48 protein-coding genes (2 of these 48 running past the window's edge) are annotated in these 57,671 nt (G+C 71.2%); 25 read left to right on the forward strand and 23 right to left on the reverse strand.

Translation table 11 applies throughout. From position 1 onward, the window contains the following. On the reverse strand, positions 1 to 543 hold the 5' end (the start) of the coding sequence (locus tag ABD361_RS19360; RefSeq protein ID WP_344436693.1) for a fumarate hydratase. Its footprint begins 1,131 nt before the window's first position; 543 of the gene's 1,674 nt are visible here — the first part of the coding sequence; its start codon is at positions 541 to 543; its stop codon lies off the left edge, out of view. Between the two features lie 197 nt (positions 544 to 740). On the opposite strand from ABD361_RS19360, the gene ABD361_RS19365 reads away from it, so the two are divergent. Together ABD361_RS19365 and ABD361_RS19370 are read left to right on the forward strand one after the other, a co-directional pair. Continuing rightward, positions 741 to 1,451, forward strand: a complete 711-nt coding sequence (locus ABD361_RS19365; protein WP_344436734.1) for a DUF1707 SHOCT-like domain-containing protein — start codon at positions 741 to 743, stop codon at positions 1,449 to 1,451. A gap of 172 nt (positions 1,452 to 1,623) precedes the next feature. After that, positions 1,624 to 1,980, forward strand: a complete 357-nt coding sequence (locus ABD361_RS19370) for a WhiB family transcriptional regulator (protein ID WP_344436695.1) — start codon at positions 1,624 to 1,626, stop codon at positions 1,978 to 1,980. Positions 1,981 to 2,079: 99 nt separating this feature from the next. On the opposite strand, the gene glpX is transcribed toward ABD361_RS19370, so the two are convergent. Then, positions 2,080 to 3,111 carry a class II fructose-bisphosphatase gene (gene glpX / locus ABD361_RS19375; protein ID WP_344436696.1) on the reverse strand — a complete coding sequence of 344 codons (1,032 nt, stop codon included), beginning with the start codon at positions 3,109 to 3,111 and terminating at the stop codon, positions 2,080 to 2,082. 189 nt (positions 3,112 to 3,300) lie between these two features. Here glpX and ABD361_RS19380 point away from each other — a divergent pair, with 189 nt between their 5' ends. Then, positions 3,301 to 3,840 (forward strand): DUF4245 domain-containing protein, encoded by a 540-nt coding sequence (locus tag ABD361_RS19380; protein WP_344436697.1) that lies wholly within the window; start codon positions 3,301 to 3,303, stop codon positions 3,838 to 3,840. Positions 3,841 to 3,885: 45 nt separating this feature from the next. Here ABD361_RS19380 and ABD361_RS19385 read toward each other — a convergent pair whose 3' ends face one another. From ABD361_RS19385 to ABD361_RS19400, 4 genes are all read right to left on the reverse strand, one after another. Continuing rightward, on the reverse strand, positions 3,886 to 4,476 hold the full coding sequence (locus ABD361_RS19385) for a malonic semialdehyde reductase (protein WP_344436698.1): 591 nt from the start codon (positions 4,474 to 4,476) through the stop codon (positions 3,886 to 3,888). Positions 4,477 to 4,684: 208 nt separating this feature from the next. Further along, on the reverse strand, positions 4,685 to 4,951 hold the full coding sequence (locus ABD361_RS19390; RefSeq protein WP_344436699.1) for an exodeoxyribonuclease VII small subunit: 267 nt from the start codon (positions 4,949 to 4,951) through the stop codon (positions 4,685 to 4,687). A gap of 10 nt (positions 4,952 to 4,961) precedes the next feature. Next, a complete protein-coding gene (gene xseA / locus ABD361_RS19395) occupies positions 4,962 to 6,221 on the reverse strand; it encodes an exodeoxyribonuclease VII large subunit (protein WP_344436700.1) in 1,260 nt (419 codons plus the stop codon). A gap of 195 nt (positions 6,222 to 6,416) precedes the next feature. Then, entirely contained in the window at positions 6,417 to 7,775 is a 1,359-nt protein-coding gene (locus ABD361_RS19400; protein WP_344436701.1) for an APC family permease, read from the reverse strand. A 76-nt stretch (positions 7,776 to 7,851) separates the two neighbouring features. Here ABD361_RS19400 and ABD361_RS19405 point away from each other — a divergent pair, with 76 nt between their 5' ends. After that, on the forward strand, positions 7,852 to 8,856 hold the full coding sequence (locus ABD361_RS19405) for a 4-hydroxy-3-methylbut-2-enyl diphosphate reductase (protein WP_344436702.1): 1,005 nt from the start codon (positions 7,852 to 7,854) through the stop codon (positions 8,854 to 8,856). A gap of 30 nt (positions 8,857 to 8,886) precedes the next feature. Next, on the forward strand, positions 8,887 to 9,651 hold the full coding sequence (gene ppgK, locus ABD361_RS19410; RefSeq protein ID WP_344436703.1) for a polyphosphate--glucose phosphotransferase: 765 nt from the start codon (positions 8,887 to 8,889) through the stop codon (positions 9,649 to 9,651). On the opposite strand, the gene ABD361_RS19415 is transcribed toward ppgK, so the two are convergent. Then, positions 9,548 to 10,099: a DUF6542 domain-containing protein gene (locus ABD361_RS19415; RefSeq protein WP_344436704.1), complete on the reverse strand. Its 552-nt coding sequence runs from the start codon at positions 10,097 to 10,099 to the stop codon at positions 9,548 to 9,550. The two genes, ppgK and ABD361_RS19415, sit on opposite strands and share 104 nt — an antisense overlap. A 241-nt stretch (positions 10,100 to 10,340) precedes the next feature. Here ABD361_RS19415 and ychF point away from each other — a divergent pair, with 241 nt between their 5' ends. Beyond that, positions 10,341 to 11,429: a redox-regulated ATPase YchF gene (gene ychF, locus ABD361_RS19420; RefSeq protein ID WP_344436705.1), complete on the forward strand. Its 1,089-nt coding sequence runs from the start codon at positions 10,341 to 10,343 to the stop codon at positions 11,427 to 11,429. A gap of 106 nt (positions 11,430 to 11,535) precedes the next feature. Here the strand turns inward: ychF and ABD361_RS19425 are convergent, their stop codons facing one another. Beyond that, a complete protein-coding gene (locus tag ABD361_RS19425; protein ID WP_344436706.1) occupies positions 11,536 to 11,799 on the reverse strand; it encodes a type II toxin-antitoxin system RelE family toxin in 264 nt (87 codons plus the stop codon). Continuing rightward, positions 11,792 to 12,061 (reverse strand): type II toxin-antitoxin system Phd/YefM family antitoxin, encoded by a 270-nt coding sequence (locus tag ABD361_RS19430; protein WP_100828042.1) that lies wholly within the window; start codon positions 12,059 to 12,061, stop codon positions 11,792 to 11,794. The genes ABD361_RS19425 and ABD361_RS19430 overlap by 8 nt, the downstream gene beginning before the upstream one ends. 214 nt (positions 12,062 to 12,275) lie before the next feature. Between ABD361_RS19430 and ABD361_RS19435 the strand changes: the two genes are divergently transcribed. After that, positions 12,276 to 13,943, forward strand: a complete 1,668-nt coding sequence (locus ABD361_RS19435) for a DUF262 domain-containing protein (protein WP_344436707.1) — start codon at positions 12,276 to 12,278, stop codon at positions 13,941 to 13,943. A gap of 142 nt (positions 13,944 to 14,085) precedes the next feature. On the opposite strand, the gene ABD361_RS19440 is transcribed toward ABD361_RS19435, so the two are convergent. Further along, a complete protein-coding gene (locus ABD361_RS19440) occupies positions 14,086 to 14,838 on the reverse strand; it encodes a carbonic anhydrase (protein WP_344436708.1) in 753 nt (250 codons plus the stop codon). A 329-nt stretch (positions 14,839 to 15,167) separates the two neighbouring features. On the opposite strand from ABD361_RS19440, the gene ABD361_RS19445 reads away from it, so the two are divergent. The 6 genes from ABD361_RS19445 to ABD361_RS19470 all read left to right on the forward strand — a co-directional run bounded on the left by ABD361_RS19445 (position 15,168) and on the right by ABD361_RS19470 (position 21,934). Further along, complete coding sequence (locus tag ABD361_RS19445; protein ID WP_344436735.1) at positions 15,168 to 15,920, forward strand: GntR family transcriptional regulator; 753 nt, start codon at positions 15,168 to 15,170, stop codon at positions 15,918 to 15,920. Between the two features lie 262 nt (positions 15,921 to 16,182). Then, positions 16,183 to 17,826: an APC family permease gene (locus ABD361_RS19450; protein WP_344436709.1), complete on the forward strand. Its 1,644-nt coding sequence runs from the start codon at positions 16,183 to 16,185 to the stop codon at positions 17,824 to 17,826. 159 nt (positions 17,827 to 17,985) lie between these two features. After that, positions 17,986 to 18,165: an SPOR domain-containing protein gene (locus tag ABD361_RS19455; protein ID WP_344436710.1), complete on the forward strand. Its 180-nt coding sequence runs from the start codon at positions 17,986 to 17,988 to the stop codon at positions 18,163 to 18,165. Positions 18,166 to 18,224: 59 nt separating this feature from the next. Beyond that, positions 18,225 to 18,626, forward strand: coding sequence for a (deoxy)nucleoside triphosphate pyrophosphohydrolase (locus tag ABD361_RS19460; RefSeq protein WP_425583264.1), 402 nt, complete (start codon positions 18,225 to 18,227; stop codon positions 18,624 to 18,626). A gap of 168 nt (positions 18,627 to 18,794) precedes the next feature. Then, positions 18,795 to 19,214 (forward strand): ATP-binding protein, encoded by a 420-nt coding sequence (locus ABD361_RS19465; RefSeq protein ID WP_344436711.1) that lies wholly within the window; start codon positions 18,795 to 18,797, stop codon positions 19,212 to 19,214. 188 nt (positions 19,215 to 19,402) lie between these two features. Further along, positions 19,403 to 21,934: a SpoIIE family protein phosphatase gene (locus ABD361_RS19470; RefSeq protein WP_344436737.1), complete on the forward strand. Its 2,532-nt coding sequence runs from the start codon at positions 19,403 to 19,405 to the stop codon at positions 21,932 to 21,934. Between the two features lie 153 nt (positions 21,935 to 22,087). On the opposite strand, the gene ABD361_RS19475 is transcribed toward ABD361_RS19470, so the two are convergent. Next, entirely contained in the window at positions 22,088 to 24,295 is a 2,208-nt protein-coding gene (locus tag ABD361_RS19475; RefSeq protein ID WP_344436738.1) for an ABC transporter family substrate-binding protein, read from the reverse strand. 225 nt (positions 24,296 to 24,520) lie between these two features. Between ABD361_RS19475 and ABD361_RS19480 the strand changes: the two genes are divergently transcribed. The 11 genes from ABD361_RS19480 (at position 24,521) to ABD361_RS19530 (ending at position 39,077) form a co-directional block, all read left to right on the forward strand. Beyond that, the gene (locus ABD361_RS19480; protein WP_344436713.1) at positions 24,521 to 24,811 is read left to right on the forward strand and encodes a hypothetical protein; all 291 of its coding nucleotides are present in this window, start codon (positions 24,521 to 24,523) and stop codon (positions 24,809 to 24,811) included. 66 nt (positions 24,812 to 24,877) lie between these two features. Then, positions 24,878 to 25,720 (forward strand): hypothetical protein, encoded by an 843-nt coding sequence (locus ABD361_RS19485; protein WP_344436715.1) that lies wholly within the window; start codon positions 24,878 to 24,880, stop codon positions 25,718 to 25,720. A gap of 50 nt (positions 25,721 to 25,770) precedes the next feature. Continuing rightward, on the forward strand, positions 25,771 to 27,714 hold the full coding sequence (locus tag ABD361_RS19490; RefSeq protein ID WP_344436716.1) for a fumarate reductase/succinate dehydrogenase flavoprotein subunit: 1,944 nt from the start codon (positions 25,771 to 25,773) through the stop codon (positions 27,712 to 27,714). Then, positions 27,711 to 28,478, forward strand: a complete 768-nt coding sequence (locus ABD361_RS19495) for a succinate dehydrogenase/fumarate reductase iron-sulfur subunit (RefSeq protein WP_344436717.1) — start codon at positions 27,711 to 27,713, stop codon at positions 28,476 to 28,478. The genes ABD361_RS19490 and ABD361_RS19495 overlap by 4 nt, the downstream gene beginning before the upstream one ends. A gap of 144 nt (positions 28,479 to 28,622) precedes the next feature. After that, a complete protein-coding gene (locus tag ABD361_RS19500) occupies positions 28,623 to 30,563 on the forward strand; it encodes a TPM domain-containing protein (protein WP_344436719.1) in 1,941 nt (646 codons plus the stop codon). Positions 30,564 to 30,894: 331 nt separating this feature from the next. Further along, positions 30,895 to 32,802, forward strand: coding sequence for a translational GTPase TypA (typA, locus tag ABD361_RS19505; RefSeq protein ID WP_344436721.1), 1,908 nt, complete (start codon positions 30,895 to 30,897; stop codon positions 32,800 to 32,802). 425 nt (positions 32,803 to 33,227) lie between these two features. Continuing rightward, positions 33,228 to 34,862, forward strand: a complete 1,635-nt coding sequence (locus ABD361_RS19510) for a peptide ABC transporter substrate-binding protein (protein WP_344436722.1) — start codon at positions 33,228 to 33,230, stop codon at positions 34,860 to 34,862. A 164-nt stretch (positions 34,863 to 35,026) separates the two neighbouring features. Further along, positions 35,027 to 35,953, forward strand: a complete 927-nt coding sequence (locus ABD361_RS19515; protein WP_344436739.1) for an ABC transporter permease — start codon at positions 35,027 to 35,029, stop codon at positions 35,951 to 35,953. Beyond that, on the forward strand, positions 35,946 to 36,902 hold the full coding sequence (locus ABD361_RS19520; RefSeq protein ID WP_344436724.1) for an ABC transporter permease: 957 nt from the start codon (positions 35,946 to 35,948) through the stop codon (positions 36,900 to 36,902). The genes ABD361_RS19515 and ABD361_RS19520 overlap by 8 nt, the downstream gene beginning before the upstream one ends. Before the next feature lie 11 nt (positions 36,903 to 36,913). Next, positions 36,914 to 37,942, forward strand: coding sequence for an ABC transporter ATP-binding protein (locus ABD361_RS19525; RefSeq protein ID WP_344436725.1), 1,029 nt, complete (start codon positions 36,914 to 36,916; stop codon positions 37,940 to 37,942). Continuing rightward, the gene (locus ABD361_RS19530) at positions 37,935 to 39,077 is read left to right on the forward strand and encodes an ABC transporter ATP-binding protein (RefSeq protein WP_344436726.1); all 1,143 of its coding nucleotides are present in this window, start codon (positions 37,935 to 37,937) and stop codon (positions 39,075 to 39,077) included. Before ABD361_RS19525 ends, ABD361_RS19530 begins: the two co-directional genes overlap by 8 nt. 82 nt (positions 39,078 to 39,159) lie before the next feature. On the opposite strand, the gene ABD361_RS19535 is transcribed toward ABD361_RS19530, so the two are convergent. The 11 genes from ABD361_RS19535 to ABD361_RS19585 form a co-directional block, all read right to left on the reverse strand. Then, positions 39,160 to 40,302, reverse strand: coding sequence for an ABC transporter ATP-binding protein (locus tag ABD361_RS19535; protein WP_344436726.1), 1,143 nt, complete (start codon positions 40,300 to 40,302; stop codon positions 39,160 to 39,162). Continuing rightward, positions 40,295 to 41,323 carry an ABC transporter ATP-binding protein gene (locus tag ABD361_RS19540; protein WP_344436725.1) on the reverse strand — a complete coding sequence of 343 codons (1,029 nt, stop codon included), beginning with the start codon at positions 41,321 to 41,323 and terminating at the stop codon, positions 40,295 to 40,297. Before ABD361_RS19540 ends, ABD361_RS19535 begins: the two co-directional genes overlap by 8 nt. An 11-nt stretch (positions 41,324 to 41,334) precedes the next feature. Next, the gene (locus ABD361_RS19545; protein WP_344436724.1) at positions 41,335 to 42,291 is read right to left on the reverse strand and encodes an ABC transporter permease; all 957 of its coding nucleotides are present in this window, start codon (positions 42,289 to 42,291) and stop codon (positions 41,335 to 41,337) included. Further along, positions 42,284 to 43,210 carry an ABC transporter permease gene (locus tag ABD361_RS19550; RefSeq protein ID WP_344436739.1) on the reverse strand — a complete coding sequence of 309 codons (927 nt, stop codon included), beginning with the start codon at positions 43,208 to 43,210 and terminating at the stop codon, positions 42,284 to 42,286. The genes ABD361_RS19545 and ABD361_RS19550 overlap by 8 nt, the downstream gene beginning before the upstream one ends. A gap of 164 nt (positions 43,211 to 43,374) precedes the next feature. Then, positions 43,375 to 45,009, reverse strand: a complete 1,635-nt coding sequence (locus tag ABD361_RS19555; protein ID WP_344436722.1) for a peptide ABC transporter substrate-binding protein — start codon at positions 45,007 to 45,009, stop codon at positions 43,375 to 43,377. 425 nt (positions 45,010 to 45,434) lie between these two features. Continuing rightward, positions 45,435 to 47,342 (reverse strand): translational GTPase TypA, encoded by a 1,908-nt coding sequence (gene typA / locus ABD361_RS19560; protein ID WP_344436721.1) that lies wholly within the window; start codon positions 47,340 to 47,342, stop codon positions 45,435 to 45,437. Between the two features lie 331 nt (positions 47,343 to 47,673). Continuing rightward, entirely contained in the window at positions 47,674 to 49,614 is a 1,941-nt protein-coding gene (locus tag ABD361_RS19565) for a TPM domain-containing protein (protein WP_344436719.1), read from the reverse strand. 144 nt (positions 49,615 to 49,758) lie between these two features. Then, positions 49,759 to 50,526 (reverse strand): succinate dehydrogenase/fumarate reductase iron-sulfur subunit, encoded by a 768-nt coding sequence (locus tag ABD361_RS19570; RefSeq protein WP_344436717.1) that lies wholly within the window; start codon positions 50,524 to 50,526, stop codon positions 49,759 to 49,761. Beyond that, positions 50,523 to 52,466: a fumarate reductase/succinate dehydrogenase flavoprotein subunit gene (locus tag ABD361_RS19575; protein ID WP_344436716.1), complete on the reverse strand. Its 1,944-nt coding sequence runs from the start codon at positions 52,464 to 52,466 to the stop codon at positions 50,523 to 50,525. The genes ABD361_RS19570 and ABD361_RS19575 overlap by 4 nt, the downstream gene beginning before the upstream one ends. A 50-nt stretch (positions 52,467 to 52,516) precedes the next feature. After that, the gene (locus tag ABD361_RS19580) at positions 52,517 to 53,359 is read right to left on the reverse strand and encodes a hypothetical protein (RefSeq protein WP_344436715.1); all 843 of its coding nucleotides are present in this window, start codon (positions 53,357 to 53,359) and stop codon (positions 52,517 to 52,519) included. 66 nt (positions 53,360 to 53,425) lie between these two features. After that, positions 53,426 to 53,716, reverse strand: a complete 291-nt coding sequence (locus ABD361_RS19585) for a hypothetical protein (RefSeq protein WP_344436713.1) — start codon at positions 53,714 to 53,716, stop codon at positions 53,426 to 53,428. Between the two features lie 225 nt (positions 53,717 to 53,941). Here ABD361_RS19585 and ABD361_RS19590 point away from each other — a divergent pair, with 225 nt between their 5' ends. Next, positions 53,942 to 56,149, forward strand: coding sequence for an ABC transporter family substrate-binding protein (locus ABD361_RS19590; RefSeq protein ID WP_344436738.1), 2,208 nt, complete (start codon positions 53,942 to 53,944; stop codon positions 56,147 to 56,149). Between the two features lie 153 nt (positions 56,150 to 56,302). Here the strand turns inward: ABD361_RS19590 and ABD361_RS19595 are convergent, their stop codons facing one another. After that, positions 56,303 to 57,671, reverse strand: partial view of a SpoIIE family protein phosphatase gene (locus ABD361_RS19595; protein ID WP_344436737.1) — the 3' portion only. The gene runs 1,163 nt beyond the window's last position; the window shows 1,369 of its 2,532 coding nt (coding positions 1,164-2,532); its start codon lies beyond the right edge, outside the window — the gene reads right to left on this strand; its stop codon occupies positions 56,303 to 56,305.

Genomic DNA, 57,671 nt, shown 5'->3' on the forward strand with positions numbered 1-57,671 from the left:
GGCGCCGCCGTCGGTGGCGTACAGCTCGATCTGCGCCGGCAGGTTGGAGCCGGTGTTCTTCTCGTCCCACATGGTCAGCGGGGCCATCTGCGAATAGCGCAGGTTGAGCTCGGTGTAGGCGTCGAAGATGCCGCGGGAGAGGGCCTTCTCGTCCTCGCCCTCGGTCAGCACGTTCTGGCCGCGCTTGCCCATGACGATCGCGGTGCCGGTGTCCTGGCACATGGGCAGGACGCCGGCGGCGGCGATGTTGGCGTTCTTGAGCAGGTCCAGCGCGACGAACTTGTCGTTGGCGGACGCCTCGGGGTCGTCGATGATCTTCCGCAGCTGCGCGAGGTGCGCGGGCCGCAGGAAGTGCTGGATGTCGTGGATGGCCTCGGCGGCGAGCTTGCGCAGCGCCTCCGGCTCGACCTTGAGGAAGGTGCGGCCGTCCGCCTCGAAGGTGGACACGCCCTCGGCGGTCACCAGGCGGTACGGCGTGGTGTCCTCGCCCAGGGGCAGCAGGTCGGTGTACGCAAACTCGGGGTTCGCTGACTTCGCGGGCATCGCGGCGGCCATTCCTCACTCGGCAGACGGCTGTGCGCTGGCGTCTTCGGCAGCGCTGAAACAGCCTAAAACCCCCGGCGGTGCCGACGCAGGTGAGGTAGGACTCACTTGGGTCGGCCCGCTCCGCGCTGCGCCGCTATCGCGATCTATCGCGTGTCGCTAATCTGAACGACGTGGACGACTCATCCCGTGAGCGCATTTCGCTCACCAAGCAGCCCGCGCAGCAGGAACCGGTCGCACAGCCGCAGCCGACCGGACAGTCGCAGCCGCCCGCAGAGCACGCACAGCCCGCGCTGCGCGCCTCCGACGCCGACCGCGACCGGGTCGCCGGCATCCTGCGCGAGGCGCTCGCCGAGGGCCGGCTGACGGCCGAGGAGCACTCCGAGCGCATCGGCGCGGTCTACAGCGCGAAGACGCACGCGGAACTGGAGCCGCTGGTGCACGACCTGCCCGGCGGCCCGGAGGCCGCCCGGGCCCCCGCAGCCGCGGGGCCCGCTGCCACGCGCCCGTACGACGCCTCCGTACGCCCCGTCGCGGCGCCGGCCGAGAATCTCGTCGCCGTCTTCGGCGGTGCCACCCGCAAGGGCCGTTGGCGGGTGGGTGCGCGCACGAATGCAATCGCGGTGTTCGGCGGTGTGGAGGTGGACCTCACGGAGGCGCTGTTCGAGCACCGGCAGGTCGTCATCAACGCCTGGTGCGCCTTCGGCGGCGTGGAAATCAAGGTGCCCGAGAATGTGACCCTGCGCGGCTCCGGAACCGGCATCTTCGGCGGCTTCGAGGTGCGGGCCAACGAGTCCCCCGACCCGGATGCGCCGGTGGTGATCGTCACGGGTTTCGCCCTCTTCGGCGGCGTGGAGGCGCGGACCCGGCGGGGCAGGCGGATCAAGCGGCTGAGCCGGGAGGGGTGAGGGGGCAGGCGAGGATATTCCGCTCATGGCAACGGTGTGAATAAGCTCGCGCACAGCGGGTAAAGCTTGGTGCATCGCCTCTCGGACGGCTGCGGGTGCGAATGGCCGTGCGCGTCGAGGCGGGCAAAGGTGACTCAAATCGGCCAAGCAAAGCCGTCGTCAGGAGTAGACCGTGCTGCTACCGCATCAGCCCCTGCAGGAAGCCGCCGTTCCGTCCCAGCGGATTTCCGCTCGGGAACAGGCCGGCCCCTGGCATTCGGAGGCGGTGTGCCGCCGGGACGAGGCAGGGCTGTTCTTCGCACCATCAAAGGAACCCACCGCTGCCCGGCTTTCCCGCGAGGAGGCCGCCAAGCGCGTCTGTGCCCGGTGCCCGGTCATGGTCGAGTGCCGGGAGCACGCGCTGTTGCAGCCCGAGCCGTACGGGGTGTGGGGCGGGCTCACCGCGGCCGAGCGCCGGGTCGTGCTCGCCAGGCGCCGCCGCCGGGACGCCGACCTCCAGCGCGCCGCACGGGTGGCCGCCGCGGGCTGACGCCGCGCTCCTTGGCCGCCTGTCGTCTCCACCACGGGCCGGGCCCCGCCGTTCGACGGCGGGGCCCGGCCCGTTCGGTGCGCAGGAAGCGCCGGTGCGTCAGCTGGGGCGCTCGAAGTCGATCGTGCTGTAGGCGCGCAGCTTCGACAGCCGGTGCTCGGAGTCGATCAGGCGGATCGTGCCCGACTTCGAGCGCATGACCAGCGACTGGGTGGTCGCCGTCTCGGAGCGGTAGCGCACGCCGCGCAGCAGCTCGCCGTCGGTGATGCCGGTGGCGACGAAGAACACGTTCTCCCCGCTGACCAGGTCGTCCGTGTGCAGGACGCGGTCGAGGTCGTGGCCGGCGTCCAGCGCCCGCTGCCGCTCCTCGGCGTCCTTCGGCCACAGCTTGGCCTGGATCGTGCCGCCCAGGCACTTCATCGCGCAGGCCGCGATGATGCCCTCCGGCGTACCGCCGACGCCGAGCAGCAGGTCGACGCCGGTGCCCTCGCGGGCCGCCATGATCGCACCGGCCACGTCGCCGTCGGAGATGAACTTGATGCGGGCGCCGGCCTCGCGGATCTCCTTGACCAGGCCCTCGTGCCGGGGGCGGTCCAGGACGACGACCGTGACGTCCTCGACGGAGGAACGCTTCGCCTTGGCGATGCGGCGGATGTTCACCGCGACGGGCGCGTCGATGTCGACGAAGTCGGCCGCCTCCGGGCCCGTCACCAGCTTGTCCATGTAGAAGACCGCGGACGGGTCGAACATCGTGCCCCGCTCGGCGACGGCCAGCACGGAGACCGCGTTGGCCATGCCCTTGGCGGTCAGCGTGGTGCCGTCGACCGGGTCCACGGCCACGTCGCACTCGGCGCCGGTGCCGTCGCCGACCCGCTCGCCGTTGTAGAGCATCGGGGCGTTGTCCTTCTCGCCCTCGCCGATGACCACGACGCCGTTCATGGAGACGGTGTGGATCAGCGCGCGCATGGCCCGGACGGCCGCGCCGTCGGCGCCGTTCTTGTCACCGCGGCCCACCCAGCGGCCCGAGGCCATGGCACCGGCCTCGGTGACACGGACGAGCTCCAGCGCGAGGTTGCGGTCGGGTGCCTCCGGACTGACCTCGAGCTGGGACGGCAGGTGGTGATCGGACATCGGGGCGCACCTTTCTGTACGGCGGCTCTGTACGGCGGCGGCCGTGGGGCTCCTCCCGGGCCACGGGTGGGCCGGGAGGGTGAGGGTGCCATGACTTTATCGGTTGATTGCCTAAGTGAGCAGGGCGCCCCACGTTTGAGCAGTCAGGTCGGCGTCAAGATCCCTCACGGCATGGGGGACGATGGGGGCGTGGCAGGTAGGAACGGCAAGACCCAGACCATCCGGAACATGCTGCTGTCGCTGGCGGTGGTGATCCCGGTGGCCGTGCTCAGTTACGTCTTCATCCCGCACGACGAAAGCGGCGACCCGGTGCGCACCATCGGCTACCGCGTCGAGCTCGACACCGCGCGCCGCGCCGCGCCCTACCCGGTGGCCGCCCCCGAGGGCCTGGGCGAGGGCTGGCGGGCGACGTCCGTGTCGTACAAGGCGGGCGGCAAGCAGGGCTCCGCGTGGCACCTGGGCTTCCTGGACCCGCAGCGCAAGTACGTGGCGGTCGAGCAGAGCGACGGCCCGGCGCCGGCCTTCGTCGACGAGGTGACGCAGCGCGCCGAGCGGACCGGCCGCACCGAGAAGATCGGCGACGCCGTCTGGCAGCGCTACGAGGGGCCGAAGTACAACGCGCTGGTGCGCGAGGAGCCGGGCGTGACCACCGTGGTGACCGGCAGCGCCACGCAGGAGCGGCTCATGGAAATGGCCGCCGCGCTGCGCACCGGGAAGGCCAAGGGCTGACCCAGGGCGCGCGCACGGCGGCCGGCAAGAGCTGCGACAGGCGCGTCAGACGGTGGTGACGGCCTGCTCGTAGGACAGGCGCGGGGAGCGCGGGTAGAAGGCGTCCGCACCCGGCTTGCCGATGTTGACGATCATCAGCGGGGTGTGGTCGTCGTCCAGGAACTCCTTCTGCACGGCCGCGAAGTCGAAGCCGGTCATCGGGCCGGCGGCCAGGCCGGCGGCGCGGATGCCGAGGATGAAGTACGCGGCCTGCAGGGCGCCGTTCATGGCGGCGGACTGCTCGCGGACCGGGCGCTCGCTGAAGAACAGCTCCTTGGCCTGCGGGAAGTGCGGCAGCAGGGCGGGCAGCTCCTCGTGGAACTCGTTGTCCGCGGCGAGGATGGCCACCAGCGGCGCGGCCGCGGTCTTGGCCTGGTTGCCCTCGGCCATCAGCGGCACCAGGCGCTCACGCGCCTCGGCGGAGCGGACCAGCACGACGCGCAGCGGCGACTGGTTGAAGGCGGTGGGGGCGAGCTTGATCAGGTCGTAGACGGCCTGCATCTGCTCGTCGGTCACCGGCTCGTCGGTGAAGGTGTTGGCGGTGTGGGCCTCGCGGAACAGCAGGTCCTGGGCGGCGGCGTCGAGGGCGAGGGTCATGGCGGGTGCAACCTTCCAAAAGCGGTACGGGGTGCGGCTTGGCCGACTCCCTCAACGTACGCCGAGATAGATGAAATTTCAACTAACTCGGAAGCTGGTGAGATCTGCGCCACACCGCCATGTCCTGAATTGCCGTCCGACTTGCCCGGCCTGCCCGGCCTGCCCGGCCTGCCCGGCCCGCCGGACCCGCTCGACCTGCCCGGAAATGTCAGTCGGACTCCGCCGGCTCCCCCGCCGCCTCGGCGGCCTCCTCCTCCGCCAGCGCCGCGTCCAGCCGTGCCCGCGCCCCCTCCAGCCAGCGCCGGCACACCTTCGCCAGCGCCTCGCCCCGCTCCCACAGGGCCAGCGACTCCTCCAGCGTCGTGCCGCCCGCCTCCAGCCGGCGCACCACCTCGATCAGCTCGTCGCGCGCCTGCTCGTAGCCCAGCGCATCGAGATCGTCCACGGCCCCACCGGCACCAGTCGTCGTCGCCATGCCCACCAGCCTATGCGGGGGGTGCGACAGCGCCCGGCCCCGCCGCCGAAGGCGCGTCGGCCCCCGCCACGGCCTCCACCGCGAACTCGCCCTCGGCCACCCGCGCCCGCAGCCGCTCCTGCGGCGCCACCTCCTCCGGCGAGCGCACCACGTGCCCGTCCGCACGCTGCAGCACCGCGTACCCCCGGCGCAGCGTCGCCGCCGGGGAGAGCGCCACCACCCGGGCCCGGGTGTGCGCGAGCTCCGACTCCGCCCGGTCCAGCAGGTGGCCCAGCGTGCGACGGGCCCGCGCCGTCAGCGCGTCCACCTGTTCCGCACGCTCCTCCACCATCCGCTGCGGCCGCTCCATGCACGGCCGCGCCCGCGCCGCCGCCAGCCCCCGCTCCTCCCGGTCCAGGTGCGCGGTCACACAGCGCAGGGCCCTCTCGCGCAGCTGACGCACCCGCGCCAGCTCCTCGCCCACGTCCGGCACCACGCGCTTCGCCGCGTCGGTGGGCGTCGAGGCGCGCAGGTCGGCCACCAGGTCCAGCAGCGGCGTGTCCGGCTCGTGGCCGATGGCCGACACCACCGGCGTACGGCAGGCGGCCACCGCCCGTACGAGCTCCTCGTCCGAGAACGGCAGCAGGTCCTCCACGCTGCCGCCACCACGCGCCACGACGATCACGTCCACGTCGGCGTGCGCGTCCAGCTCCCGCACGGCCTCGACCACCGCGGGCACGGCGTGCACCCCCTGCACCGGCACGTTGCGCACCTCGAAGCGCACCGCCGGCCAGCGGTGCCGCGCGTTCTCCAGCACGTCCCGCTCGGCAGCGGACGCCCGGCCGCACACCAGGCCGATCAGTTGGGGCAGGAAGGGCAGCGGGCGCTTGCGCTCCGGCGCGAACAGACCCTCCGCGGCCAGCGACTTCTTCAACTGCTCCAACCGCGCCAGCAGCTCGCCCACCCCCACCGGACGGATCTCCGCCGCCCGCAGCGACAGCTGCCCCCGCGGGGCGTACCACTCTGGCTTGGCGTGCACAACCACCCGGGCGCCCTCGGAGACGACGTCCGCGACCCGGTCGAAGACGGCCCGGTAACAGGTCACGGTGAGCGAAATGTCGTGCGACGGGTCGCGCAGCGTCAGGAACACGACGCCGGCGCCCGGACGCCGGGAGAGCTGGGTGATCTGTCCCTCGACCCAGATGGCGCCCAGCCGGTCGATCCACCCGCCGATGAGGCGACTGACCTGACCGACGGGCAGCGGGGTGTCGGGGGAGGTGTGCACAGCCATGGGGCGAGCGTAGTGGGGAGGGCTGACAGCCCGTTGGTGGGCAATCGTTCCGCAGGGCGGAACGGGTGGGCACCAACCCGCCCACCGGGCCGCACCACCCCGGGCTCCCCGGTACGGGGTACGCCTGCGGCGGGCTGAGCCCCGGCCCCGCCCTCTCCCCGTCTCCCGGGGGCTCCGCCCCCGGACCCCCGGTCCTCAAACGCCGGACGGGCTGGATGGGGGCGCCGAGCGCCTCTGCAGGGCCAGCACCACGAAGCCCACCGCCAGCCAGGCCACGCCGACAAGCAGCGCCGTCGGCGCCGCATTCGCCAGTACCGCCAGCACCACCGCCAACCCGCACACCGGCACCACCGCACCCCGTCCCCGGAACCACGCCAGGACGGACACGTGCAGCAGCGCGAACGCGCACAGCGCTCCCACGTTGACCACGGACACCAGCCGGTCGAGCCCGTCCGGGCGCCATGCCGCCCACACCGCCGCGATCAGCGTGATCGTGGCCGCGCCCAGCAGCGCCCGCCGCGGTACGCCCGAGGCGCCGTCCACCTTCGCCAGTGCCCGCGGGAGTCGCCGGTCGCGCGCCATCGCGTACAGCAGGCGTCCGGCCGCCGCCTGCCCGGCCAGTGCCGCGAACGCCGCGCCGACCGCCTTGCTCGCCGCCACCAGGTGGTGCAGCCAGGTGCCGGTGGCCGCGTCGACCGTGTCGTAGAAGGCCGCCCCCTGCCGTGCCGGGTGCGCCGCCAGTTCGGCGGGCGAGGCGGGGGCCAGCAGGGCGGCCAGGTAGGTCTGGGCGACGAAGAGCACGCCCGCGACCGCCAGGCACGTGAGCACTGCCCGGGCGACCTTGTGCGAGCCGCCCGCGGCCTCCTCCGCGAAGGTGGCGATGGCGTCGAAGCCCAGGTACGACAGCACCGCCACCGACACGGCCGCCAGTACCGCTCCGGTGTCGAAGGCGCCCTCTCCCGTGAGCGGCGCGAGCCAGTCGCGGCGCGCCCCGCCCTGCGCCAGGGCGACCGTGGCGGCCGTCACGAAGACGGCGAGGACGGCGATCTCCATGGCCAGGACCAGCAGCCCCACGCGGGCCGCCGTGCGCACGCCCCACAGGTTGAGGCCGGTGGTCACCGCGATGGCGATCGTCGTCCACACCCACTGCGGGACCGCCGGTACCAGGGCGTGCAGGGCGATGCCGGAGAAGAGGTAGGCGACGGCAGGAATGAGCAGGTAGTCGAGCATCGCCATCCAGCCGGCCACGAAGCCCGGCCCTTCGCCGAGCCCGAGCCGGGCGTACGCGTACACCGAACCGGCCTGCGGGGCGACCCGCACCATCCGGGCGTACGAGTGCGCCGTGAAGGCCATGGCCAGGGTCGCGACCAGGTAGACCAGCGCCACCGCGCCGTGCGACTTGGCCGACAGCGTGCCGAAGACGCCGACCGGCGCCATGGGTGCGATGAAGAGCAGCCCGTAGACGACGAGGTCGCGGAAGGACAGGGACCGGCGCAGCGACTCGTCCCCGTGCGGCGGCGGCACGGCGGCGCGCGGGGCGGAGCGAGGGGCCATGGGGCCAGTATTCGGTGCGGCCGGCGGGCGGCCGGGCGGGCCACGCCGGTGGGTGGGGGCCCGTACGATGGACCGCATGACTGCCACCTCCGCCCGCAAGGTCCTGCTCGCAGCCCCCCGTGGCTACTGCGCGGGTGTGGACCGTGCCGTCATCGCCGTCGAGAAGGCCCTTGAGCAGTACGGCGCGCCCGTCTACGTGCGGCACGAGATCGTGCACAACAAGTACGTCGTCAAGACGCTGGAGAAGAAGGGCGCGATCTTCGTCGACGAGACGTTCGAGGTGCCCGAGGGCAACATCGTCATCTTCTCGGCGCACGGCGTGGCCCCGACCGTCCACGAGGAGGCCGCGCGCGGCAAGCTGGCCACCATCGACGCCACGTGCCCGCTGGTGACCAAGGTGCACAAGGAGGCCGTCCGCTTCGCCAAGGAGGACTACGACATCCTCCTGATCGGCCACGAGGGCCACGAGGAGGTCATCGGCACCTCCGGCGAGGCCCCCGAGCACATCCAGCTCGTCGACGGCCCCAAGGACGTGGCGAACGTCGAGATCCGCGACCCGGAGAAGGTCGTGTGGCTCTCCCAGACCACGCTGTCGGTCGACGAGACCATGGAGACCGTCGACGCGCTCAAGGAGCGCTTCCCGCTGCTGCAGTCGCCGCCCAGCGACGACATCTGCTACGCCACGCAGAACCGCCAGCTGGCCGTGAAGCAGATGGGCGCCGAGGCCGACCTCGTCATCGTCGTCGGCTCGCGCAACTCCTCCAACTCCAAGCGCCTGGTCGAGGTCGCCCTCGGCGCCGGCGCCCGCGACGCCCACCTGGTGGACTTCGCCGAGGAGATCGAGGAGGCGTGGCTGGAGGGCGTGAACACCGTCGGCGTCACCTCCGGCGCCTCCGTTCCGGAGATTCTCGTCGACGGCGTCCTGGAGTGGCTGGCCCAGCGCGGCTACGAGGACGTCGAGACGATCAAGGCCGCCGAGGAGTCGATCACCTTCTCGCTCCCCAAGGAGCTCCGGCGCGACCTGCGGGCCGAGGCCGCGACCCTGGTCGCCCCCGCCGAGGGCACGTCGTCCGAGGGGTGACGGGCCCCGCCACGCCGTAGCGTGTTCGGTATGAACGCATTCGGCGTGGACATCGGCGGATCGGGCATCAAGGGGGCTCCCGTGGACCCGGTCCGCGGGGAGCTCGTGCAGGAGCGCTTCAAGGTGCTCACCCCGCACCCGGCCACCCCGCAGGCGGTGGCCGAGGGCGTGCGGGAGGTCGTCGGGCACTTCGGCCGGCCGGGCGGGCCGGTGGGGGTGACGTTCCCCGGCGTGGTGGTGGACGGCACGACCCGCACGGCCGCCAATGTCGACAAGAGCTGGGTCGGTACGGATGCCGCCGCGCTGCTCGGCGAGGCCCTCGGGGTGCCGGTGACGGTGCTCAACGACGCGGACGCGGCCGGCCTGGCCGAGATGACGCACGGCGCCGGCCAGGGCCGTACGGGCACGGTCGTCGTCCTGACCTTCGGCACCGGCATCGGCAGCGCCCTCTTCTCGGGCGGCCGGCTGGTGCCCAACACCGAACTGGGCCACCTGGAGCTGCAGGGCCACGACGCGGAGACCCGCGCCTCCACCCGGGCCAAGGAGGAGGAAGACCTCACCTGGAGCCGCTGGGCCAAGCGGGTGGGGCGCTACCTGGCCCACGTGGAGATGCTCTTCTCGCCCGAGCTGTTCGTGATCGGCGGCGGCGTCAGCCGCAAGGCGGAGAAGTTCCTGCCGCTGATCGAGGGCGTCAGCGCCGAGGTCGTCCCCGCCCGTCTGCAGAACAACGCGGGGATCGTGGGGGCCGCGATGGCTGCTGCCGCTGCTGCCGTCGTTCCCGTCGGCGCACCCTGATCAGGGCGATCCGGCGGCAGAGCGCGATCAGCCCGGCGAGCAGGGTGCCGCTGTAGAGCCAGGCCGCGCTCAGCGACAGCATGGTCACCAGGCTCATCACCCGTCCCACGAAGCCGCCCGAGGCGTCGCTGAGCGGGATCGCGCCCACCGCGTAGGCGATGGGCACGCTCACCGGGGCGGTCATCAGGTCCACCGGGCGCACCCACAGGGCGCAGGCCGCGGCGGCGAGCAGGAAGCACCCCCCGTACAGCCGGGGCGAGCCGCCCACCAGCGAGTCCAGGTAGCCGGCGGCCAGCATGGCCAGCGTCGTCAGCAGCCCGCTGCCCAGCCCGGTCAGCCGGGCGGCGGGCAGCCGCCGCAGGACCGGGCGCGGGCCGGGCCCGGGGTGCCGCTCGTGCTCGCGGGCGGCGCCATGGCGCTGCCCCACGGGGGCGGAGGGGCGGGGCACGGGGGATCCACGGCGGGGCCCCCGCTGGGGGGTGCGCGTGCTGGGTTGCTCCACGCGACCAAACTAGGCAGGCCCCCGAGCGGAATCCGGGGCGGGACACGCCGTTTGCACCACCTTGGGCGTGCGTTCGAGGGATCATCCGTCAGGGGCCGGTGTGCGCCACCGCCCCGTAGACTGGGGGACCGGCCGCGTCACGGGGCGCGCGCCCCTCGTCCCTACGGAACCCACGGGAAGTCGCCACGTGTCGCTCACGATCGGAATCGTCGGTCTGCCGAATGTCGGCAAGTCGACCCTGTTCAACGCCCTGACCAAGAACGACGTCCTGGCGGCCAACTACCCGTTCGCCACCATCGAGCCGAACGTCGGCGTCGTGGGCGTGCCCGACGCCCGCCTGACCAAGCTGGCCGAGATCTTCGGCTCCCAGCGCGTCCTGCCCGCCACCGTCGACTTCGTCGACATCGCCGGCATCGTGCGCGGCGCCAGCGAGGGCGAGGGCCTGGGCAACAAGTTCTTGGCGAACATCCGCGAGTCGGACGCCATCTGCCAGGTCATCCGCGCCTTCAAGGACGAGAACGTCGTCCACGTCGACGGCAAGGTCTCGCCCAAGGACGACATCGAGACCATCAACACCGAGCTGATCCTCGCGGACCTGCAGACCATCGAGAAGGTCCTGCCGCGCCTGCAGAAGGAAATGCGGATCAAGAAGGACGTCGCGCCCAAGGTCGCGGCGGTCGAGGCCGCCAAGGCCATCCTGGAGGAGGGCACCACCCTCTTCTCGGCCGGCATCGTCCAGGGCTCCGAGAAGGCCGAGCTCCTGCACGACCTCCACCTGCTGACCACCAAGCCCTTCCTCTACGTCTTCAACGTCGACGAGGACGAGCTGACCGACGAGGCCTTCAAGGACGAGCAGCGCGCCCTGGTCGCCCCCGCCGAGGCCATCTTCCTCAACGCCAAGCTGGAGGCCGACCTCGCCGAGCTGGACGAGGAGGAGGCCCTGGAGCTCCTGCAGTCGGTCGGCCAGGAGGAGCCCGGCCTGGCCACCCTGGCCCGCGTCGGCTTCGACACCCTCGGCCTGCAGACCTACCTGACGGCCGGCCCCAAGGAGTCCCGCGCCTGGACGATCAAGAAGGGCGCGACGGCCCCCGAGGCCGCCGGTGTGATCCACACCGACTTCCAGAAGGGCTTCATCAAGGCCGAGGTCATCTCCTTCGACGACCTCGTCGCCACCGGCTCCGTAGCCGAGGCCCGCGCCGCGGGCAAGGCCCGCATGGAGGGCAAGGACTACGTGATGGCGGACGGCGACGTGGTGGAGTTCCGCTTCAACGTCTGAGCGGACGAAACAACACGTCTCCGACGCGGCTGACACGCTGGTCAGTAGGGGTCGGGCTCCTGAGAGCCCGACCCCTTCGTCGATTCCGGCCTGGCATCAGGAGTGGTCAAGTGCCGTAGACGGTGGAGCGATGCCCGACGTGCACCACCCACACCACCAGCTCGCCGTTGTCGATCGTGTAGATCACGCGGTAGTCGCCCACCCGTAGGCGGCGGCGGTCGGGCTGGGAGGCGAGGGCCGTGGTGTTGAACCCCAGAGGGTCGGTCTCCAGCTCGGTCAGCTTGGCCAGAATGCGCAGAGCCATGTCCCGCGGGACCTTGCGCAGCTCGGCCTGCGCCTCGGGCCGGAAGACGGTGCGGTACTCACTCACTGCGCGCCAGCGTCTCCCTCATGATGTCCTCGATCGGGATGCCGGGTGCCGGGTTGGCCATGCGCTCGTCGATGATCCGGTTGATCTCGCGCTCTTCCCATTCCTGGTACTTGCGCAGCACCTCGATGGAGACGACGGCGGCGACCTGCTTGCCCCGGCGCGTGATCACTGTGGGCACGTCGTCCCGGTCGGCTCGCTCCACGACCTCGGCCAGATGTGCCCGGACATCGCGAATGGACTCTATGGGCAGTGGCTGTGTCATGCGCTCAAGCGTACCGAGTGTGCCAGGTGTACACAACGCCAGAGTTGGCTCGGTGCGCCAACACCGGAATTGATCGATTGTTCTAGCGAGGCACGTACAAGTAGAGCTGTTTTGCGTCAAGATCCTGAAGTTGGTCTCCTGGACGGCCGCATGGAGCGATCCTGATCGTGACGGACCAACTCCGGTGGGGTTGTACGGCTTGAGGGGGGCGGATATGTCCAGCCTGAAGGAGAGGCCCACGGCGGCCACGTTCGATGTCGAGGCGCTGGTGGCGGCGGCGTGGAACGGCGAGATTCGGGTGCCGCATTTCCAGCGGGGCTTTCGATGGGCTCGCGAGGATGTTCGACGTCTGTTCGATAGCATAGTGAAGGGCTACCCGGTGGGCAGCCTCCTCTTGTGGGAGCGTCCTGCAGCTGAGCAGCGCGTTAGTCTGGGGGCATTGCGCATCGACGCTCCCGCCACGGACGCAGCCCAGTGGGTGGTTGACGGCCAGCAGCGCATCACGGCGCTGGCTAACACGTTGCACCCATCGGGTCAGGATGATCAGCGATTCGCGCTCTCGTACAACCTACGAACCGGTGCGTTCATCTCGACCCCGCCCTCCTCGGACCCCGCGATCATTCCACTGCCGGTGGTGTTCGATCTCCAGCGGATCCTCAAATGGTTCGCGAGGTACCCCGAGATCGCCGATCATCTCGATGCCGCGACCAGCGTGACGAAGCGGCTCCGCCAGTTTCCGATCCCGGCCTATGTCGTCAAGCAGGGCAGCCCGGACGTCCTGCAGGACATTTTCGACCGCATGAACAATTACGGGAAAAGACTCAAGCGCGCCGAGGTTTTCTCTGCGCTTTATGCGGGAGACGAGAGCAAGCAGGACGAGACTCTCACGATCGAAAGGATCGCCCACGGGATCAACATCGAGCGACAGTTCGGTGCGATCGACGACGACACCATTCTGAGGGCGATCCTGGCTCGGCGTGGCCCTGACGTGACGCGAGATATCCACCATGAATTTGAGGATGGCCGAGAGGACCGTGACGCGGCTTACAAGGCGGGCGAGGAAGCCTTGCTGCGAGCCGTGACATTCGTCCAGGAGAAGGCGGGCGTCCCGCACTTCCACTTGCTGCCCTACCGCTTCCTCTTGGTCGTGCTGTCGCGCTTCTTCGCGCACCACCCCGATCCCGGCCCCGATGCCTTGGAGACCCTCAGGCGTTGGTTCTGGCGTGCCTCGGTGGTGGGACCCTACATCTTCCGCGGCAGCGCCACGGGGGCGATGAGGACTCAGAACTACCGGATTTCCCCGCACTCGATGAGCGAATCGCTGCAGGGTCTCATCGACGTTGTGGAGAGGTCCGAGCGTTCGGTTCCTAACGCGGCGCGCCTTCGTACGAACGAAGGGGCCGGCAAGATCATCCTGTGCTCGCTCTGGGCCCTGGGGCCACGCGACCTGTTGACGGCGGACAGTATCGAACAGCCCCGGCTGGCGCGTTCTGTCGGTGATTCCAACACCGCGGCCACGGCGATCGGCTACATCGTCAACCCCAGGAACGTGGGTAGCAGTCACAGATTCTCCGCAGGAAATCGGATCATACTCAGCTCGAAAAAAATCCCTGCGAATGAGGTGGACAGCCTCGTCGCCATGCAGCCAGTGCATCGCGGGGACGCTGAATGGGAGGCCATTCTCGCGTCACACGCGATAACCCCCGACATGGCCTCTCTGCTCGCGTCGGGGAGAACGGTAGAATTCTTGCAGCTGCGTGAGCAGGCCGTCCAGGAGTGCCTTCAGGGCTTCCTCACCGAGATGTGCGGATGGAAGTTCGAGACCGTTGAGCCGTTGCTCGATCGGCGGGAAGACGAGCGTGAACCCGGAGTGATGGATTGATGCTCCGGGCGTCCGTAGCGGCGGCAGGCGGGGCGTAGGAGCTATTCCGGGATCAGGAACTTCGTTTCCGCCGCACGGGCGAAGGGCCGGGCTCCGTCGAGCCCGGCCCTTTTGCATGCCGTCATGCCGTCTTTTCATGCCGTCAGGCCGGTGCGCCGCCCAGGACCTCGACCTTGCCCGTGTCGAGCGAGTAATAGGCGCCGACCACGGCGAGCGCCCCTTTCTTCACGAGCGGGGCCAGGTCCTTGTTGGAGCGCAGGTCGGACGCCGTCAGTTCGACCTGGGTGCGGGTCATGGTCTCGACCGGGTCGGAGCCGCCGCCCTTGCGGGTGGTCCGCTCGTACGCCGGCCGCAGGGCCTGGGCGATCGCCTCCAGGTTGCCCGGCAGCGGCTTGCCGTTGTGCAGGGAGTCGTACGCCGCCTTGACGGCGCCGCAGCGCTGGTGGCCGAGGACCACGACGAGGGGGGTGCCGCTGGTCATCGGCCCGTACTCCACGGAGCCGGTGACGATCGGGCCGACCGTCACGCCACCGGTGCGCATCACGTACAGGTCGCCCAGTCCGGTGTCGAAGAGGAGCTCGGGCGGCACGCGGGAGTCGATGCACGAAAGGACCGATCCGAAGGGTTCCTGTGCCTGGGCCACGGCGTGGCGCCGGTCCGGGTCCCGGTCGGGGTGCTGGAGGTGACCGTTCACCCAGCGCTTGTTGCCGTCCATGAGCCGGGTGAAGGCCGTGGCGGGCGTGGTCGGCCGTGCCGACGGGGAGCCGGTCGCCGAGGGGTCGGCGCTCGTCGGGGTGCAGCCCACCAGGGCGGCGCCCAGGGTCGCCAGTCCGCCGGCGAGCAGGGTCCTGCGATCGAACAGGGCCCTGCGGTCCGGGTGCCTCGTGGTGTGCATCGGTCGGCTCCTCTCGCTCATGACCAGGGCGATTGTTGAGCCGGGCGGGGTCAACCGGCGGAAGGCGCCACCGGTGGCCCGCAGAACTCGCCCGGGCGGCGGCCCCGCGGCATGCGGACCGGACGGTCCGTAGCGCTGCGTGCTCGCCGGTGGGGGAGGGGGCGCGGAGGTGCCGTGGGCGGGGGCCTGGCGCGCGTGCGGTGGCGGGGCGCGGGGGTGCGCGGGCTGAGCTGGGGTTCGCTGCGGAGGGTCGCGCCATGGCCAGAGGTTGCGGACCGCAACGTTCGGTTGCCAAGCTGTTGCGGACTGTCAACCCCTTGGGAGTGGACGTGGCCTTCGGTGACCAGCCCGCATACCTTCGAGTGGCCGGCGATCTCCGGCAGAAAATCATCGCGGGCGAGCTGCCGCCGCACACCCGGCTCCCGTCCCAGGCCCGCATCCGGGAGCAGTACGGCGTCTCGGACACCGTGGCCCTGGAGGCCCGGAAGGTGCTGATGGCGGAGGGGCTCGTCGAGGGCAGATCCGGTTCGGGGACGTACGTGCGCGAGCAGCCGGTGCCCCGGGCCGTGGTGCGCACGGGCTACCGCGGGGTGGGGGAGTCCACGCCGTTCCGCCAGGAGCAGGCCAACGAGCGGGTCAAGGGCACCTGGGAGTCCCGCAGCGAGCAGGTGCCGGCCGACGCGCGGATCGCGCGGCGGCTGCGGATCGGGCCGGGCGACCGGGTGATGCGCACCGACTACCTCTTCCGCTCCGGCGGCGAGCCCTGCATGCTCTCGACCTCCTTCGAGCCGCTCGCGCTGACCGGGCGCACGCCGGTGATGCTGCCGGAGGAGGGGCCGCTGGCCGGCCGGGGCGTGGTGGACCGGATGGCGGCCATCGACCTGATCGTGGACAACGTCACCGAGGAGGTCAGCGCGCGCCCCGGGCTGGCCGAGGAGACGCTCGCGCTCGGCGGGGTGCCCGGTCACGGCGTGCTGGTGGTCTCGCGGACGTACTACGCGGGCGGCTGCCCCGTGGAGACGGCGGACGTCGTGATGCTCGCCGAGCGGTACCGGGTCGCCTACCACCTGCCCGTGAAGTAGGCGTGAACCCGATGTGAACTTACTCGCGGGTCAGTGTCACGACCCGTGCCCCGCCCTGCCCGCCGGCCGGTACCGGCGGGTAGGAAGCGTAGGGATTGTCCCGGTTCGCCCCGGTCCGGAACCCCCGCTTCCGATGTTGCAAACCTCACAGACGCCCAGCTCAGGGCCTTTTGGCATTAACCAACTCGGCCAAATCGCCCGTACGATGGCGCGGTTTGTGTTCCTGCCGTGGGGGATGAGAAAGAAAAGGAGATCCGGGGCGTTGAGTACCGAACAGGGTTCCCACTCGAATTACCGCCGGACCCTCGGCACGACGGCCTTGACGGCCGTCGGCCTCGGGTCGATCATCGGCTCCGGCTGGCTCTTCGGCGCCGAGCGCGCCGCCGTGCTCGCCGGCCCGGCCGCGATCTTTGCCTGGGTCATCGGCGCCGTGGTGGCGCTGACCATCGCCCTGACCTACACCGAGCTCGGCTCGATGTTCCCCAAGGCGGGCGGCATGGTGCGGTACGGGCAGTTCTCGCACGGCTCCCTGGCGGGCTACATGGCCGCCTGGGCCAACTGGATCGCCATCGTCTCCGTGATCCCCGGTGAGGCGACCGCGTCGATCCAGTACATGAGCTCGTGGAAGTTCGACTGGGCGGGCAAGCTGTTCGACGGCAAGGAGCTCACCGGCACCGGCCTCGCCGCGGCGAGCGTGCTGGTCGTCTTCTACTTCTTCCTGAACTGGTTCGCCATCACCCTGTTCGCCAAGACGAACAACGCGATCACCGTGTTCAAGGTCGTGGTCCCGGCGCTGACCGCCGGCGCGCTGATCTTCGCGCACTTCGACACCAGCAACATCGGCTCCGCCCACGGCGGCTTCGCCCCCAACGGCTGGAGCGCCGTCTTCAGCGCCGTCGCCGTCGCGGGCATCGTCTGGGCCTTCAACGGCTTCCAGTCGCCGCTGAACATGGCCGCCGAGGCCCGCAACCCCGGCAAGTCGCTGCCGAAGGCCGTCGTCGGCTCCATCCTGATCGCGCTGGTCATCTACATCGCGCTGCAGGTCGCCTTCCTGATGGCCGTCCCGGCCGCGGACCTCTCCGGTGGCTGGAACACCCTGGCGTACAAGTCCCCGCTCGCGGACCTGTCCATCACCTGGGGCCTGAACTGGCTCGCCCTGCTGCTCTACGCGGACGCCTTCATCTCCCCGTCCGGCACCGGCATGATCTACGCGGCCACCACCTCGCGCATGATCCACGGTGTCCAGGAGAACGGCCACCTGCCCAAGGTCTTCGGCAAGGTCGACCCCAAGACCGGTGTGCCGCGCCCCGCGCTGCTGCTCAACCTGGCGATCTCCTTCGTCTTCCTCGCCGTCTTCCGCGGCTGGGGCTCCATCGCCGAGATCGTCGGTGTCGCCACCGTCATCTCCTACATCACCGGCCCCGTCGCCGTGATGTCGCTGCGCCGCATCGCGCCGGACATGAAGCGCCCGGTCAAGCTCAAGGCCATGCCGGTCATCGCCCCCATCGCGATGATCTTCGGTTCGCTGGTCATGTACTGGGCCCGCTGGCCGCTGACGGGCAAGGTCATCTTCATCATGGCCATCGGCCTGCCGATCTGGGCCTGGTACGAGCTGCGCAAGCCGTGGGCCGAGCTCAAGCCGCACCTGCAGGCCGGCGCCTGGATGGTGACCTACCTGCTGGTGATGGCGCTGGTCTCGTGGGCCGGCGGCACCGAGTTCGGCGGCAAGGGCTACCTGCCGCAGGGCGTCGACATCGCCGTGGTTGTCCTGATCGCTCTGGTCTTCTACGTGTGGGGCGTGCGCAGCGCGTGGCGGAACCCCACCCTTGAGCAGGTCGAGAAGGAAATGAAGGACCTCGCCGCGACCGACGTCGCCGAGGAGCAGGAGCTCGCCCCGGCGAAGTGATCCGCTCGCGTGGCCGAATGCGTACCTCTTCGTGAAAACCCGTATCCGCTGCGTAAAGTCCGGGCGTACGCTCGGGCATATGCGGACTGCGGTTTCTTCGGAAGTAGTCACCGAAGGGCGTGCGCCGGTGCACGCGGCGACAGCGGGAGGGCAGGAGCGATGACGGACACCGGACCGGTCCTGCCCTGGCTCGTGATCCGCCAGGACGAGAACGGCAACCGCTACCGCGTCGGCCGCTACGCCACCAGGACGGAGGCGGAGCGCGTGGCCGACCGGCTCGACGCCGAGGGCAACCGACGGCTGTACGTCGTCGAGCGGGTCGGCCGGGCCGTCACCTAGTGCTCCGGCGCCGCCCCGGCCCGGCACCCCCAGGGTGCCGGGCCTTACGCTTACCCCTCGTGACGAGCGAGCGTGTGGTGGTGGGCGGAGCGGTTCTCCACAAAGGACGGCTGCTGGCCGCGCGGCGCAGCGCCCCGCCCGAGCTCGCCGGCCGCTGGGAGCTGCCCGGCGGCAAGCTGGAGCCCGGCGAGAGCGCCCCGCAGGCGCTCGTACGGGAGCTGCGCGAGGAGCTCGGCGTCGAGGCCGAGCCGCTGGAGCGCATCGCGGGACAGTGGCCGCTGAAGCCCGGCTACGTCCTGCAGGTCTGGACGGCCCGGCTGGTGGCGGGCGACCCGCAGCCGCTGCAGGACCACGACGAGCTGCGCTGGCTGGCCCCCGGCGACATCGACGACGTCGACTGGCTGGAGCAGGACCGCCCCGCGGTCGCCGCGGCCGCCCGCCTCCTGACCGGCGCCTCCTGACCCGGCATCTCCTGACCGGCATCTCCTGACCACGTTCTGTACGCCGAATGCGGCACCTAGGGCGGACGGTTCCGGTCAGGGAAGATAGTCCGACCCCCATACCGGGTATGTGCTGATTATTAGCCCCAAAGACGGACATGCCGGAGGGGTCGTGCAGCGGTCTGGGAAGTGGTCGGCGTGAGCGACAGCACGGGGACCTTGGCGTCGACTCCCGGCTTCGCCGAGTGGAGCTTCCCCGCGGAGGCCGGCGCCGTGCGCACTGCGCGCACGCTCGTGCGCGACACCCTGCACGAGTGGGGCCTGGACGCCGTCGTGGACGTCACCGTGCTGCTCGTCAGCGAGCTCGTCACCAACTCCCTGCGCCACGCCACCGGCCCCATCGGCCTGAGGATGTACTCCCACGCCGGCCCCAGCCTGCTGGTCGAGGTCTCCGACCCGCTGCCCGACCCGCCCCGCGAACGCGCGGCCGACACCGACGACGAGGGCGGTCGTGGCCTGCAATTGGTGGCATCGGCCTCCCGCCGCTGGGGAACCCGCCCTGGTAACCAGGGGAAGACCGTGTGGTTCGAGCTGAGCCTGCCCGGTTAGTAACCCAGGGAGAACACATAGCGGGTTGAGACCGTGCTGTGATCGTGAAGTCCGTGTTCCGAAGGCCCCCTGTGCTGGATACTCGGCCTTCTGATGCCGGTGCGAGCACGAGAGCCGGAGGGGACGGGCACGTGAGCGAGAAGCCAGCGGGTACGGCGGGCAGGCCGGAGGGTGCGGGCGCCACCTCGATGTGGCAGAACAGCCCGCCCGGCTCCCTCTACGACCACATCCGCGTGGCCTCCTTCTCGCTCGGCGCCGACGGCCGCATCGCGCAGTGGAGCGACCGGGCCGCCGAGCTCTTCGGGATAACGGCACGGCACGCCGTCGGCAAGGACCCCCAGGAGGTCTTCGCCCCCGCCGGCGAGGGCCGGTACGGACGCCGGCCCGGCGCGCCCGCGCCCTTCCTCGCCGGCGACGGGCCCGACGGCCGGGCCTGGACGGGCCTCGTGCCCTACCAGCGCGACGGCGCCCGCGGCGGCCCCGAAGGACTCGCCGAGATCTACGTGATGCCCGGCGAGGACGCCTCCGGCGACCGCACCGCCCTCTGCGTCGCCTTCGACGTCAAGGCGTTGCGCGGAATAGAGACCGACATTGCCGCTTCGGAAGCCGTTTTCGGCCAATCTCCGCTCGGCTTCTTCTTCTTCGGTACCGACCTCACCCTGCTCCGCGTCAACGAGAGTTTCGCCCAGACTTTCGGCCGCCCCGCCGCCTGGCACCGCGGCCGCACCCCGCACGACTTCCTGCCCCGCGCCGAGGCCGACCGCCTCACCGCCGCCCTGCGCCAGGTCCTCGACACCGGCAAACCGGTGGCCGACATCCAACTCGTCGGACCCGTCCCCGGCCAGAGCGAACGGCGCCGCTGGTCGGTCTCCCTCTACCGGCTGCACGGCGGCAGCGGCCGGCCCATCGGCGTCGCCGCCATCGCCACCGACGTCACCGGCCGCCGCCGCGCCGAGCGCGAGGCCGCCGGCGTACGCCGCAACCTGGCCCTGCTCAACGAGGCCGGCGCCCGCATCGGCAACTCCCTCGACCTGGAGAAGACCGCCCGCGAACTGCTCGACGTGGCCGTCCCCCAGTTCTGCGACCTGGCCTCCGTCGACCTCTACCAGGGCCTGCTCGCCGGCGACGAGGCCCCGCCCGGGCTCGCCGACGGCAGCGCCGAACTGCGCCGCGTCGCCTATTCCAGCGCCGTCTCCGGCGCCCCCCTCGACGCCGCCGACAGCAAGCCCGTCCAGGTCGGCGAGGTCCACCGCTACCCCTTCCACTCGCCCTGCGCCCAGGCCCTGCGCACCGCCCACGTCCAGGTCGTCCCCGGCCGCGAGCCCGAGGAGGGCCCCGAGCTCGGCGCCGTCGTCCACTCCACCCTCGCCGTGCCCATGGTCGCCCGCGACACCGTGCTCGGCCTCGCCCAGTTCTCCCGCACCAAGGGCAGCGAACCCTTCGGCGAACGCGACACCGCCCTGGCCGTCGAACTCGCCGCCCGCGCCGCCGTCTGCATCGACAACGCCCGCCTCTACCGGCGCGAACACGAGCGCGCCCTCATCCTCCAGCGCAGCCTGCTGCCCCCCGGCGACCCGGAGGCCGCCGGCGTCGAGATCGCCTGCCGCTACCTGCCCGGCAACGCGGCCACCGAGGTCGGCGGCGACTGGTTCGACGTCATCGAACTGCCCGGGCACCGCACGGCACTCGTCGTCGGCGACGTCATGGGCCGCGGCCTGCGCGCCGCCGTCGCCATGGGCGAGCTGCGCACCGCCGTGCGCACCCTCGCCATGCTCGACCTGGAGCCGGCCGAGGTGCTCTCCGCCCTCGACGAGATCGCCCACGGCCTCGGCCGCCCCGGCGGCAAGCAGTCCGCCTCCCGCGGCGTGCGCGGCTCCGTCCGCCCCGCCGACCTCTCCGAGGTCTACCTCGCCACCTGCGTGTACGCCGTCTACGACCCCGTCACCCGGCGCTGCACCGTCGCCAACGCCGGCCACCTGCCGCCGGTGCTCGTCGAGGCCGGGGAGCCGGCCATGCTGCTCGACGTGCCACCGGGCATGCCGCTGGGCGTGGGCGGCGAGCCCTTCGAGGAGACGGAGGTCGAGCTGCCGGACGGCGCCCTGCTCGCCCTCTACACCGACGGCCTCGTCGAATCCCGCGACCACCCCCTCGACGAGGGCCTGCAGGCCTTCCGCGACGCCCTCCGGGACCCCGACCGGCCGCTGGAGGACGTCTGCGACCACGTGCTCGGCGCCCTGAACACCCACCACGGCGAGGACGACATCGCCCTGCTCATGGCCCGGCTGCGCGGCCTGCGCCCGGGCTGCGTCGGCGACTGGACCCTCCCGCCCGAGCCGCGCTCCGTGGCCCGCGCCCGCGAACTGGCGCGCGAGCAGCTGGAGAGCTGGGGCCTGGACGACCTCGTCGACACCTCCGAACTGCTCGTCAGCGAACTGGTGACCAACGCGCTGCGGTACGGCGAGGGGGAGATCCGGCTGCGGCTGCTGCTGGACCGCACGCTGGTGTGCGAGGTGTGGGACGGCGGCCACGTCCAGCCGCGGCGCCGGCGCGCCCGCGACACGGACGAGGGCGGGCGCGGCCTGCAGCTCGTCGGCCTGCTCAGCGCGGCGTGGGGCAGCAGGCGCACGCCGCTCGGCAAGACGGTCTGGTTCGAACTGAGCCTCCCGGACGAGGACTCCCCGGCGCCGGATGCCGTGGAGGCCCTGCTGAGCCTGTACTGATGCGCCCCTACGGGGCGCCCCGAAGGGGCGCGGGGAACTGCGCGACAAGCCACGACGCGCCCGCAGACGAAATGCCGTGCTTCGGCTGCAGGCCGCCGGTGGCCGATCGCGCCCACGCGGCGGCAGCCGCAGATCGACACTGCCCCGCGCCCCTTACGGGGCGCCCCGCAGGAAGCCCATGTCCTGGTAGCGCGGCGTTGCCATGCCGAACGCTCCCGCGTTGACGACCGTGCGCCGTGTCGCCACCAGTTCGGGTCGCTGGTACAGGGGGAGCGAGCCCGCCACCGCCCAGATGCGGGCGTCTGCCCGTGCGAGCAGGTCGTGGGAGGTCTCCTCGTCCAGCTCCGTCGACGCCTTGTCGAACAACTGGTCGATCTGGTCCGTGCCCACCCGCGTGTAGTTCTGCTCCACCGTCAGCGACCCGTCCGGCGCCGGCTGCGGCTTGGCGAAGACGGGGCGGGCGTCCGTGGCCGGGAAGGCCCCCGTGGGCCAGCCGAACAGTGCGAGGTCGAACTTGCCCTTGGAGATGTTCTCCTTGAAGAACACCGCGTCCTCGACCTTCACCAGTTCCGTGCGCACCCCGATCGCGTCCAGCTGCCGGGCGATGCGCTCGCCGACCGCCCGCAGCGGTTCGGCGCCGGAGCCGTTCGGCAGGACGAAGCGCAGGACGAGCTTGCGGCCGTCCTTGAAGCGGGCCGGCGCGGCCGCCGCGCGGCCGCCGGTGTCGCCGCGGCCCTTGCCGTTGTCCTCGTCGCCGTAGGGGGAGGCGAGGGGCGACTCCTCGGGGGACTCCGCGACCTCCTCGTCCTCCGGGTCGTCGCTCGGGTCCAGGCCGCCGACGACCGGCAGGTGGGCGGCCTTCTTCGCCGGGGCGGCGCCGTGGCCCTCCTTCCAGCCGGCGTCGGCGAGCAGGTCCATGGCGGCCTTGAGGTCGACGGAGCCGACGGCGTCGCTGTGGTCGGCGTACCCGGGCTGGCCGGCCACCAGCAGGTGGCTGCCGAGCGGTTCGACGGGCAGGCCGAGCGGGCCGAGCACGTACTCGGCGAGCGCCTTGCGGTCCACGGCCCGTACGATCGCGCGCCGCACCCGCTCGTCCGCCAGCGGGCCGGAGGCGCCGTTGAGGGCGAGCTGGGTGTAGGCGGGCGCCAGGGAGCGGCGGACCATCAGGCCGCGCAGCAGTGTCGCGTCCGCGGCGACCGGCTTGTTCGCCCCGTCGGAGCGCGGCGTGCCCGGGCGCTTCGGGGCGGGCGGCACGGCCACGGAGGGGGACATCAGGGACGGCGAGACCATGGGCGTGCGCACCGACGGGCTGACCGCCGGGGGGCTGACCACCGCCGGGCTGGCCACCGGCGTGCGGACGGAGGGCCCGGTGGCCGGGCCCGTGCCGGGCGCGGCGGCCGCCGAGCCGGCCTTGCCCGCGTCGCCCTGCGGCTCCTGCGTGCCCTTCGCCGCGTTCGCCTTCATGATCCGCTCGGCCGCGGCGGGGGTGATCTCGGCCAGGTCCACCTTGCCGCCGGCCAGTGCCTCGACGCGCTGCTCGCGCGGCACGGCCCGCAGCACCAGCCGGTCGAGCTTGGCGCGCTCGCCCCACCAGCGGGGGTTGCGGGCCAGGGCCAGCGTGCCCTGCTGCTGGTCGCGCTCGGCGAGCCGGAAGGGGCCCGCGGCCAGTGGCAGCTCCTTGCGGGAGGTGTCGTTGAAGGCCGAGGCGTCGTCGGTGAGCGCCTTCGGGTACAGCGGCGTGAACAGGGCCCGCCAGTCGGCGTCGTTCCGGGCGAAGGTGACCTTCACCTCGTGGGCGCCGGCACCCTGCTCGACCCGGTCGATCCGTTCGTAGCCGGTGTTGCGGGCCGCGAAGTACGCACTGTCCTTGCCGCGCAGCGCCTTCCACTGCGCCGCGAAGTCGGCGGCGGTGACGGCCGTGCCGTCGCTCCAGACGGCCTTGGGGTTGAGCTTGTAGCGCACCACCTGGTGCGGCTTGCTGCTCACCACGGAGGCGTCGGTGAGGTAGTCGGGGTTGCGCCGGGGCCGCCCGCGCTCGTCGAGGGTGAACAGCGCCGGCAGCACGGCCCCCGCGACGCGCTGCGTGGCCTCGTCGGCGTCCGCGTGGAAGGCGTTGTAGGTGGCCGGCAGCGCGTCCACGGCCCAGGTCAGGGTGCCCTGGTCGGCGACCTTGGCGCGGGGGACGGCGGCGATGTCCGGCGGCGCGGCCGGGCCCTCGGCCTCGTCCTCGCCCCCGCCCGCGCAGCCCGCGAGCACGGGCAGCGGCAGCAGCACGGCGGCCAGCAGGGCGAGGGAGCGGGACGTACGGGACCGGGGGGTACGGGCCCGGGTGCTGCGGGGCCGGGTGCGCGAGGACCACATGCCGCCCACTGAAGGCGACCCTCCGCGCGAAGACGCGCCGACACGTCGCCTCCTTCGTCCACGCCACTCGCCTGGGGGAATGTCGGCCGCCACCGGTGCGGCGCCGAACGCGCTCCCGCGAACGGGCGATCCGGGAGGCTATCTTCCCTCCGAGGGGTGTGACGCGCGACACTTCCTGTCGCATGACCGGCGGCACCCGCAATCATCGAAGCGGAAGGCCAAACCATGTCCGTCAAAGATGAGTTGACCGTCATCGAGCGTTCGCTCGAAGACCTGGACCGTGCGATCGGCCGGCTGGAGCAGCATCTGGGCAAGGGCCTGGAGATGCGCCGCCTGCGCCTCGACGCCGGTCACCTGCGCGAGGACCTCGCGCTGCTGCGCGCGGGCACCCCCGCCGCCGCGGAGGCGCACCAGCCCGTCCAACTGGTGACGATCCCCGACACCCCGTACGACGCCTCGCTGTGGAAGGACGCCGACGAGGAGGGGCTCGGCTGCCGGGACCGGCGCGCCCCCTGACCGTCCCGCCCGACCTGCCCGACCGTCCTTCCGTCCCCGACCTCCACTCCACCCCGGAGTCCCGTCTTGGCCACTGGTACCGACCCCGAAGCACCCGCCGCGGCCGCCGCTCCGGCGGCCCGCGGCGTCCACCACGCCTCCCGGGCCGCCATCGCCGCCCGCCACCTGCGCCGCGACCGCTGGTGGCTGACGCCGGCCGCCACCGCCGCCGGGCTGCTCGCCTTCGTCGCCTACTCCACCTGGCGCGCCTTCGCGGGCGACCACTACTACGCCGCCCCCTACGTCTCCCCGTTCTACTCGCCCTGCCTGGCCGCGAACTGCGTGGACATGAACGGCGGAGCCGACTGGCAGCTCGTCGGATCCTGGTGGCGGCTCTCGCCCGCCCTGCTGATCCTGATCTTCCCGCTGGGCTTCCGGCTGACCTGCTACTACTACCGCAAGGCCTACTACCGGGGCTTCTGGGCCTCGCCCCCGGCCTGCGCGGTGCCCGAGCCGCACGCCCGCTACAGCGGCGAGACCCGCTTCCCGCTGATCCTGCAGAACGTCCACCGCTACTTCTTCTACTTCGCGGTGCTGGTCGCGGGAGTGCTCACCTTCGACGCCGTCCTCGCCTTCCGCGACGAGCGCGGCGCCTGGGGACACATGGGCCTGGGGACGCTGGTCCTGCTCGCCAACATCGTCCTGATCTGGGCGTACACCCTCTCCTGCCACTCCTGCCGGCACATCGTGGGCGGCCGGCTGCGCACCTTCTCCAAGCACCCCGTGCGCTACCGCATGTGGGGCTGGGTCAGCGCGCTCAACGCCCGCCACATGCTGCTGGCCTGGGCCTCGCTGGTGAGCGTGGCGGTGGCCGACCTGTACGTCTACCTGGTCTCCAGCGGCGCCTTCGCCGACCCGCGCCTGTTCTAGCCGCGCGGCCGCGACCGGGAGTTCTTCATCGAAAGAGGGGTCACGTTCTGATGCCACAGGTGGACCGGCAGTCCTGGGACGTCGTCGTGGTGGGGGCCGGCGGCGCCGGGCTGCGCGCGGCCATCGAGGCGCGCGAGCAGGGGCTGCGGTGCGCGGTCATCTGCAAGTCGCTGTTCGGCAAGGCGCACACGGTGATGGCGGAGGGCGGCATCGCCGCCTCCATGGGCAACGTCAACCGCAACGACAACTGGCAGGTGCACTTCCGCGACACCATGCGCGGCGGCAAGTTCCTCAACAACTGGCGGATGGCCGAGCTGCACGCGCAGGAGGCCCCCGACCGGGTCTGGGAGCTGGAGACGTGGGGCGCGGTGTTCGACCGCACGCCCGACGGGCTGATCTCCCAGCGTAACTTCGGCGGCCACGAGTACCCGCGGCTCGCCCACGTCGGCGACCGCACCGGCCTGGAGCTGATCCGCACGCTCCAGCAGAAGGTCGTCTCCCTGCAGCAGGAGGACCAGCGGGAGTACGGCGACTACGAGGCGCGCCTGAAGGTCTTCCAGGAGTGCACCGTCACCCGCATCCTCAAGGACGGCGGCAGGGTCGCCGGCGTCTTCGGCTACGAGCGCGAGTCCGGGCGCTTCTTCGTCTTCGAGGCCCCCGCCGTGGTGCTGGCCACCGGCGGCATCGGCAAGTCCTTCAAGGTGACCTCGAACTCCTGGGAGTACACCGGCGACGGGCACGCGCTGGCGCTGCTGGCCGGGGCCCGGCTGGTCAACATGGAGTTCGTGCAGTTCCACCCCACGGGCATGGTCTGGCCGCCGTCCGTCAAGGGCATCCTGGTCACCGAGTCGGTGCGGGGCGACGGCGGGGTGCTGCGCAACAGCGACGGCAAGCGCTTCATGTTCGACTACATCCCGGACGTCTTCCGGGAGAAGTACGCCGAGACCGAGGCCGAGGCCGACGGCTGGTACACCGACCCCGACCGCCACCGCAGACCGCCCGAGCTGCTGCCGCGCGACGAGGTCGCCCGCGCCATCAACGCCGAGGTCAAGGCGGGTCGCGGCTCCCCGCACGGCGGGGTGTTCCTGGACGTGTCCACCCGCATGCCGGCCGAGGTCATCCAGCGCAAGCTGCCCTCGATGCACCACCAGTTCAAGGAGCTGGCGGACGTCGACATCACCGCCGAGCCCATGGAGGTCGGCCCCACCTGCCACTACGTCATGGGCGGCGTGGCGGTCGACCCGGACACCGCCGCCGCCGAGGGCGTGCCCGGCCTGTTCGCCGCCGGGGAGGTCGCCGGCGGCATGCACGGCTCCAACCGGCTGGGCGGCAACTCCCTGTCCGACCTGCTGGTCTTCGGGCGCCGCGCGGGACTGTACGCGGCCCGGTACGCGGCCGGCTTCGCCACCGGCGCCGCCCCCACCGTGGCCGACGCCGACGTCGAGCTCGCCGCGGCCGAGGCGCTGCGCCCCTTCGGCGCGGAGGGTGCCGGCGCCGGCGCGGCCGGGGCCCCGGCCGAGAACCCGTACACCCTGCACCAGGAGCTGCAGCAGACCATGGGCGACCTGGTCGGCATCATCCGGCGGGCCGGGGAGATGGAGGAGGCGCTGCACCGCCTCGCCGGGCTGCGCACCCGCGCCCGGCGGGCCGGGGTGGAGGGCCACCGGCAGTTCAACCCCGGCTGGCACCTGGCCCTGGACCTGCGCAACATGCTGCTGGTCAGCGAGTGCGTGGCCCGGGCGGCCCTGGAGCGCACCGAGAGCCGCGGCGGCCACACCCGCGACGACCACCCCGGCATGGACCGGCGCTGGCGGCGCATCCACCTCGTGTGCCGGCTCGCCGACGAGTCCGCCGGGCTGGCCGCGGCCGACTCGGCCCTCGGCCTGATCCGCCTGGACCGCGTCGAGACGGCCCCGATCCGCGAGGACCTGCTGGCGCTGTTCGAGAAGGAAGAACTGACCAAGTACCTGACGGACGAGGAGCTCACCTCATGAGTTACCAGGCCCACTTCAAGGTGTGGCGGGGTGATAAGGACGGTGGCCGCCTCGTCGACTTCGAGGTGGCGGTCAACGAGGGCGAGGTCGTCCTCGACATCATCCACCGCCTGCAGGCCACCGCCGCGCCCGACCTGGCCGTGCGCTGGAACTGCAAGGCGGGCAAGTGCGGTTCGTGCAGCGCCGAGGTCAACGGCCGGCCGCGGCTGATGTGCATGACCCGGATGTCGGTCTTCGACCAGGCCGAGACGATCACGGTGACCCCGATGCGGACCTTCCCCGTGGTGCGCGACCTGGTCACGGACGTGTCGTACAACTACGCCAAGGCGCGCGAGGTGCCCTCCTTCGTGCCGCCGGCGGAGCTCGGCCCGGGGCAGTACCGGATGCAGCAGGAGGACGTCGGGCGCGTCCAGGAGTTCCGCAAGTGCATCGAGTGCTTCCTGTGCCAGAACACCTGCCACGTGGTGCGCGACCACGAGGAGAACAAGACCGCCTTCGCCGGGCCCCGCTTCCTCATGCGCGTCGCCGAGCTGGACATGCACCCGCTGGACGCCGCCGCCGAGGCCGGGGTCGACCGCAGGAAGGGCGCCCGCGAGGACCACGGCCTGGGCTACTGCAACATCACCAAGTGCTGCACGGAGGTCTGCCCCGAGCACATCAAGATCACCGACAATGCGCTGATCCCGCTGAAGGAGCGGGTCGTCGACCGCTCGTACGACCCGCTGGTCTGGCTCGGCAGCAAGATCCGCCGGAGGCGCGGCTGAGGGGTGGCTCGGGCACGGCCGGGGTCATGGCCGGGGCGCGGCCCAGGGGGCGCACCGGGCGGATGGGCGGCGCGTGACTACGCTCCGCATTGGGGGTCGTGCTCCGGGTAGCGGATCGGCCAATCCGGTCATACGCTCCAAAATGTGACGCGGCTTTCGTGGGGGTACGGGCCGAGGGCGCCTGGCTGGGCCATGGTCGGCGCCCTCCTCGCGCTCTGCGCCCTGCTGCTGCCCGCCGCACCCGCCTCCCGCGCCGACGCCCCCCTCGACCTCGACGCCCCCGGCCACATCACCGACACCGTCGGCGCCCTCGGCCACCGGCGCGGCCAGGTCGAGGCCGCCCTCGAAACCCTCCACGCCACCCAGCACGTCCAGCTCTACGTCACCTACGTCCACGACTTCTCCGGCCGCGCCGCCCAGGCCTGGGCCGACGCCACCGCCGACCGCAACGGCTTCGGCCCCCACGACGTGCTCCTCGCCATCGCCACCCACGGCGGCCAGTACGCCGTCTCCGCCGACAAGGACTCCGGCTTCCGCCCCGACCAGCTCAAACGCGTCGCCGCCACCGCCGTCGAACCCGCCCTGAAGGAGCACGACTGGGCCGGCGCCGCCGTCGGCGCCGCCGACGGCTACCGCGCCGTCCTGCGCGGCCAACCCGTCCGTACCCCCATCCTGCGCCCCGGCAGCAAGGACCCCGGCAGCGACGGACTCCTGCCCGGCCAACGCTCCGTCTGGCTGCCCATCGCCGTCGGCGCCGCCCTCGTCCTGACCGGCCTCCACCTGTGCTCCCGCCGCTCCCGCCGCACCCGCCTCGCCCGGCTGCGCCGCGCCGCCGTCCGCGAAGGCGGCCTGTGCCCCGACGGGGCCCCCGCCGACCTCGCCGCGACCGTCACCGTCGCCACCGGCACCGAACCCGGCCTCGCCCGCATGGCACAACCCCTGACCCCCCTGCCCGAACTCGACGCCGAAGCCGCCCACACCCTCGTCGCCACCGACGACGCCGTGCACACCAGCGCCGAGGAACTCCTCTTCGCCACCGCCCAGCTCGGCCGCACCGCCACCCGGCCCTTCACCGAAGCCGTCGCCTACGCCCGCGCCGAGCTCGCCGCCGCCTTCCGGCTCCGCCACGAACTCGACCGCACACCCCCCACCGACGAGGACGCCCGCCGCCACCGCCTCGACGAGATCTGCTCCCGCTGCACCAGCGCCAACCGGCGCCTCGACGCCGAGTCCGCCGCCTTCGACCGGCTGCGCGACCTGCGCACCAACGCCGCCGCCGTCCTCGACCTCGCCGAAACCGCCGCCCGCTCCCTCGCCCTGCGCCTGGATGCCGCCGAAGCCGCCCTCACCGCCCTCGCCCGCTGCCGCACCGCCCCCACCGCCCTCACCCCCGTGGCCCCCCACCCCGAGCAGGCCCGCGACCGGCTCGCCTTCGCCGACACCGCCCTCGCCGAGGCCCGCACCGCCCTCCTCGTCCACGACACCGACCACGCCGCCCTCTCCCTGCGCGCCGCCGAAGCCGCCCTCCATCAGGCCCGCACCCTCACCACCGCCGTCATACGCCACACCCACGAACTGACCGCCGCACCCGGACGCCTCCGCGACGCCCTCACCGAAGCCGCCGCCTGCCCGCAGGCCGCGGCCGCCGTCGAGGAGGCCCGGCGGGCCATGGCCAAGGAACCCTCCTGCGACCCGCGCGAAGTCCTGCGCCTGCTCGACGGCGCCGCCGCCCTGCCCGGCGGACCGGCCCGCGCCCTGCTCGCGGCCCGCGCCGAGGTCGCCGCCGCGGGCGACCACCTCGCCACCCACCGGGGCGCGGTCGGCGTGCGCGCCCGCACCCGGCTCGCCGAGGCCCGGCGCCTCCTGCCGCTGCCCGGCGCGGCGGCGCGCGCCGAGGCGCTGGCCCGCCAGGCGCGGGCGCTGGCCGAGGACGACGTGCTGGTGTACGACGCGTCCTACGAGCCGCCGACGACGCAACGGGCCCGGGCCCTGGCCGGCGCCCTCCGCGGCGGCATCGTCCTGCCGAGCCTGCTGCCGCCCACGTTCGGCGGCACGGCCACCCGGGGGCGCCTCGGCGCCCCGTAGGGGCGCGGGGAACTGCGCGACAAGCCACGACGTGGCCGCAGACGAAGCGCCGTGCTACGGCTGCAGGCCGCCGGTGGCCGATCGCGCCCGCGCGGCGGCAGCCGCAGATCGACACTGTCCCGCGCCCCTTACGGGGCCCGGTCCGGGGTCTGGGGCGGAGCCCCGGCTTCCGGGGGAGGAAACCGCAGGTCACAGCGGGTAGAGGTGATCCCGGGGCGCCGTACGCGGCAGCGCCCCGTACCATGGGGTGAGGCCGTGGCGTGTCGCCCGGCAGGGCCGCGTGCAGACTCCGTGCGCGAGCCGTCACCTACCCGGGAGAAGCGCCCCACGTATGCCCACGCGCCACGACATCCGTAATGTCGCCATCGTCGCCCACGTCGACCACGGCAAGACGACCATCGTCGACGCCATGCTCAAGCAGGCCGGTGCCTTCGCCGCCCACCAGCTCGACTCCGTCGACGACCGGGTCATGGACTCGAACGACCTGGAGCGTGAGAAGGGCATCACGATCCTCGCCAAGAACACGGCGGTGAAGTATCACCCCAAGGACGGCGGGGACCCGATCACGATCAACATCATCGACACCCCGGGCCACGCCGACTTCGGTGGCGAGGTCGAGCGCGGTCTGTCGATGGTGGACGGTGTCGTGCTGCTCGTGGACGCCTCCGAGGGTCCGCTGCCGCAGACCCGCTTCGTGCTCCGCAAGGCCCTGCAGGCCCGGATGCCGGTCATCCTGTGCATCAACAAGACCGACCGCCCGGACTCGCGCATCGACGAGGTCGTCAACGAGACCTACGACCTCTTCCTGGACCTGGACGCCGACGAGGACCAGATCGAGTTCCCGATCGTCTACGCCTGCGGCCGTGACGGCATCGCCTCGCTGACCAAGCCGGAGGACGGCACGGTCCCGGCGGACTCCACCAACCTGGAGCCGTTCTTCTCCACGATCCTGGAGCACATCCCGGCTCCGACGTACGAGGAGGACGCGCCGCTGCAGGCGCACGTCACCAACCTCGACGCCGACAACTTCCTCGGCCGTATCGCGCTGCTGCGCGTCGAGCAGGGCGAGCTGCGCAAGGGCCAGACCGTGGCCTGGATCAAGCGCGACGGCTCGATCTCGAACGTCCGCATCTCCGAGCTGATGATGACCGAGGCGCTCACCCGCAAGCCGGCCGAGAAGGCGGGCCCGGGCGACATCTGCGCCGTCGCGGGCATCCCGGACATCATGATCGGTGAGACGCTGGCCGACCCGGAGAACCCGGTCGCGCTGCCGCTGATCACGGTCGACGAGCCGGCGATCTCCATGACCATCGGTACGAACACCTCGCCGCTGGTCGGCCGTGGTGGCACGGGCAAGGGCGCGGACGCCAAGTCCGCCGTCAAGGACCGCAAGGTCACCGCCCGCCAGGTCAAGGACCGTCTGGACCGCGAGCTGATCGGTAACGTCTCGCTGCGCGTGCTGGACACCGAGCGCCCCGACGCCTGGGAGGTGCAGGGCCGCGGTGAGCTGGCGCTGGCCATCCTGGTCGAGCAGATGCGCCGCGAGGGCTTCGAGATGACCATCGGCAAGCCGCAGGTCGTCACCAAGGAGGTCGACGGCAAGGTCTACGAGCCGGTCGAGCGCATGACGATCGACGTGCCCGAGGAGCACATGGGTGCCGTCACCCAGCTGATGGGCGTCCGCAAGGGCCGGATGGACAACATGTCCAACCACGGCTCCGGCTGGGTGCGCATGGAGTTCGTCGTCCCGTCCCGTGGCCTGATCGGCTTCCGTACGGAGTTCCTGACGAACACCCGCGGTACGGGCATCGCCCACTCGATCCACGAGGGCCACGAGCCGTGGTTCGGCACCCTGCAGACCCGTAACAACGGCTCCCTGGTCGCCGACCGCGCCGGTGCGGTCACCGCGTTCGCGATGACCAACCTGCAGGAGCGCGGCGTGCTCTTCGTCGACCCGGGCACCGAGGTGTACGAGGGCATGATCGTCGGCGAGAACTCGCGTTCCGACGACATGGACGTCAACATCACCAAGGAGAAGAAGCTCACCAACATGCGCTCCTCCTCCGCCGACTCCTTCGAGGCGATCGTCCCGCCGCGCAAGCTGTCGCTGGAGCAGTCGCTGGAGTTCTGCCGCGACGACGAGTGCGTCGAGGTGACCCCGGAGGCGGTGCGCATCCGCAAGGTCGTCCTGGACCAGAAGGAGCGCGGCCGCACCGCGTCGCGCGCCAAGCACGGCTGAGGCAGCCCCTCTTTTCGTGCGACGGCCCGGCACCCCGCTTTGCGCGGGGTGCCGGGCCGTCGGCGTGTCCGGAAGCCGGACGGGGGCTGTCCGGAAGCGGCCGGGAGGCGGCCGGAAGTCGGGCAACTCGCTCCGCTTGCCGCGTTAACAGTCCGTTTCGTAGGTGTCTGTCTGTGCTGGCTTTGTCCGGATTTCGAACAGGTCGCGATGATCGATGTGACCAAAGCGAGACCCAGTAAGAGTGGTTTAAAGGGCGGCTGTACTTAATAGTTGGGTTCACTGAGCTCGGGTCAATGGGTCACGCGCTGTGGGGAGCGCCGACTCACGAGCACACTGAGGTGCCGGTTCCGTCGTGCTGTCAGGGGTGTCAGCAGGGACCGGCGCCTCACTCGTAAAGAAAAGTGGACTCTTGAGGAGGCATACCCATGCGCGGTGCCAGGAGCGCCAAGTGGGTCGCGACCGCCATAGTGGTGGCGCTGGCTGCAACGGCTTGCGGCGGTGACAAGGACAGCGCCAGCGATGTGAACGCCGGCAAGCCGGACCCGAACGGCACGATCACCGTTCACACCAGTGAGCCGCAGAACGCGCTGCAGCCGGCGAACGCCAAGGAGACGCAGGGCCACCGGGTCCTCAAGACCCTGTTCTCGGGCCTGGTGACGTACGAGCCGGGCACCGGCAAGATCGTCCCCGTCAACGCCGAGTCGGTCACCTCCACCGACGCCCAGCACTGGACGGTCAAGCTCAAGCCGGGCTGGAAGTTCCACAACGGCGAGACCGTCACCGCGCAGTCCTACGTGGACTCCTGGAACTGGTCGGCCAACACCAAGAACAACCAGATCAACTCGAACTGGTTCAGCGACATCGAGGGCTTCGACGACGTCCACCCGGACAAGGGCGACCCGAAGTCGGACACGATGTCCGGTCTGAAGGTGGTGAACGACAACGAGTTCACCATCTCCCTGAAGAACAAGGTCCCGTACTTCAACTACAAGCTGGGCTACATCGTGTGGGCCCCGCTGCCGAAGGCGTTCTTCAAGGACCCCAAGGGCTTCGGTGAGCACCCGGTCGGCAACGGCCCGTACCAGTTCGTCTCCTGGAACCACAACGACAAGATCGTCGTGAAGCGGTTCGACGGCTACTCCGGTCCGGACAAGGCCAAGAACGGCGGCATCACCTTCAAGAACTACACCACCGCCGACGCCGCCTACAACGACCTGCGCTCGGACAACCTCGACTGGGTCGAGCAGATCCCCGACACGTCGCTGACCAGCTACAAGCAGGACCTCGGCGACCGCGCTGCCACCGTCGAGTTCTCCGCGGTCCAGACGATTGCGATCGCGTACTACTCCGACCAGTGGAAGAACGTCGACAACAAGGTCATCCAGGGCCTGTCGATGGCGATCGACCGCGACACCATCACCAAGACCACCCTCCACGGCACCCGTGTCCCGGCCAACAGCTGGGTCGCCAAGGGCGTGCTCGGCTACCAGGCCAACTCCTGCGGCGACGCCTGCACCTTCAACCCGGAGAAGGCCAAGCAGCTCATCAAGGAGGGCGGCGGCGTCCCGGGCAACAAGATCTTCATCCAGTACAACGCCGACCTGAACCACAAGCCGTGGGTCGACGCGGTCTGCAACAGCATCCGCACCAACACCGGCGTCGACTGCGTCGGCGACTCCAAGCCGAACTTCAAGGCGGACCTCGACACCCGCGAGAAGAAGCAGGTCAAGTCGCTCTACCGGTCCGGCTGGAACCTCGACTACCCCGTCAACTCCAACTTCCTGCGTGACCTGTTCGGCTCCAAGGCCGACGGCAACCAGGGCGGTTACGAGAACAAGGAGTTCGACGACATGGTCGCCAAGGCCGACAACGTCAACTCCCTCGACGAGTCGGTGAAGCTGTACCAGGACGCCGAGAAGGTCCTGCAGAAGAAGATGCCTTCCATCCCGCTGTGGTACTACGCGATCAACTCCGGTCAGTCCACCAAGATCTACGGGAAGATCAAGTACGGTCAGGACGGCGAGCCGCTGCTGAGCGAGATCCAGGTCAAGCAGAAGTAGCTCCCCCCGGACACCAACCGTAAAGCCGGTGCCGCCGCATTCGTCGGCGGCACCGGCGCACCCGCCGACGCCGGGCGGCACGCGCTGAAAGCCGGTCAATCCCCCCACAACCACAGGGGCATCGGCCGCCCGGCGTCGCGGGCTGCGACTGACATGGAGGCATGATGGGGCGCTACGTCGCGCGGCGACTGCTCCAGATGATCCCGGTGTTCATCGGGACCACGCTATTGATTTTCCTCATGGTGCACTGGCTCCCCGGCGACCCGATCGCGGCGCTGTGGGGCGACAAGGTGCCCGACCCCGCCCAGGTCGCGCAGCTTCGCCATGACTTCGGGCTCGACAAGCCCCTGTGGCAGCAATACCTCGATTACATGGGCAAGCTGTTCCAGGGTGACTTCGGCAAGACGTTCGGCGGTCGCGAGGTCTCCGACGTGATGGGCGAGGCGTTCCCCGTCACCATCCGGCTGGCGATCGTCGCGTTCGTCATCGAGGTCGTCCTCGGCATCACCCTCGGCGTCCTCGCCGGCCTGAAGGCCGGCCGCGCCCTGGACACCGCCGTCCTGATCTTCACCCTGCTGGTGATCTCGGTGCCGGTCTTCGTCCTCGGCTACATCTTCCAGACGGTCTTCGGCGTCGAACTGGGCTGGGTGACGCCCAACGTCAAGGACTCCGAGGACATCACCCAGCTGATCCTGCCGGGCGCCGTGCTCGGCTCGCTCTCGCTGGCGTACGTCGCGCGCCTGACGCGCACCACCATCAGCGAGAACCTGCGCTCCGACTACATGCGCACCGCGCTCGCCAAGGGCCTGCCGCGGCGCCGCATCGTCGGCGTGCACCTGCTGCGCAACTCGCTCATCCCGGTCGTCACCTTCCTCGGCACCGACATCGGCGCCCTGATGGGCGGCGCCATCGTGACCGAGGGCATCTTCAACGTGCAGGGCGTCGGCATGCAGCTCTACCGGGCTGTCAACCAGGGCGAGGGCGTCACCACCGTCGGCATCGTGACCGTACTGGTCCTCGTCTTCCTGCTCACCAGCCTGATCGTCGACCTGCTCTACGCGGTCCTGGACCCGAGGATCCGGTATGCCTGACGTGACCAAGACCCCTGACACCGACGCGGCTCCGACCGCGGCGGCGGCCGGCGAGGCGGCGGTCGTGGCGGCACCCGCCGCCGGCAAGCCGCGCAGCCTGTGGAGCGACGCCTGGCGCGACCTGCGGCGCAACCCGCTCTTCGTCATCTCGGCGCTGCTGATCGTCTTCCTGCTGGTCATGGCCGCCTTCCCGCAGCTGTTCACCAGCACCAACCCGCGCAACGGCGACCTGACGCACCACTTCCTGACCAAGCCCTCGTACGGCGACGTCTTCTCGGCCGACTGGTTCGGCTACGACAAGCAGGGCCGCAGCATCTACGCGCGTGTCGTCTACGGCGCCCGCGCCTCGATCACCGTCGGCGTGCTCGTCACCCTCGCCGTCACCCTCGTCGGCGGCCTGATCGGCATGCTGGCCGGCTACTACGGCGGCTGGATCGACTCGGTGCTCTCCCGCCTCACCGACATCTTCTTCGGCATCCCCTTCTTCCTGGGCTCGATGGTCATCCTGGTGAGCTTCACCGACCGGAAGGTGTGGGTCGTGGCGGCCGCCATGGCGTTCCTGGGCTGGACCCAGATCGCCCGCGTGATGCGCGGCTCGGTGATCACCACCAAACAGTCCGACTACGTGACGGCGGCGCGGGCGCTCGGCGCCGGCACCGGGCGCATCATGTTCCGGCACATCCTGCCGAACGCCATCGCGCCCGTCATCGTCGTCGCCACGATCGCGCTCGGCGGCTACATCGCGGCCGAGGCCACGCTGTCCTACCTCGGTCTCGGCCTCGCCGAGCCCATCATCTCGTGGGGCATCGACATCTCGGACGCCAAGGACTCCATCCGGGAAAACCCGCACGTGATGTTCTTCCCCGCCGGCATGCTCTGCATCACCGTTCTCGCGTTCATCATGCTCGGCGACGCGGTGCGCGACGCCCTCGACCCCAAGCTGCGCTGAGGGAGGCGTACGTGACCACCGTTACCGAGAAGACCGACGGCGCGCCACTGCTCGAAGTGCGCGACCTGCACGTCGAGTTCCACACCCGCGAGGGCGTGGCCAAGGCCGTCAACGGCGTCAACTACACCGTCGACTCCGGCGAGACGCTGGCCGTCCTCGGCGAGTCCGGCTCCGGCAAGTCCGTGACGGCCCAGGCCATCATGGGCATCCTCGACATGCCGCCCGGCCGCATCCCGCAGGGCCAGATCCTCTACCGCGGCCAGGACATGCTCACCATGTCCGCCGACGAGCGCCGCAAGATCCGCGGCCGGAAGATCGCCATGATCTTCCAGGACGCGCTGTCGTCGCTGAACCCCGTGCTCAGCGTCGGCTACCAGCTCGGCGAGATGTTCCGCGTCCACCAGGGCATGTCCAAGAAGGACGCCAAGGCCAAGGCCATCGAGCTGATGGACCGGGTGCGCATCCCCGCCGCCAAGCAGCGCGTGAGCGACTACCCGCACCAGTTCTCCGGTGGCATGCGGCAGCGCATCATGATCGCGATGGCGCTGGCGCTCGAGCCGGACCTGATCATCGCGGACGAGCCGACCACGGCGCTGGACGTGACGGTGCAGGCGCAGGTGATGGACCTGCTCGCGGAGCTGCAGCGCGAGTACAACATGGGTCTGATCCTCATCACCCACGACCTCGGCGTCGTCGCCGACGTCGCCGACAAGATCGCGGTGATGTACGCCGGCCGCATCGTCGAGAACGCCCCCGTCCACGAGCTCTACAAGCGCCCGGCCCACCCGTACACCCGCGGCCTGCTCGACTCCATCCCGCGGCTGGACCAGAAGGGCCAGGAGCTCTACGCGATCAAGGGCCTGCCGCCCAACCTGCTGCGCATCCCCACCGGCTGCGCGTTCAACCCCCGTTGCCCCAAGGCGCAGGACATCTGCACCACCGACGTCCCCGCGCTGCAGCCGGTGGCGGAGCAGGACGGCACCGCGATGCCCGGCCGTGGCAGCGCATGCCACTTCTGGAAGGAGACGATCCATGGCTGAGACCGGCAAGAAGGACGAGGCCGCGACGCCCAACGTCTCCGAGGTGCACGTCAGCGACGCCTCCACGACCCAGGAGGTCGAGGCCGTCCTCGACGCGCCCGTCGAGCGCGGCGAGCCGATCCTGCAGGTGCGCAACCTGGTCAAGCACTTCCCGCTGACCCAGGGAGTCCTCTTCAAGAAGCAGGTCGGCGCGGTCAAGGCCGTCGACGGCGTCTCCTTCGACCTCTACCAGGGCGAGACGCTCGGCATCGTGGGCGAGTCCGGCTGCGGCAAGTCCACCGTCGCCAAGCTGCTCATGACCCTGGAGACCGCCACCTCCGGCGAGGTCTTCTACAAGGGCCAGGACATCACCAAGCTGTCGGGGCGCGCGCTCAAGGCCGTGCGCCGCAACATCCAGATGGTGTTCCAGGACCCCTACACCTCGCTCAACCCGCGCATGACGGTCGGCGACATCATCGGCGAGCCCTTCGAGATCCACCCCGAGGCCGCCCCCAAGGGCGACCGCCGCAAGCGGGTCCAGGAGCTCCTCGACGTCGTCGGCCTCAACCCCGAGTACATCAACCGCTACCCGCACCAGTTCTCGGGCGGCCAGCGCCAGCGCATCGGCATCGCCCGCGGCCTCGCGCTGAACCCCGAGATCATCATCTGCGACGAGCCCGTCTCGGCGCTGGACGTCTCGGTGCAGGCCCAGGTCGTCAACCTGATGGAGCGACTGCAGGACGAGTTCAACCTCTCCTACGTCTTCATCGCCCACGACCTGTCCATCGTGCGGCACATCTCCGACCGCGTCGGCGTGATGTACCTGGGCAAGATGGCGGAGATCGGCACCGACGTGCAGATCTACGACCACCCCACCCACCCCTACACCCAGGCCCTCCTCTCGGCCGTCCCCGTCCCGGACCCCGAGGCCCGCGAGCGCCGCGAACGCATCATCCTCACCGGCGACGTCCCGTCCCCGGCCAACCCCCCGTCGGGCTGCCGCTTCCGCACCCGCTGCTGGAAGGCCCAGGACAAGTGCGCCGAGGAGATCCCCCTCCTGGCGGTCCCCGAGGTCTTCGCCGGCAAGACCACCCCGGCGGCCCACGAATCGGCCTGCCACTTCGCCGAGGAGAAGGACGTCGTCCACGCGGCGTAGGGCTGTCGCCGCTGCCGCCGTTCGGGCGCCCGGACCGCACATGTGCGGTCCGGGCGCCCGAACGGCGGCAGCGGCGACAGCCCTACGCCGCGTGGACGACGTCCTTCTCCTCGGCGAAGTGGCAGGCCGATTCGTGGGCCGCCGGGGTGGTCTTGCCGGCGAAGACCTCGGGGACCGCCAGGAGGGGGATCTCCTCGGCGCACTTGTCCTGGGCCTTCCAGCAGCGGGTGCGGAAGCGGCAGCCCGACGGGGGGTTGGCCGGGGACGGGACGTCGCCGGTGAGGATGATGCGTTCGCGGCGCTCGCGGGCCTCGGGGTCCGGGACGGGGACGGCCGAGAGGAGGGCCTGGGTGTAGGGGTGGGTGGGGTGGTCGTAGATCTGCACGTCGGTGCCGATCTCCGCCATCTTGCCCAGGTACATCACGCCGACGCGGTCGGAGATGTGCCGCACGATGGACAGGTCGTGGGCGATGAAGACGTAGGAGAGGTTGAACTCGTCCTGCAGTCGCTCCATCAGGTTGACGACCTGGGCCTGCACCGAGACGTCCAGCGCCGAGACGGGCTCGTCGCAGATGATGATCTCGGGGTTCAGCGCGAGGCCGCGGGCGATGCCGATGCGCTGGCGCTGGCCGCCCGAGAACTGGTGCGGGTAGCGGTTGATGTACTCGGGGTTGAGGCCGACGACGTCGAGGAGCTCCTGGACCCGCTTGCGGCGGTCGCCCTTGGGGGCGGCCTCGGGGTGGATCTCGAAGGGCTCGCCGATGATGTCGCCGACCGTCATGCGCGGGTTGAGCGAGGTGTAGGGGTCCTGGAACACCATCTGGATGTTGCGGCGCACGGCCTTGAGCGCGCGCCCCGACAGCTTGGTGATGTCCTGGCCCTTGTAGAAGACCTCGCCGGAGGTGGCGGTCTCCAGGGTCATGAGCAGCTTGGCGACGGTGGACTTGCCGCAGCCGGACTCGCCCACGATGCCGAGCGTCTCGCCCTGGTAGAGGTCGAAGGAGACGCCGTCGACGGCCTTGACCGCGCCGACCTGCTTCTTGAAGAGGACTCCCTGGGTCAGCGGGAAGTGCTTGACCAGGTTGCGCACCTGCAGGATCGGCTCGCCGCGCTCGACGGGCGCGTCGAGGACGGCCTCGACCTCCTGGGTCGTGGAGGCGTCGCTGACGTGCACCTCGGAGACGTTGGGCGTCGCGGCCTCGTCCTTCTTGCCGGTCTCAGCCATGGATCGTCTCCTTCCAGAAGTGGCATGCGCTGCCACGGCCGGGCATCGCGGTGCCGTCCTGCTCCGCCACCGGCTGCAGCGCGGGGACGTCGGTGGTGCAGATGTCCTGCGCCTTGGGGCAACGGGGGTTGAACGCGCAGCCGGTGGGGATGCGCAGCAGGTTGGGCGGCAGGCCCTTGATCGCGTAGAGCTCCTGGCCCTTCTGGTCCAGCCGCGGGATGGAGTCGAGCAGGCCGCGGGTGTACGGGTGGGCCGGGCGCTTGTAGAGCTCGTGGACGGGGGCGTTCTCGACGATGCGGCCGGCGTACATCACCGCGATCTTGTCGGCGACGTCGGCGACGACGCCGAGGTCGTGGGTGATGAGGATCAGACCCATGTTGTACTCGCGCTGCAGCTCCGCGAGCAGGTCCATCACCTGCGCCTGCACCGTCACGTCCAGCGCCGTGGTCGGCTCGTCCGCGATGATCAGGTCCGGCTCGAGCGCCAGCGCCATCGCGATCATGATGCGCTGCCGCATGCCACCGGAGAACTGGTGCGGGTAGTCGCTCACGCGCTGCTTGGCGGCGGGGATGCGCACCCGGTCCATCAGCTCGATGGCCTTGGCCTTGGCGTCCTTCTTGGACATGCCCTGGTGGACGCGGAACATCTCGCCGAGCTGGTAGCCGACGCTGAGCACGGGGTTCAGCGACGACAGCGCGTCCTGGAAGATCATGGCGATCTTCCGGCCGCGGATCTTGCGGCGCTCGTCGGCGGACATGGTGAGCATGTCCTGGCCGCGGTAGAGGATCTGGCCCTGCGGGATGCGGCCGGGCGGCATGTCGAGGATGCCCATGATGGCCTGGGCCGTCACGGACTTGCCGGAGCCGGACTCGCCGAGGACGGCCAGCGTCTCGCCGGAGTCGACGGTGTAGTTGACGCCGTTGACGGCCTTGGCCACGCCCTCGCGGGTGTGGAACTCGACGTGCAGGTCGCGCACTTCGAGCAGTGGCGCGCCGTCGGTCTTCTCGGTAACGGTGGTCACGTACGCCTCCCTCAGCGCAGCTTGGGGTCGAGGGCGTCGCGCACCGCGTCGCCGAGCATGATGAACGCGAGAACGGTGATGCAGAGCATGCCGGCGGGGAAGAACATCACGTGCGGGTTTTCCCGGATGGAGTCCTTGGCGTCCGAGATGTCGATGCCCCACGAGATGATGGGCTCGGCGAGGCCGAGACCGAGGTAGGACAGCGTGGCCTCGGCCGCGATGTAGCCGCCGAGCGCGATCGTGGCGACGACGATGACGGGCGCGATGGCGTTCGGCAGGATGTGCCGGAACATGATGCGCCCGGTGCCGGCGCCGAGCGCCCGCGCCGCCGTCACGTAGTCGGACTGTTTGGTGGTGATCACCGAGCCGCGCATCACGCGGGCGATCTGGGTCCAGCCCAGGAACGCCATGGCGGCCGCCACGACCCACACCTTCCGGTCGGTGAAGCTCACCAGGATGACCATCGAGCCCAGGAAGAAGGGGATGCCGAAGAAGATGTCGGTGAGGCGGGAGAGCACCGAGTCGATCCAGCCGCCGTAGTAGCCGGCCAGCATGCCGATCAGGCCGCCGACGAGGGTGACGGCGAGGGTGACGAGCACGCCGACGGTGATCGAGGCGCGGGCGCCGTAGACGACACGCGCGTAGATGCTGCGGCCCTGCTTGTCGTAGCCGAACCAGTCGGCCGAGAAGACGTCGCCGTACGAGGGCTTGGTCAGGAAGTGGTGCGTCAGGTCGCCGTTGCGCGGGTTGGTGCTGGTGAACAGCTGCGGGAAGGCGGCCATGACCAGCAGGAAGACGATCAGCAGCGCCGAGATGACGAAGAGCGGGTTGCGCCGCAGGTCGCGCCAGGCGTCGCTCCACAGGCTGCGCGGCTTGCCGGCGGCGGGTGCCGCCACGACCGCCGCCTCGCCGGCCGCCGCCGCGGTCGGAGCCGCGTCGGTGTCAGGGGTCTTGGTCACGTCAGGCATACCGGATCCTCGGGTCCAGGACCGCGTAGAGCAGGTCGACGATCAGGCTGGTGAGCAGGAAGACGAGGACCAGTACGGTCACGATGCCGACGGTGGTGACGCCCTCGCCCTGGTTGACAGCCCGGTAGAGCTGCATGCCGACGCCCTGCACGTTGAAGATGCCCTCGGTCACGATGGCGCCGCCCATCAGGGCGCCGATGTCGGTGCCGAGGAAGGTGACGACCGGGATGAGCGAGTTGCGCAGCAGGTGCACGCCGACGATGCGGCGCCGCGGCAGGCCCTTGGCGAGCGCGGTGCGCATGTAGTCGGAGCGCAGGTTCTCGCTGATGGTGGTGCGCGTCAGGCGCGCGACGTACGCCAGCGAGAGCGAGCCGAGCACGGCGCCCGGCAGGATCAGCTGGGTGATGTCCTCGGAGTCCTTGACGTTGGGCGTCACCCAGCCCAGTTCGACGCCGAAGACCGTCTGGAAGATGTAGCCGAGGACGAAGACCGGCACCGAGATCACCAGCAGGGTGAAGATCAGGACGGCGGTGTCCAGGGCGCGGCCGGCCTTCAGGCCGGCGAGGACGCCGAGGGTGATGCCGAGGACGACCTCGATGACGAACGCGACGATCGCCAGCCGGATGGTGACGGGGAACGCCTCGCCCATCACGTCGGAGACCTCGCGACCGCCGAACGTCTTGCCGAAGTCACCCTGGAACAGCTTGCCCATGTAATCGAGGTATTGCTGCCACAGGGGCTTGTCGAGCCCGAAGTCATGGCGAAGCTGCGCGACCTGGGCGGGGTCGGGCACCTTGTCGCCCCACAGCGCCGCGATCGGGTCGCCGGGGAGCCAGTGCACCATGAGGAAAATCAATAGCGTGGTCCCGATGAACACCGGGATCATCTGGAGCAGTCGCCGCGCGACGTAGCGCCCCATCATGCCTCCATGTCAGTCGCAGCCCGCGACGCCGGGCGGCCGATGCCCCTGTGGTTGTGGGGGGATTGACCGGCTTTCAGCGCGTGCCGCCCGGCGTCGGCGGGTGCGCCGGTGCCGCCGACGAATGCGGCGGCACCGGCTTTACGGTTGGTGTCCGGGGGGAGCTACTTCTGCTTGACCTGGATCTCGCTCAGCAGCGGCTCGCCGTCCTGACCGTACTTGATCTTCCCGTAGATCTTGGTGGACTGACCGGAGTTGATCGCGTAGTACCACAGCGGGATGGAAGGCATCTTCTTCTGCAGGACCTTCTCGGCGTCCTGGTACAGCTTCACCGACTCGTCGAGGGAGTTGACGTTGTCGGCCTTGGCGACCATGTCGTCGAACTCCTTGTTCTCGTAACCGCCCTGGTTGCCGTCGGCCTTGGAGCCGAACAGGTCACGCAGGAAGTTGGAGTTGACGGGGTAGTCGAGGTTCCAGCCGGACCGGTAGAGCGACTTGACCTGCTTCTTCTCGCGGGTGTCGAGGTCCGCCTTGAAGTTCGGCTTGGAGTCGCCGACGCAGTCGACGCCGGTGTTGGTGCGGATGCTGTTGCAGACCGCGTCGACCCACGGCTTGTGGTTCAGGTCGGCGTTGTACTGGATGAAGATCTTGTTGCCCGGGACGCCGCCGCCCTCCTTGATGAGCTGCTTGGCCTTCTCCGGGTTGAAGGTGCAGGCGTCGCCGCAGGAGTTGGCCTGGTAGCCGAGCACGCCCTTGGCGACCCAGCTGTTGGCCGGGACACGGGTGCCGTGGAGGGTGGTCTTGGTGATGGTGTCGCGGTCGATCGCCATCGACAGGCCCTGGATGACCTTGTTGTCGACGTTCTTCCACTGGTCGGAGTAGTACGCGATCGCAATCGTCTGGACCGCGGAGAACTCGACGGTGGCAGCGCGGTCGCCGAGGTCCTGCTTGTAGCTGGTCAGCGACGTGTCGGGGATCTGCTCGACCCAGTCGAGGTTGTCCGAGCGCAGGTCGTTGTAGGCGGCGTCGGCGGTGGTGTAGTTCTTGAAGGTGATGCCGCCGTTCTTGGCCTTGTCCGGACCGGAGTAGCCGTCGAACCGCTTCACGACGATCTTGTCGTTGTGGTTCCAGGAGACGAACTGGTACGGGCCGTTGCCGACCGGGTGCTCACCGAAGCCCTTGGGGTCCTTGAAGAACGCCTTCGGCAGCGGGGCCCACACGATGTAGCCCAGCTTGTAGTTGAAGTACGGGACCTTGTTCTTCAGGGAGATGGTGAACTCGTTGTCGTTCACCACCTTCAGACCGGACATCGTGTCCGACTTCGGGTCGCCCTTGTCCGGGTGGACGTCGTCGAAGCCCTCGATGTCGCTGAACCAGTTCGAGTTGATCTGGTTGTTCTTGGTGTTGGCCGACCAGTTCCAGGAGTCCACGTAGGACTGCGCGGTGACGGTCTCGCCGTTGTGGAACTTCCAGCCCGGCTTGAGCTTGACCGTCCAGTGCTGGGCGTCGGTGGAGGTGACCGACTCGGCGTTGACGGGGACGATCTTGCCGGTGCCCGGCTCGTACGTCACCAGGCCCGAGAACAGGGTCTTGAGGACCCGGTGGCCCTGCGTCTCCTTGGCGTTCGCCGGCTGCAGCGCGTTCTGCGGCTCACTGGTGTGAACGGTGATCGTGCCGTTCGGGTCCGGCTTGCCGGCGTTCACATCGCTGGCGCTGTCCTTGTCACCGCCGCAAGCCGTTGCAGCCAGCGCCACCACTATGGCGGTCGCGACCCACTTGGCGCTCCTGGCACCGCGCATGGGTATGCCTCCTCAAGAGTCCACTTTTCTTTACGAGTGAGGCGCCGGTCCCTGCTGACACCCCTGACAGCACGACGGAACCGGCACCTCAGTGTGCTCGTGAGTCGGCGCTCCCCACAGCGCGTGACCCATTGACCCGAGCTCAGTGAACCCAACTATTAAGTACAGCCGCCCTTTAAACCACTCTTACTGGGTCTCGCTTTGGTCACATCGATCATCGCGACCTGTTCGAAATCCGGACAAAGCCAGCACAGACAGACACCTACGAAACGGACTGTTAACGCGGCAAGCGGAGCGAGTTGCCCGACTTCCGGCCGCCTCCCGGCCGCTTCCGGACAGCCCCCGTCCGGCTTCCGGACACGCCGACGGCCCGGCACCCCGCGCAAAGCGGGGTGCCGGGCCGTCGCACGAAAAGAGGGGCTGCCTCAGCCGTGCTTGGCGCGCGACGCGGTGCGGCCGCGCTCCTTCTGGTCCAGGACGACCTTGCGGATGCGCACCGCCTCCGGGGTCACCTCGACGCACTCGTCGTCGCGGCAGAACTCCAGCGACTGCTCCAGCGACAGCTTGCGCGGCGGGACGATCGCCTCGAAGGAGTCGGCGGAGGAGGAGCGCATGTTGGTGAGCTTCTTCTCCTTGGTGATGTTGACGTCCATGTCGTCGGAACGCGAGTTCTCGCCGACGATCATGCCCTCGTACACCTCGGTGCCCGGGTCGACGAAGAGCACGCCGCGCTCCTGCAGGTTGGTCATCGCGAACGCGGTGACCGCACCGGCGCGGTCGGCGACCAGGGAGCCGTTGTTACGGGTCTGCAGGGTGCCGAACCACGGCTCGTGGCCCTCGTGGATCGAGTGGGCGATGCCCGTACCGCGGGTGTTCGTCAGGAACTCCGTACGGAAGCCGATCAGGCCACGGGACGGGACGACGAACTCCATGCGCACCCAGCCGGAGCCGTGGTTGGACATGTTGTCCATCCGGCCCTTGCGGACGCCCATCAGCTGGGTGACGGCACCCATGTGCTCCTCGGGCACGTCGATCGTCATGCGCTCGACCGGCTCGTAGACCTTGCCGTCGACCTCCTTGGTGACGACCTGCGGCTTGCCGATGGTCATCTCGAAGCCCTCGCGGCGCATCTGCTCGACCAGGATGGCCAGCGCCAGCTCACCGCGGCCCTGCACCTCCCAGGCGTCGGGGCGCTCGGTGTCCAGCACGCGCAGCGAGACGTTACCGATCAGCTCGCGGTCCAGACGGTCCTTGACCTGGCGGGCGGTGACCTTGCGGTCCTTGACGGCGGACTTGGCGTCCGCGCCCTTGCCCGTGCCACCACGGCCGACCAGCGGCGAGGTGTTCGTACCGATGGTCATGGAGATCGCCGGCTCGTCGACCGTGATCAGCGGCAGCGCGACCGGGTTCTCCGGGTCGGCCAGCGTCTCACCGATCATGATGTCCGGGATGCCCGCGACGGCGCAGATGTCGCCCGGGCCCGCCTTCTCGGCCGGCTTGCGGGTGAGCGCCTCGGTCATCATCAGCTCGGAGATGCGGACGTTCGAGATCGAGCCGTCGCGCTTGATCCAGGCCACGGTCTGGCCCTTGCGCAGCTCGCCCTGCTCGACGCGCAGCAGCGCGATACGGCCGAGGAAGTTGTCGGCGTCGAGGTTGGTGACGTGCGCCTGCAGCGGCGCGTCCTCCTCGTACGTCGGAGCCGGGATGTGCTCCAGGATCGTGGAGAAGAACGGCTCCAGGTTGGTGGAGTCCGCCGGGACCGTGCCGTCCTCCGGCTTGGTCAGCGAGGCGATGCCGTCACGGCCGCAGGCGTAGACGATCGGGAACTCGATCTGGTCCTCGTCGGCGTCCAGGTCCAGGAAGAGGTCGTAGGTCTCGTTGACGACCTCGTCGATGCGCGAGTCCGGGCGGTCGGTCTTGTTGATGCACAGGATGACCGGCATCCGGGCCTGCAGGGCCTTGCGGAGCACGAAGCGGGTCTGCGGCAGCGGACCCTCGGAGGCGTCCACGAGCAGCACGACACCGTCCACCATCGACAGACCGCGCTCGACCTCGCCACCGAAGTCGGCGTGGCCCGGGGTGTCGATGATGTTGATCGTGATCGGGTCCCCGCCGTCCTTGGGGTGATACTTCACCGCCGTGTTCTTGGCGAGGATCGTGATGCCCTTCTCACGCTCCAGGTCGTTCGAGTCCATGACCCGGTCGTCGACGGAGTCGAGCTGGTGGGCGGCGAAGGCACCGGCCTGCTTGAGCATGGCGTCGACGATGGTCGTCTTGCCGTGGTCGACGTGGGCGACGATGGCGACATTACGGATGTCGTGGCGCGTGGGCATACGTGGGGCGCTTCTCCCGGGTAGGTGACGGCTCGCGCACGGAGTCTGCACGCGGCCCTGCCGGGCGACACGCCACGGCCTCACCCCATGGTACGGGGCGCTGCCGCGTACGGCGCCCCGGGATCACCTCTACCCGCTGTGACCTGCGGTTTCCTCCCCCGGAAGCCGGGGCTCCGCCCCAGACCCCGGACCGGGCCCCGTAAGGGGCGCGGGACAGTGTCGATCTGCGGCTGCCGCCGCGCGGGCGCGATCGGCCACCGGCGGCCTGCAGCCGTAGCACGGCGCTTCGTCTGCGGCCACGTCGTGGCTTGTCGCGCAGTTCCCCGCGCCCCTACGGGGCGCCGAGGCGCCCCCGGGTGGCCGTGCCGCCGAACGTGGGCGGCAGCAGGCTCGGCAGGACGATGCCGCCGCGGAGGGCGCCGGCCAGGGCCCGGGCCCGTTGCGTCGTCGGCGGCTCGTAGGACGCGTCGTACACCAGCACGTCGTCCTCGGCCAGCGCCCGCGCCTGGCGGGCCAGCGCCTCGGCGCGCGCCGCCGCGCCGGGCAGCGGCAGGAGGCGCCGGGCCTCGGCGAGCCGGGTGCGGGCGCGCACGCCGACCGCGCCCCGGTGGGTGGCGAGGTGGTCGCCCGCGGCGGCGACCTCGGCGCGGGCCGCGAGCAGGGCGCGGGCCGGTCCGCCGGGCAGGGCGGCGGCGCCGTCGAGCAGGCGCAGGACTTCGCGCGGGTCGCAGGAGGGTTCCTTGGCCATGGCCCGCCGGGCCTCCTCGACGGCGGCCGCGGCCTGCGGGCAGGCGGCGGCTTCGGTGAGGGCGTCGCGGAGGCGTCCGGGTGCGGCGGTCAGTTCGTGGGTGTGGCGTATGACGGCGGTGGTGAGGGTGCGGGCCTGATGGAGGGCGGCTTCGGCGGCGCGCAGGGAGAGGGCGGCGTGGTCGGTGTCGTGGACGAGGAGGGCGGTGCGGGCCTCGGCGAGGGCGGTGTCGGCGAAGGCGAGCCGGTCGCGGGCCTGCTCGGGGTGGGGGGCCACGGGGGTGAGGGCGGTGGGGGCGGTGCGGCAGCGGGCGAGGGCGGTGAGGGCGGCTTCGGCGGCATCCAGGCGCAGGGCGAGGGAGCGGGCGGCGGTTTCGGCGAGGTCGAGGACGGCGGCGGCGTTGGTGCGCAGGTCGCGCAGCCGGTCGAAGGCGGCGGACTCGGCGTCGAGGCGCCGGTTGGCGCTGGTGCAGCGGGAGCAGATCTCGTCGAGGCGGTGGCGGCGGGCGTCCTCGTCGGTGGGGGGTGTGCGGTCGAGTTCGTGGCGGAGCCGGAAGGCGGCGGCGAGCTCGGCGCGGGCGTAGGCGACGGCTTCGGTGAAGGGCCGGGTGGCGGTGCGGCCGAGCTGGGCGGTGGCGAAGAGGAGTTCCTCGGCGCTGGTGTGCACGGCGTCGTCGGTGGCGACGAGGGTGTGGGCGGCTTCGGCGTCGAGTTCGGGCAGGGGGGTCAGGGGTTGTGCCATGCGGGCGAGGCCGGGTTCGGTGCCGGTGGCGACGGTGACGGTCGCGGCGAGGTCGGCGGGGGCCCCGTCGGGGCACAGGCCGCCTTCGCGGACGGCGGCGCGGCGCAGCCGGGCGAGGCGGGTGCGGCGGGAGCGGCGGGAGCACAGGTGGAGGCCGGTCAGGACGAGGGCGGCGCCGACGGCGATGGGCAGCCAGACGGAGCGTTGGCCGGGCAGGAGTCCGTCGCTGCCGGGGTCCTTGCTGCCGGGGCGCAGGATGGGGGTACGGACGGGTTGGCCGCGCAGGACGGCGCGGTAGCCGTCGGCGGCGCCGACGGCGGCGCCGGCCCAGTCGTGCTCCTTCAGGGCGGGTTCGACGGCGGTGGCGGCGACGCGTTTGAGCTGGTCGGGGCGGAAGCCGGAGTCCTTGTCGGCGGAGACGGCGTACTGGCCGCCGTGGGTGGCGATGGCGAGGAGCACGTCGTGGGGGCCGAAGCCGTTGCGGTCGGCGGTGGCGTCGGCCCAGGCCTGGGCGGCGCGGCCGGAGAAGTCGTGGACGTAGGTGACGTAGAGCTGGACGTGCTGGGTGGCGTGGAGGGTTTCGAGGGCGGCCTCGACCTGGCCGCGCCGGTGGCCGAGGGCGCCGACGGTGTCGGTGATGTGGCCGGGGGCGTCGAGGTCGAGGGGGGCGTCGGCGCGGGAGGCGGGTGCGGCGGGCAGCAGCAGGGCGCAGAGCGCGAGGAGGGCGCCGACCATGGCCCAGCCAGGCGCCCTCGGCCCGTACCCCCACGAAAGCCGCGTCACATTTTGGAGCGTATGACCGGATTGGCCGATCCGCTACCCGGAGCACGACCCCCAATGCGGAGCGTAGTCACGCGCCGCCCATCCGCCCGGTGCGCCCCCTGGGCCGCGCCCCGGCCATGACCCCGGCCGTGCCCGAGCCACCCCTCAGCCGCGCCTCCGGCGGATCTTGCTGCCGAGCCAGACCAGCGGGTCGTACGAGCGGTCGACGACCCGCTCCTTCAGCGGGATCAGCGCATTGTCGGTGATCTTGATGTGCTCGGGGCAGACCTCCGTGCAGCACTTGGTGATGTTGCAGTAGCCCAGGCCGTGGTCCTCGCGGGCGCCCTTCCTGCGGTCGACCCCGGCCTCGGCGGCGGCGTCCAGCGGGTGCATGTCCAGCTCGGCGACGCGCATGAGGAAGCGGGGCCCGGCGAAGGCGGTCTTGTTCTCCTCGTGGTCGCGCACCACGTGGCAGGTGTTCTGGCACAGGAAGCACTCGATGCACTTGCGGAACTCCTGGACGCGCCCGACGTCCTCCTGCTGCATCCGGTACTGCCCCGGGCCGAGCTCCGCCGGCGGCACGAAGGAGGGCACCTCGCGCGCCTTGGCGTAGTTGTACGACACGTCCGTGACCAGGTCGCGCACCACGGGGAAGGTCCGCATCGGGGTCACCGTGATCGTCTCGGCCTGGTCGAAGACCGACATCCGGGTCATGCACATCAGCCGCGGCCGGCCGTTGACCTCGGCGCTGCACGAACCGCACTTGCCCGCCTTGCAGTTCCAGCGCACGGCCAGGTCGGGCGCGGCGGTGGCCTGCAGGCGGTGGATGATGTCGAGGACGACCTCGCCCTCGTTGACCGCCACCTCGAAGTCGACGAGGCGGCCACCGTCCTTATCACCCCGCCACACCTTGAAGTGGGCCTGGTAACTCATGAGGTGAGCTCCTCGTCCGTCAGGTACTTGGTCAGTTCTTCCTTCTCGAACAGCGCCAGCAGGTCCTCGCGGATCGGGGCCGTCTCGACGCGGTCCAGGCGGATCAGGCCGAGGGCCGAGTCGGCCGCGGCCAGCCCGGCGGACTCGTCGGCGAGCCGGCACACGAGGTGGATGCGCCGCCAGCGCCGGTCCATGCCGGGGTGGTCGTCGCGGGTGTGGCCGCCGCGGCTCTCGGTGCGCTCCAGGGCCGCCCGGGCCACGCACTCGCTGACCAGCAGCATGTTGCGCAGGTCCAGGGCCAGGTGCCAGCCGGGGTTGAACTGCCGGTGGCCCTCCACCCCGGCCCGCCGGGCGCGGGTGCGCAGCCCGGCGAGGCGGTGCAGCGCCTCCTCCATCTCCCCGGCCCGCCGGATGATGCCGACCAGGTCGCCCATGGTCTGCTGCAGCTCCTGGTGCAGGGTGTACGGGTTCTCGGCCGGGGCCCCGGCCGCGCCGGCGCCGGCACCCTCCGCGCCGAAGGGGCGCAGCGCCTCGGCCGCGGCGAGCTCGACGTCGGCGTCGGCCACGGTGGGGGCGGCGCCGGTGGCGAAGCCGGCCGCGTACCGGGCCGCGTACAGTCCCGCGCGGCGCCCGAAGACCAGCAGGTCGGACAGGGAGTTGCCGCCCAGCCGGTTGGAGCCGTGCATGCCGCCGGCGACCTCCCCGGCGGCGAACAGGCCGGGCACGCCCTCGGCGGCGGCGGTGTCCGGGTCGACCGCCACGCCGCCCATGACGTAGTGGCAGGTGGGGCCGACCTCCATGGGCTCGGCGGTGATGTCGACGTCCGCCAGCTCCTTGAACTGGTGGTGCATCGAGGGCAGCTTGCGCTGGATGACCTCGGCCGGCATGCGGGTGGACACGTCCAGGAACACCCCGCCGTGCGGGGAGCCGCGACCCGCCTTGACCTCGGCGTTGATGGCGCGGGCGACCTCGTCGCGCGGCAGCAGCTCGGGCGGTCTGCGGTGGCGGTCGGGGTCGGTGTACCAGCCGTCGGCCTCGGCCTCGGTCTCGGCGTACTTCTCCCGGAAGACGTCCGGGATGTAGTCGAACATGAAGCGCTTGCCGTCGCTGTTGCGCAGCACCCCGCCGTCGCCCCGCACCGACTCGGTGACCAGGATGCCCTTGACGGACGGCGGCCAGACCATGCCCGTGGGGTGGAACTGCACGAACTCCATGTTGACCAGCCGGGCCCCGGCCAGCAGCGCCAGCGCGTGCCCGTCGCCGGTGTACTCCCAGGAGTTCGAGGTCACCTTGAAGGACTTGCCGATGCCGCCGGTGGCCAGCACCACGGCGGGGGCCTCGAAGACGAAGAAGCGCCCGGACTCGCGCTCGTAGCCGAAGACGCCGGCGACCCTGCCGCCGTCCTTGAGGATGCGGGTGACGGTGCACTCCTGGAAGACCTTCAGGCGCGCCTCGTAGTCGCCGTACTCCCGCTGGTCCTCCTGCTGCAGGGAGACGACCTTCTGCTGGAGCGTGCGGATCAGCTCCAGGCCGGTGCGGTCGCCGACGTGGGCGAGCCGCGGGTACTCGTGGCCGCCGAAGTTACGCTGGGAGATCAGCCCGTCGGGCGTGCGGTCGAACACCGCGCCCCACGTCTCCAGCTCCCAGACCCGGTCGGGGGCCTCCTGCGCGTGCAGCTCGGCCATCCGCCAGTTGTTGAGGAACTTGCCGCCGCGCATGGTGTCGCGGAAGTGCACCTGCCAGTTGTCGTTGCGGTTGACGTTGCCCATGGAGGCGGCGATGCCGCCCTCCGCCATCACCGTGTGCGCCTTGCCGAACAGCGACTTGCAGATGACCGCGCACCGCAGCCCCTGCTCGCGCGCCTCGATGGCCGCGCGCAGCCCGGCGCCGCCGGCCCCCACCACGACGACGTCCCAGGACTGCCGGTCCACCTGTGGCATCAGAACGTGACCCCTCTTTCGATGAAGAACTCCCGGTCGCGGCCGCGCGGCTAGAACAGGCGCGGGTCGGCGAAGGCGCCGCTGGAGACCAGGTAGACGTACAGGTCGGCCACCGCCACGCTCACCAGCGAGGCCCAGGCCAGCAGCATGTGGCGGGCGTTGAGCGCGCTGACCCAGCCCCACATGCGGTAGCGCACGGGGTGCTTGGAGAAGGTGCGCAGCCGGCCGCCCACGATGTGCCGGCAGGAGTGGCAGGAGAGGGTGTACGCCCAGATCAGGACGATGTTGGCGAGCAGGACCAGCGTCCCCAGGCCCATGTGTCCCCAGGCGCCGCGCTCGTCGCGGAAGGCGAGGACGGCGTCGAAGGTGAGCACTCCCGCGACCAGCACCGCGAAGTAGAAGAAGTAGCGGTGGACGTTCTGCAGGATCAGCGGGAAGCGGGTCTCGCCGCTGTAGCGGGCGTGCGGCTCGGGCACCGCGCAGGCCGGGGGCGAGGCCCAGAAGCCCCGGTAGTAGGCCTTGCGGTAGTAGTAGCAGGTCAGCCGGAAGCCCAGCGGGAAGATCAGGATCAGCAGGGCGGGCGAGAGCCGCCACCAGGATCCGACGAGCTGCCAGTCGGCTCCGCCGTTCATGTCCACGCAGTTCGCGGCCAGGCAGGGCGAGTAGAACGGGGAGACGTAGGGGGCGGCGTAGTAGTGGTCGCCCGCGAAGGCGCGCCAGGTGGAGTAGGCGACGAAGGCGAGCAGCCCGGCGGCGGTGGCGGCCGGCGTCAGCCACCAGCGGTCGCGGCGCAGGTGGCGGGCGGCGATGGCGGCCCGGGAGGCGTGGTGGACGCCGCGGGCCGCCGGAGCGGCGGCCGCGGCGGGTGCTTCGGGGTCGGTACCAGTGGCCAAGACGGGACTCCGGGGTGGAGTGGAGGTCGGGGACGGAAGGACGGTCGGGCAGGTCGGGCGGGACGGTCAGGGGGCGCGCCGGTCCCGGCAGCCGAGCCCCTCCTCGTCGGCGTCCTTCCACAGCGAGGCGTCGTACGGGGTGTCGGGGATCGTCACCAGTTGGACGGGCTGGTGCGCCTCCGCGGCGGCGGGGGTGCCCGCGCGCAGCAGCGCGAGGTCCTCGCGCAGGTGACCGGCGTCGAGGCGCAGGCGGCGCATCTCCAGGCCCTTGCCCAGATGCTGCTCCAGCCGGCCGATCGCACGGTCCAGGTCTTCGAGCGAACGCTCGATGACGGTCAACTCATCTTTGACGGACATGGTTTGGCCTTCCGCTTCGATGATTGCGGGTGCCGCCGGTCATGCGACAGGAAGTGTCGCGCGTCACACCCCTCGGAGGGAAGATAGCCTCCCGGATCGCCCGTTCGCGGGAGCGCGTTCGGCGCCGCACCGGTGGCGGCCGACATTCCCCCAGGCGAGTGGCGTGGACGAAGGAGGCGACGTGTCGGCGCGTCTTCGCGCGGAGGGTCGCCTTCAGTGGGCGGCATGTGGTCCTCGCGCACCCGGCCCCGCAGCACCCGGGCCCGTACCCCCCGGTCCCGTACGTCCCGCTCCCTCGCCCTGCTGGCCGCCGTGCTGCTGCCGCTGCCCGTGCTCGCGGGCTGCGCGGGCGGGGGCGAGGACGAGGCCGAGGGCCCGGCCGCGCCGCCGGACATCGCCGCCGTCCCCCGCGCCAAGGTCGCCGACCAGGGCACCCTGACCTGGGCCGTGGACGCGCTGCCGGCCACCTACAACGCCTTCCACGCGGACGCCGACGAGGCCACGCAGCGCGTCGCGGGGGCCGTGCTGCCGGCGCTGTTCACCCTCGACGAGCGCGGGCGGCCCCGGCGCAACCCCGACTACCTCACCGACGCCTCCGTGGTGAGCAGCAAGCCGCACCAGGTGGTGCGCTACAAGCTCAACCCCAAGGCCGTCTGGAGCGACGGCACGGCCGTCACCGCCGCCGACTTCGCGGCGCAGTGGAAGGCGCTGCGCGGCAAGGACAGTGCGTACTTCGCGGCCCGCAACACCGGCTACGAACGGATCGACCGGGTCGAGCAGGGTGCCGGCGCCCACGAGGTGAAGGTCACCTTCGCCCGGAACGACGCCGACTGGCGGGCCCTGTTCACGCCGCTGTACCCGAAGGCGCTCACCGACGACGCCTCGGCCTTCAACGACACCTCCCGCAAGGAGCTGCCACTGGCCGCGGGCCCCTTCCGGCTCGCCGAGCGCGACCAGCAGCAGGGCACGCTGGCCCTGGCCCGCAACCCCCGCTGGTGGGGCGAGCGCGCCAAGCTCGACCGGCTGGTGCTGCGGGCCGTGCCGCGCGAGCAGCGCGTCGAGGCACTGGCCGGCGGCAAGGTGGACCTGGCCGAGATCACCCCCGCCGCGGCCGAGCGGATCATGAAGGCGAACGCGGCGAAGGGCACGCAGGAGCCGCAGGGCGACGCGGGCAAGGCCGGCTCGGCGGCCGCCGCGCCCGGCACGGGCCCGGCCACCGGGCCCTCCGTCCGCACGCCGGTGGCCAGCCCGGCGGTGGTCAGCCCCCCGGCGGTCAGCCCGTCGGTGCGCACGCCCATGGTCTCGCCGTCCCTGATGTCCCCCTCCGTGGCCGTGCCGCCCGCCCCGAAGCGCCCGGGCACGCCGCGCTCCGACGGGGCGAACAAGCCGGTCGCCGCGGACGCGACACTGCTGCGCGGCCTGATGGTCCGCCGCTCCCTGGCGCCCGCCTACACCCAGCTCGCCCTCAACGGCGCCTCCGGCCCGCTGGCGGACGAGCGGGTGCGGCGCGCGATCGTACGGGCCGTGGACCGCAAGGCGCTCGCCGAGTACGTGCTCGGCCCGCTCGGCCTGCCCGTCGAACCGCTCGGCAGCCACCTGCTGGTGGCCGGCCAGCCCGGGTACGCCGACCACAGCGACGCCGTCGGCTCCGTCGACCTCAAGGCCGCCATGGACCTGCTCGCCGACGCCGGCTGGAAGGAGGGCCACGGCGCCGCCCCGGCGAAGAAGGCCGCCCACCTGCCGGTCGTCGGCGGCCTGGACCCGAGCGACGACCCGGAGGACGAGGAGGTCGCGGAGTCCCCCGAGGAGTCGCCCCTCGCCTCCCCCTACGGCGACGAGGACAACGGCAAGGGCCGCGGCGACACCGGCGGCCGCGCGGCGGCCGCGCCGGCCCGCTTCAAGGACGGCCGCAAGCTCGTCCTGCGCTTCGTCCTGCCGAACGGCTCCGGCGCCGAACCGCTGCGGGCGGTCGGCGAGCGCATCGCCCGGCAGCTGGACGCGATCGGGGTGCGCACGGAACTGGTGAAGGTCGAGGACGCGGTGTTCTTCAAGGAGAACATCTCCAAGGGCAAGTTCGACCTCGCACTGTTCGGCTGGCCCACGGGGGCCTTCCCGGCCACGGACGCCCGCCCCGTCTTCGCCAAGCCGCAGCCGGCGCCGGACGGGTCGCTGACGGTGGAGCAGAACTACACGCGGGTGGGCACGGACCAGATCGACCAGTTGTTCGACAAGGCGTCGACGGAGCTGGACGAGGAGACCTCCCACGACCTGCTCGCACGGGCAGACGCCCGCATCTGGGCGGTGGCGGGCTCGCTCCCCCTGTACCAGCGACCCGAACTGGTGGCGACACGGCGCACGGTCGTCAACGCGGGAGCGTTCGGCATGGCAACGCCGCGCTACCAGGACATGGGCTTCCTGCGGGGCGCCCCGTAAGGGGCGCGGGGCAGTGTCGATCTGCGGCTGCCGCCGCGTGGGCGCGATCGGCCACCGGCGGCCTGCAGCCGAAGCACGGCATTTCGTCTGCGGGCGCGTCGTGGCTTGTCGCGCAGTTCCCCGCGCCCCTTCGGGGCGCCCCGTAGGGGCGCATCAGTACAGGCTCAGCAGGGCCTCCACGGCATCCGGCGCCGGGGAGTCCTCGTCCGGGAGGCTCAGTTCGAACCAGACCGTCTTGCCGAGCGGCGTGCGCCTGCTGCCCCACGCCGCGCTGAGCAGGCCGACGAGCTGCAGGCCGCGCCCGCCCTCGTCCGTGTCGCGGGCGCGCCGGCGCCGCGGCTGGACGTGGCCGCCGTCCCACACCTCGCACACCAGCGTGCGGTCCAGCAGCAGCCGCAGCCGGATCTCCCCCTCGCCGTACCGCAGCGCGTTGGTCACCAGTTCGCTGACGAGCAGTTCGGAGGTGTCGACGAGGTCGTCCAGGCCCCAGCTCTCCAGCTGCTCGCGCGCCAGTTCGCGGGCGCGGGCCACGGAGCGCGGCTCGGGCGGGAGGGTCCAGTCGCCGACGCAGCCCGGGCGCAGGCCGCGCAGCCGGGCCATGAGCAGGGCGATGTCGTCCTCGCCGTGGTGGGTGTTCAGGGCGCCGAGCACGTGGTCGCAGACGTCCTCCAGCGGCCGGTCGGGGTCCCGGAGGGCGTCGCGGAAGGCCTGCAGGCCCTCGTCGAGGGGGTGGTCGCGGGATTCGACGAGGCCGTCGGTGTAGAGGGCGAGCAGGGCGCCGTCCGGCAGCTCGACCTCCGTCTCCTCGAAGGGCTCGCCGCCCACGCCCAGCGGCATGCCCGGTGGCACGTCGAGCAGCATGGCCGGCTCCCCGGCCTCGACGAGCACCGGCGGCAGGTGGCCGGCGTTGGCGACGGTGCAGCGCCGGGTGACGGGGTCGTAGACGGCGTACACGCAGGTGGCGAGGTAGACCTCGGAGAGGTCGGCGGGGCGGACGGAGCCGCGCACGCCGCGGGAGGCGGACTGCTTGCCGCCGGGGCGGCCGAGGCCGTGGGCGATCTCGTCGAGGGCGGAGAGCACCTCGGCCGGCTCCAGGTCGAGCATGGCGAGGGTGCGCACGGCGGTGCGCAGCTCGCCCATGGCGACGGCGGCGCGCAGGCCGCGGCCCATGACGTCGCCGACGACGAGTGCCGTGCGGTGCCCGGGCAGTTCGATGACGTCGAACCAGTCGCCGCCGACCTCGGTGGCCGCGTTGCCGGGCAGGTAGCGGCAGGCGATCTCGACGCCGGCGGCCTCCGGGTCGCCGGGGGGCAGCAGGCTGCGCTGGAGGATGAGGGCGCGCTCGTGTTCGCGCCGGTAGAGGCGGGCGTTGTCGATGCAGACGGCGGCGCGGGCGGCGAGTTCGACGGCCAGGGCGGTGTCGCGTTCGCCGAAGGGTTCGCTGCCCTTGGTGCGGGAGAACTGGGCGAGGCCGAGCACGGTGTCGCGGGCGACCATGGGCACGGCGAGGGTGGAGTGGACG

Source organism: Streptomyces luteosporeus, assembly GCF_039532865.1.
GTDB lineage: Bacteria > Actinomycetota > Actinomycetes > Streptomycetales > Streptomycetaceae > Streptomyces > Streptomyces luteosporeus.

Bases quoted from the DNA above. Each gene is read 5' to 3' on its own strand.
- ABD361_RS19590 (WP_344436738.1), top strand. From the start codon at position 53,942: ATGTGGTCCTCGCGCACCCGGCCCCGCAGCACCCGGGCCCGTACCCCC.
- ABD361_RS19550 (WP_344436739.1), bottom strand. From the start codon at position 43,210: ATGGGGCGCTACGTCGCGCGGCGACTGCTCCAGATGATCCCGGTGTTC.
- ABD361_RS19475 (WP_344436738.1), bottom strand. From the start codon at position 24,295: ATGTGGTCCTCGCGCACCCGGCCCCGCAGCACCCGGGCCCGTACCCCC.
- ABD361_RS19555 (WP_344436722.1), bottom strand. From the start codon at position 45,009: ATGCGCGGTGCCAGGAGCGCCAAGTGGGTCGCGACCGCCATAGTGGTG.
- ABD361_RS19385 (WP_344436698.1), bottom strand. From the start codon at position 4,476: ATGACCCTCGCCCTCGACGCCGCCGCCCAGGACCTGCTGTTCCGCGAG.
- ABD361_RS19480 (WP_344436713.1), top strand. From the start codon at position 24,521: ATGTCCGTCAAAGATGAGTTGACCGTCATCGAGCGTTCGCTCGAAGAC.
- glpX (WP_344436696.1), bottom strand. From the start codon at position 3,111: ATGTCCGATCACCACCTGCCGTCCCAGCTCGAGGTCAGTCCGGAGGCA.
- ppgK (WP_344436703.1), top strand. From the start codon at position 8,887: ATGAACGCATTCGGCGTGGACATCGGCGGATCGGGCATCAAGGGGGCT.
- ABD361_RS19390 (WP_344436699.1), bottom strand. From the start codon at position 4,951: ATGGCGACGACGACTGGTGCCGGTGGGGCCGTGGACGATCTCGATGCG.
- ABD361_RS19570 (WP_344436717.1), bottom strand. From the start codon at position 50,526: ATGAGTTACCAGGCCCACTTCAAGGTGTGGCGGGGTGATAAGGACGGT.
- ABD361_RS19455 (WP_344436710.1), top strand. From the start codon at position 17,986: ATGACGGACACCGGACCGGTCCTGCCCTGGCTCGTGATCCGCCAGGAC.
- xseA (WP_344436700.1), bottom strand. From the start codon at position 6,221: ATGGCTGTGCACACCTCCCCCGACACCCCGCTGCCCGTCGGTCAGGTC.
- ABD361_RS19530 (WP_344436726.1), top strand. From the start codon at position 37,935: ATGGCTGAGACCGGCAAGAAGGACGAGGCCGCGACGCCCAACGTCTCC.
- ABD361_RS19545 (WP_344436724.1), bottom strand. From the start codon at position 42,291: ATGCCTGACGTGACCAAGACCCCTGACACCGACGCGGCTCCGACCGCG.
- ABD361_RS19535 (WP_344436726.1), bottom strand. From the start codon at position 40,302: ATGGCTGAGACCGGCAAGAAGGACGAGGCCGCGACGCCCAACGTCTCC.
- typA (WP_344436721.1), bottom strand. From the start codon at position 47,342: ATGCCCACGCGCCACGACATCCGTAATGTCGCCATCGTCGCCCACGTC.
- ABD361_RS19495 (WP_344436717.1), top strand. From the start codon at position 27,711: ATGAGTTACCAGGCCCACTTCAAGGTGTGGCGGGGTGATAAGGACGGT.
- ABD361_RS19520 (WP_344436724.1), top strand. From the start codon at position 35,946: ATGCCTGACGTGACCAAGACCCCTGACACCGACGCGGCTCCGACCGCG.
- typA (WP_344436721.1), top strand. From the start codon at position 30,895: ATGCCCACGCGCCACGACATCCGTAATGTCGCCATCGTCGCCCACGTC.
- ABD361_RS19575 (WP_344436716.1), bottom strand. From the start codon at position 52,466: ATGCCACAGGTGGACCGGCAGTCCTGGGACGTCGTCGTGGTGGGGGCC.
- ABD361_RS19515 (WP_344436739.1), top strand. From the start codon at position 35,027: ATGGGGCGCTACGTCGCGCGGCGACTGCTCCAGATGATCCCGGTGTTC.
- ABD361_RS19510 (WP_344436722.1), top strand. From the start codon at position 33,228: ATGCGCGGTGCCAGGAGCGCCAAGTGGGTCGCGACCGCCATAGTGGTG.
- ABD361_RS19405 (WP_344436702.1), top strand. From the start codon at position 7,852: ATGACTGCCACCTCCGCCCGCAAGGTCCTGCTCGCAGCCCCCCGTGGC.
- ABD361_RS19400 (WP_344436701.1), bottom strand. From the start codon at position 7,775: ATGGCCCCTCGCTCCGCCCCGCGCGCCGCCGTGCCGCCGCCGCACGGG.
- ABD361_RS19470 (WP_344436737.1), top strand. From the start codon at position 19,403: ATGTGGCAGAACAGCCCGCCCGGCTCCCTCTACGACCACATCCGCGTG.
- ABD361_RS19440 (WP_344436708.1), bottom strand. From the start codon at position 14,838: ATGCACACCACGAGGCACCCGGACCGCAGGGCCCTGTTCGATCGCAGG.
- ABD361_RS19490 (WP_344436716.1), top strand. From the start codon at position 25,771: ATGCCACAGGTGGACCGGCAGTCCTGGGACGTCGTCGTGGTGGGGGCC.
- ABD361_RS19430 (WP_100828042.1), bottom strand. From the start codon at position 12,061: ATGACACAGCCACTGCCCATAGAGTCCATTCGCGATGTCCGGGCACAT.
- ABD361_RS19435 (WP_344436707.1), top strand. From the start codon at position 12,276: ATGTCCAGCCTGAAGGAGAGGCCCACGGCGGCCACGTTCGATGTCGAG.
- ABD361_RS19585 (WP_344436713.1), bottom strand. From the start codon at position 53,716: ATGTCCGTCAAAGATGAGTTGACCGTCATCGAGCGTTCGCTCGAAGAC.